The following is a 44,465-nucleotide window of genomic DNA, read 5'->3' on the forward strand; positions in this document are numbered from 1 at the left end:
AAGAAGTCTCCCGGTAGTCATCAAGGAAACTTTGAAACCTGTATCTGTTCTGACCACACCAGCGGGTGAAACCGTGATTGATATGGGACAAAATATGGTCGGCTGGCTTCAATTCCGCACAACAGCACCCCGAGGAACCATGATCCGCTTGCAATACGGCGAAGTATTGCAGGAAGGGAACTTTTTCCGTGAAAACCTTCGGTCAGCCAAAGCGGAATACGTATATACAGCAAATGGTGAGGAAGCCGTTGTACGTCCATACTTCACCTTTTACGGCTTCCGCTATGTCAAGGTAGAAGGCTGGCCTGGAGAGCTGGATGTGAATGATTTTACAGGCTGTGTAGTTTACTCCGATATGGATCGCATTGGTTATCTGGAAACCAGTCACGCCGGCGTAAATCGTCTATTCCAAAATGCACTTTGGGGACAAAAGGGGAATTTCCTGGACACGCCTACAGATTGCCCTCAGCGGGATGAGCGCATGGGCTGGACTGGAGACGCACAGGTCTTCTCAGGCACGGCTAACTACAATATGGACACGTATGCCTTTTTTAATAAATATGGTTATGATTTGTGGATGGAGCAAGAGGATCGGGATGGAATGGTTCCAATGGTCGTTCCTGTGGGCCGAGTGCAGGGCGGTGGCTCAAGCGCTTGGGGAGATGCAGCAACAATTATTCCTTGGAATACGTATGTACATTCCGGAGATAAGGCTATCCTGGAGCAACAATTCGATAGCATGAAAGCATGGGTGGATTACATCAAACGTTCAGACGAAGAGTCCGGAGGATCACGCCTCTGGACAGTAGGTTTCCACTTTGGTGATTGGTTGGCACTAGATGGAGATAATCCCGATTCACCGATGGGCGGGACAGATAATTTCTTCATCGCTTCTGCATATTACGCGTACTCCTCGGACATCGTTGCCAAAGCTGCTAAGGTGCTTGGGCATGAGGAACTTGCTGCCTCCTACGAAAAGCTGGCCCAAGAAGTTAGAACAGCAATTCAAAATGAATTTTTCACAGCAAACGGGCGTTTGGCAGTGGATACCCAAACTGCATATGCGGTCGCCTTGTATATGGATCTCGTACCCGAACAGTATACAGCACGAATTGAGGAAGACCTCCGCATGCGTGTTCGCAAGGATCAAAATCATCTGAGAACCGGTTTTGTTGGTACGCCATATTTGAATCGTGTTCTGTCAGCACACGGAAGTAATGATGTGGCTTACACACTCTTGCTTAATGATGATTACCCTAGCTGGCTGTATGCCGTTAATTTAGGAGCTACAACGATCTGGGAACGGTGGAACTCCATCTTACCCGATGGGAAAATTAGTGAGAGCGGTATGAATTCGCTAAATCATTACGCATATGGTGCAATCGTGGAATGGATGTATCGTCACATGGCTGGCATCAATCCTGCTGAAGATCAGCCTGGTTTCCGTCATACCGTGCTTGCACCAATGCCAGACTTCCGAATTCAGTGGACAAAAGCCCACATTGATACAGCATCTGGAGCTTACAGAAGCGAATGGAAGTTTGATGAGCATGGCAAATTATATTTGAGCTTCTCCGTTCCCTTTAATGCAACAGCAACAATTAAGCTGCCACGCGCAATTATTGACCAAGTCATTATGAACGGGATTGCACTATCTGATGCTGGCCTGCCGGTATTACAGGGTGACCATGAAGTCTGTATTGAAGTAGCAAGCGGCAATTACGACTTTAATTATATGCCTTCTACTCCATACAAACAAACACTGAGTACACGTACACCTCTCAATGTGCTGCTTTGTAATGAAGAGAGTCGGAGTATGCTGCAAGAACTTTCACCTACGCTTGCCTCTCTGGACCCTTCAACCATTGGTCCTATGGGAGAAGCGAGCATACGCGATCTGTCCAGTTATCCTTCGTTTAACACACCAGAGGAAGAACTGGATGAGTTGGATCTCAAGTTGATGACGATTCAACTGGTTTAAATTCAAATCCCTTTGTTCATGGTTGGACACTTCGATGAACACTACAATTGAACCGCGATCTTGCGGTTTTTTTGTTTGGAATGATTTCTTCGGATTTCGCTATTTGATCTTTGTATCGCGTTATAGCAAGGCCAATCTCTGAAATCTACAATGGAAGTATCCCTTTTTCTTTGAAACCACACTTATAAAAAAGGAGACCTGCACGTGTATGAAAGTTCTATCGTATGACTTGAGCAATACAAATGTTACCCTGACTGGCTATCTGCTGGATTCATCACCCGAGATGCCAAATATGAAACAACGGCCTGCGGTACTTATCCTCCCGGGCGGAGGGTACAGAGCCTGCTCTGATCGAGAGGCTGAACCGATTGCTATGGCTTTTTTGGCCGAAGGATATCAGGCTTTTATTTTACGTTACTCGCTCAATCAAGATGCTGCGTTTCCACAACCTCTCAACGATGCAGAAGAGGCAATGAAGCTTATTCGCACACATAGTGCAGAGTGGGACATCCATCCGCAAAAAATTGCCGTCTGCGGTTTCTCCGCAGGTGGACATTTGGCTGCAGCACTAAGTACGATGGGTTCTGATCGTCCTGATGCTTTGATTCTTGGTTATCCTTGTATTCTCGAAGAAATGAGTGCGATTTTTCCGAATCCTGTCCCAGGTGTAGATCAGAAGGTGGACCATCTCACACCACCGACATTTATATTCCACACATTCGATGACAAGCTCGTTCCTGTGAGTAACTCCCTTGCTTTTGCTGATGCTTTGACTCGCCAAAACGTACCTTTTGAGATGCATATTTTTCCTACAGGTACTCATGGGCTGTCCCTTGCCCGTCCACAAACGTCAATGGGGCTGATCAGCATGGTGGAGCCCTCGGTTGCACAATGGTTTAGTTTATGTACAAACTGGATGACTCGTGTGTTCGGAGAATTTGCTGCAGATCTCGAACACTTACCTGAGGAAGAGGTATTGGAGTACAGTCTGGATGTAAAACTAGGGGCATTATGGAAGAATGACAGCTGTAAAATGTTGATTCTTGCTGCTATGCCGGAGATTGGAGAGGAACCTCATCCGGATGCCATGGGAGTACCACTGGGTGTAATTATAGAATATGCAGGGGACGTATTAAACGAAGAAAAGAAAATGCAACTGAATGATTCTCTGCGGCAAATTCCGGTAATTCATTCTTAGAAATTGCAGTAACAGCGAAATACATTCAACTAGGGAGGATCACATGACAAACTACAATGAGAACATCAAAATTTCGGAATTATTAAATAACGCGGAAGCAACTGCACTTCTTGCTAAACATCTGCCAGAGTTTATTAACGAACCTTCATTCAAAATGGCTTCCCATTTTACACTCGATCAACTTGCCGCTATTCCTCAGGTGGATTTGCCTGAAACGATTTTGGCTGCATTAAAAGCAGATCTCGCTAATGTAACTTTTGTAGAAGAAGAGACTTCAAAGGCAACTCAAGCAGTAAAGAAAAAATCAGATTCTCTGGCTGGGAAAGTGATTACGATTACGGGAGCGGGTAGTGGCATCGGTAGAGCAAGTGCAGTTCTTATGGCTTCAAGAGGAGCTAAATTAGTACTGGTTGATTTTAACGAGGCTACGGGTAACGAAACTCTTGAACTTGTGAAAGAGCAAGAGGGGGAAGCCATCTTCGTTCAAGCGGACGTATCTAACGAAGAGCATGTTCAAAACTATATCCAAAAAGCAGTCGAAACATTTGGCAAAATCGATGTTGCATTTAACAACGCTGGCATTATCCAGAAATTCCAACCTTTCCACGAAACAGCGCTGAGCGATTTTTCACGAATTATTGATGTCAACCTGAAGGGGATTTTCCTCGGTATGAAGCATGCGCTCAAGGTGATGGATCAACAAGGCCATGGCCATGTGATTAACACAGCCTCCACAACTGCAATCCGTGCAGAGCACAGCCTGGCTGCGTATACAGCAAGTAAACACGGTGTTGCCGGTTTAACGAAAGCAGCCGCCATTGAATACGTGAGAAAAGGGATTCGTGTGAATGCAATATGCCCTGGCGGTGTAGCAACTTCACTCACAGCAGCTGTGCCGCAGATGCTTCAGGATAGCGATTATATGCCGGAAGAATTCCCTAATATGCGTATGGGACGTTATGCCGAGCCCGAAGAACTTGCTGAGCTTGTAGCATTCCTCGCATCAGATGGATCGAGCTATATGACCGGCTCCATAATTTTAGCAGACGGCGGACTTACTCTCTAACATCTAAGCGAATACGTTTAACAGAATCCAACTATTAACCCAAACAAGGCCACCACACTCAGAAAGTGATGGCCTTGTTTAGTTTGTTCAAATTCGATCCCTAACAATGGGAGATGATATTTTGAAAATTTCGTATTGGCTTTATTCTACTTAGCGATCCGCTAGCGGCGGTTCTTGATCGATCCAGTTCCATTCATTGTTGGCCACAAAAATAGTAAGCGCTTGCTCGAATGCAATGTTAGGATTATAGAATCCAAGCATGACCTTCGCGTAATCCATGCATTTTTCGTAATTCGGATGAGCGATGAGATCATTAGTCAATTCTACAAAGCCTTCCGGTTTATTCGTTACTCCAGAGACGGCATTCATCAGACCTTTATGGCAGGGAAACAACTGATGATTTATCGCCAAAATTGCCCGACCGGAAAATAAAACTAAATTGCTAACAGCATGGGAGAGCAGATAAGGATTGTTTTTTTTGACGGCTTCTCCAGCAAAATAGAAAGCGTGCAAGTAAATTTCCGCATAAAAATCCATTATATTTTTCTCGCGATTTTGCTCCGGGTAAACAGGGATTCGCTGAAGAAGTTCATCCAATTGAGGAATTGTTGAATACACTGCCTTGGAACCCAAGAAAGAATACCTTGTAGGTTCACTGCCTTGTTCAGCAGCGAGTTCCAAAAAACGATAATTGATAATCTTGCCATCAATATACCCTTCAGGATAATCACAGATCTCATGATTGGTATATGATAGTTGATGCTGCAATTTTCTCTCTTCAAAAGATTCATCTGTAACGACAATGTAAACGTCAATATCCGAGTTTTCTCTGGCTTTACCTTGGGCGATTGAGCCCGCCGTTATAATGGCTCTGATCGTAGGGTCAGGTTTTAAAAGCTCGACCAATTGATTCAATGCGATCTGATGATGCTGAAACATAAAAAATCACTCCTGTATGATTTGATAACTTCATCTAACTTCAAATTTACAGAAGCGAACAAATAAGATATATAGTGGATTACGCCAAATCCTGCAGTTGATTAAGCAATTCACTCTCATTTTGAATAATAAAGAGCATTTTATTATATATTTTCTGACGCTGATTCACGGGATCGCCGGAAAAACTACTTTTGATGGACTGATGCATGATAGCATCCCATTTTCTAGCAAGCTCCAAGTAGTGTCTTCCAATCGTATGGAACATATCTTCCTGAGATAGTTCATGTAAATAAAAGATAAACGACGCATATCTAAGTCTGGCCAATGAAAACCTCATCCATTGAAAGATAGCGTGTTGTGTATCTATTTTGGGATCTGAAATAACGATTCCTTCCTCTGAGTAAGCCTTGGCAAAATCTTTTAAGTTCCGAATACTATTTCTCATTGTTGGGATGCTCGTTTGATCATGTAAACTGGAAGATAGCAGTCCTTTCCAATCGTTGTGAGAAGAGCAGGGATCCGTTAAACGAAAGATAGCATAGTAAAATGAGATGTTCAAAAACAATTGGAGTTCCATCTCCATATTTTTTTGTCCATAATACGCATCCACCAGCATTATTTTCTGGTCTTTCTGGTCTATGCCTACAGCAAGACAGGAATGCCGTGCATGCGTTTTGAGATACCCGTCAGACCATGGACAATAATACACATCAATACCTACCAGTACAGCCATGCCAGCATCTAACTCAGACTGCAGCATATCTAGAAATGGCTTTTCATCCTCGTTGCTGTTCAGCGTAGTCCCACTGAAATTTCTGTCTCTAAAATCAACTTGTATACCATGATAGGTGTCCAGGTAACCCAGATTTAAACGAGGATAGACGACGCGATCCAGCAAAAGTTGTTGTGCATCAGCATTGTACTCAAAAGCCCATGCATCGGCATACATCGTTCTCGTATCTCTTCCTAGCCAAGTGGAAATCGTTCTGAAGTGGTCATCAATACAAGACGTTACTTGAAATTGGGTATTAAAGCTTTTGAGCGGTTGTATATCTAACATGTTGTATCCTCCCGAAGTAGTTCAGCAGAAATCCCTATGTATTGCCTGTATGCCCCTGGAGTAGTTCCATAATGTTCTCTAAATAATTTGTAAAAATATTTCATGTCATCGATGCCAATCGCTTGAGCAATTTTTTGAACACTCCAATTTGAATACTCCAGCAGTTTGCAACTGTATAAAATACGAATGTGTTGTAACATCTGAATATAACTGATACCCGTTTCTTTTTTAAACATTCGTTGAAAGTTTCTTGTACTCATCGCAACAAGCTGGCTTATTTTTTCAAGTGTAAGTGTATCCCTATAATGGGTTCCCATATATTGAATGGCTTGGTGTATTGAAAAATCCTTAATCTCGGTCTTTCTGTACATCTTCTGCTGATTACTATTGTAGATAATGTAGAATAGTTTATTTAGTAACTGGCATTGAGCAGCAGCTAAATAAGGCGCAGCAGGAGCCTCCTGTTGATGTAACATTTGTTTGAATACGTTGCGAAATTCATTACGCCGCTCGACGAACATAGACCAAGTGCGTCCTCCACGAAAAAATGATTTCTCCAAAAATGGCTTATAGAGACAGTTCATAATATATAACGGGGCCTTTTCTTTCAAATCCAGTGGTTGAAACACATGTGATACGCCAGGAGGGATGACAAACAAGTCGCCTTTGGAAACCAGGATACATTGATCCCCAATCTGATGAAGCCCTTCTCCTTCATATACATAAGCGATTTCAACAAAATCATGGTGATGCATCATCGTAAACGGCTCTTCTTTTGTCAGCTTCAAATGGACGGGGGTGATAGAGTCAAAAAAATACTCTTCTCTAAATTCGATTGAATCGTGCATGATCAGATTCCCTCCGCTTCGTAAGTCATTTGGTAGGAAGCATTGCTTACGGACAGTATATCTATATTTTTTGGCGTATTCAACCATATATTGGATTCTCTGATCTTGTTAGAATGGGTTCTACACCATTTATAGCGTTGTGAGAGGGGAGTGATCATTTTCAATACTTCTGAACAAATGATGCCTCGTAATTCCAATGATCGTTTTAAAAAATTGGGGATTTATGGCGTACAAGGTGTCTTTATTATTCTGTTCCTGCTGTTAACCCCTGTCTACTATTTGAACAAATGGGACTTTAAACGTCACAAAAAGCGGAAGCCTTTCTATACCAGTAAATTGGTTCGATTGCAAGAGCGTTATCCGATTTTCTACGAATTGGCCATGTACGTTCAAAATTTCCCTATTCCTCGTAATGTCTACAAAGTTTTACCCCCTTTAAAGGGCGATGTTCTTCAGGTGGGCTGTGGTACAGGTTTATTAAACAAGTATCTTCGCAAGCAGAAGGATGTTCGTTTTTTCAACATGGATCCAAATTTAAATGCTCTGAAACTTGGAAAGAAGTGGGGAAGGTTTGATTCTTATATCCATGCCTTCATTGATAAGCCGACTTCTTTACCTGATCATAGCTGCGATATGATTTTGTTTGCACGAAGCTTTCATCACATTCGTCATCACAAAAAAGCCTTCGTTGAGAGCTCCAGACTGTTACGTGACGGTGGATCTATCATTATTGCCGACCCGGTTGTTCTCAAGCCTCTTTCAGGTTCTACAATGGAAAGTGGCTATATGGCGAACTCTTCGATTGATGGTGTAATTTGGAGATTTACGAAAGAATCGTTAATTGCTCACATTGAGCGCTGTATTCCTCCTGAATTAAAGATTGAATCCGTAACCGAAACAAGACAAGTGCATGTAACGAATTACAATTTATTTGTACCTCAGACAGATATCGTAGTGGTAATGCGAAAAAGGGAGGCTGTATACAATGACAACTAAAATTATTGAGATCATAGCTGAAATCAAGGAAGACCCAAGCCTGGTTAACAAGCTGAATGAATCCTCTGATCTGACTCATGATGCAGGAATGGATTCACTGCAGATTATCAATTTTATTTTACGTATTGAAGAAGAGTTCGATATTGAAGTTGATTTTGATCATTTCAGTCTGGAGCATCTGCAATCCGTGCAGAAATTTTCACAATTCATCCATCAGATGGCCAGCGTATGAATTTTGCTCTACATTGTGGATCATTTGAAGCAGAGCGGTACTGGCGCGATTCCCGGCTTGCTTCTATTCCTGCCATACAGAATATACAAACAAAGAAGATTACTGATTCCATGGACGAGCTTCTGTTTGTCTTTTGTAAAACCGGAGACTTGCTGCTTACTCGCCATGTCATGGACTCCGTTCAATATGATTATATTCGCTCGATCGGGTATGACATCCATATGAATCGAAATCCCTGGTTTACCTCAGATAGGGAGAACGAAATGGATCACTTAAATGTCTTTGAAATCATGACTCTCTCTAATGTTACGGATCAACTACTATCTTGCTTTTCTTTGGAAAAAGCAACCTTGGAAGCGTTTGCGGCAATACCCGGAATGCTAGCTTTTGCACAAAGGCATCATCTTGCATCCCATTATCCCGAGCAAAATATTGTACAGCGCATTAATGCTAAATCGTACTCACTTGAAATGCGCGATAGATTGAACCTGCCGAATGTCGGCAGAGTGGTCGAGGGGAGGGAGCAACTACTTGCGATCACCAGAAAAATGCTTTGTGACGGAGCTGTACTATTAAAGGATGAGTTTGGTGTGTCCGGAAAAGGAAATTTCGTCATTCACTCCGAAAAAGCCTTGCTTCGTTTGATCAAGCACCTGGATAAGCAAGTTGCACAGGAAAAGTTGATTCGTTTTGTCGTAGAACCTCTGCTGGATCGTAAATTTGATTTCTCTTGCCAGCTTTACATTCATGAATCGGGCGAGGTTCAACTCGTTTCTTTTCAACAACTTGATAATCATGGATACGCATTCGGTGCTTCACATACGATGAGTGAATCCTTCAAAGCGCACTTATATGATTCCGGTTATACGGATCAAGTGTTAGAAATCGGACGCTTATTATATCAAGACGGCTATTTCGGTGATGTTTGTATCGATTCTATGATATTACAAGATCATTCAATTGAACCTTTGGTTGAAATAAATGCCCGCAAATCCATGAGTTTAATTAAACACGGTGTAGATGATTTAATTACCAACACACAGCTGCATAGCAGCCTAGTACAGTTCAATCTCGCAGTTCCTGCCCGTTTCCAATATGAGCACTTGCTTCAAAATTTAAATCAACAGCAGATCTTGTACACCAAAGAGAGAGGGATGGGCATCTTGCCACTCTCCTCCGGAACTCTTATTTCTGCTTTGATAAATCGTGATCAGAATGAACGTACCATGGGACGACTCTATTTTGCAGTTATTTATGAGAGCCAGCAGCATATGCAAAATGTAGTTGCTGGAGTTAACCAGTCATTGTTGGATTCAGGGATAAACATGATTACCTAGCCCGAGTTTGTCGGGATTCCAAACTTACTATGCTAGGGGAGACGGTGCAAATGGGTCAAAAGATTACTATATTATGTTCCGGTTTCGGATTGGGTTTTTATATCCCAGGACTAATCATCGCAAAAAGGTTACAGCAACTCGGCCTGGAAACCTGCATTGAAGTATTCGAAAACGTGATGAATGAGGACAAGCAATTCAAAACAGACCAAAGCAGACAGGCTTATCGTGAAAATTTCGCTGTCGCTCTTGCATCACAACGAATACCTGGAGACATTCGCCAAAGTCTGAACTCCGCTGCAGTAAAGTCTCTACTTGACCAGTGGCTGGAGGAAGGACGTACTCGATTTATCGTGTTGTCCGGGCACTGGGTCCACTTGCTGGATATTCTGCGTGAACGAACAAAGGATGAGATTGACGTGGATCTGTTGTATGTGGACTCCAGTCTATCCCCCTCATGGAAACAATTACTGAAGCTTAAACCGGACTATGCCTCATTTTATCGGGAAATTCCGCTGTATCATCCGAACAGGCTTGAGATTATGTATCGACTTGATGTGGATGATAAACCGTCGGTTCCATATGAAGAACGCGCAAGTCGTCTCGTTATTCATGGAGGAGGATGGGGCGTTGGAACCTTCAGGGAAAAGCTTCGTCAGCTCTTGGACACTGAACACGGGTATGACTTGGATATTGTAGCATACACGGAAGAAGAGGTGGTCCCTTCAAATACGCCAGGTTTACGCTATGTAATGAATGATCCTCATTGGAGGACATGGTTCAGAGACGAGTCTGGTTTGCACACATTTCCTCCATACGTTATTACGGATTCTGGTAAACCCTTTGTTTACAAGACACCCATTGAGCATCACGGACTATATGGATTAGTTCGCCAAGCCATGGCGGTTGTATCCAAGCCTGGTGCAGGGGCTTTGATGGATTCTTTAGCATCAGGCACACCACTCATTATGCTTGAACCATTTGGTGAGCATGAGAAGCGTAATGCATCCATCTGGGAGGAAAACGGGTTTGGCATACCGTACAACGTATGGGTTGAGCAGGGCTACTCCAAAGATCTACTAGCACAACTTGCTCATAATCTGATCTCTAGACAGCAACAGATTCAAGATTATCCCACAGAATATATGAGCCGCTTCATTCATTCCGAGAAGGAGGCATTACATGCAGATCGAATCCACAATAACCATGCCAAATCTTGATGTCTCATTACCCAAGTGGGTTTTTTTACAACTGCTTGAGAGCTGTAATCTTCGATGCAGAATGTGTTACGAATGGGGAGAGAACGGTCCTTATCGTGAGTATAAGGTTTTAAACCAATTAAGTATCGATGTGATTCGTGATATTATCGCAACCTGCAAACCCGCACAACCTTACTATGAGCTCTACGGAGGGGAACCTCTGCTGCATCCTCAAATTGGTGAAATCCTTCAGGCCATTCATGAAGCAGGGAGTAAAGTTCATTTTCCGACGAATGGAACGCTTTTGGAGAAACATGCAGAGATGTTAATTCAATATCCGCCTGAACGGATATGGATTTCACTTGATGGTCCGGAAGAAATTAATGATGCTCAGCGTGGTAAGGGAGTTTTTAAAAAAGCTATTCGCGGAATCAACAAACTACTTTCCTTAAGAGAACAAGCGGGAAGTGCGTACCCGCAGATCGGGATTAGTACAGTCGTTACACCTGCAAATCACCGGCATCTGGAACGATTTTTCTTTGAATCCATTGATATTTCCAAGCTGGATTGCATCAGTATTGAGCTGCAGGCTTATATAACGGAGGAAAACCATCAGCAGTATAGCGGGATTCTCAGAAAAGAATTTGGAGTGCAAGAAGCGCCTCTATCCAAAGGATTTGTTTGTGATCCAGCCATTTTTTCGGACATGGATGCGGGTCTGATTGAGAAACAAGTCCAGCGTCTAGCTGAATTTTGCGAAAAAAACAACAAATATATGAATACGTATCCTCAAATGATGTCGGAGGATAACATCAGGAAATACTTTTCCGCAGACTGGCATTCGATGACGCATATCAAAAAACGCTGCCCTTTTCCGTGGATAAGCACCGAAATTAACGCCAGAGGTGATGTTACGTCCTGTCATGCTTATTATGATCTTACGCTGGGCAACGTTAATGATGAGAGCATTGCTGCGATCTGGAGAGGGGAAAAGTACAAGCAATATCGGCGTTATCTTCGTAAGCATCTTTTGCCTATCTGCCAAGGTTGCTGCCTGTTTTATAACGAAAAACCCTAAATGGGAACGCGGACATAAAGTTTTTAACAAAATCTCAGTCTGAAAGGAAGAGATATGATGCAGCCTAACAGTCGGGTAGAAATGGATGATAAATCATTTGAGATTTTGAAACGAACGATGAGAAATGTGGTTATTCCGCATAGAGAGCGAAAGCTAAACCCTTCATTTAAGATGGACATGCCCGAAGTGGTTGCGTTAAAACTGACCAATCGATGCAATCTGCGATGCAAACACTGTTACCAGTGGAATGAGTCGGGCTACCATCATGATATGGATAAAACGGAACAAAATATGGACATGGACCTTGCTGTTTTTCAGCGAGTATTGGAAGAAACTCATCATACGAAGTCCAGACTGTATTTATGGGGTGGAGAACCGCTTTTCCACCGGGATATTCGTGGTATTCTCGACTTGCTTGAAAAAGACCCCCGAGAAACAACGATTTGTACTAACGCATACCTGATCGAGAAATTTGAAGATGAGTTGTGTCGTATCTCACCTCACCTTGAGTTACTTATTGCCATTGAAGGGTTTGAGAAAGAACATGATCTGATACGTGGAAAAGGATCCTTTGACAAAGTGATGAAACAGATCGACCGGCTGATGGAACTACGTAAAGAAGGAAAGTTTCAGGGGAAAATATCGATACACACGGTAATTAACGACAGTATGATTGGTCAACTACTTCCATTAATGAAATTCTTTGAAGAAAAAGGGATTGATCTGGTTTTATTATGTTTCCCCTGGTATATCTCACATGAAACGTCGGCAGAAATGGATACCTTTTTTCAGGAAAACTTTAATTGGCTTCATCCCATGGACCAGCAGCACCGCAGCAGCTGGCATGCTTTTAAATATCACATCAAACCCGAGCATATTCCAGCATTAATGATGGATCTCAGTGCAATTAATGAACATACATGGAAAACACGGATAAGATATCAGCCTGGACTGGACTTTGATGAAATTGAAGATTTCGTGAGTGGTCGTTCAATGACTTCACGCTGTGCTTCGAATTGTTTGGCACTGAGCACAAGAGCAGATATTACACCAACAGGCAATGTAAGTGCCTGTAAGTTTTTCTCCGAATTTTCTGTAGGCAACTTGCATGATCAATCATTATCCGATATTTGGCATTCGAAAGCTTATGATCAAATACGAACCACATTAGGAAAACAGTTGTCCCCCGCCTGTTCAAAATGCAATGTATTATACCTGCATGGCTCATCGTCGCTGACTCATATATGAACGAGCTCAACAAAAACACTTGCCGGCTTGGCATACTTGGCAGTGCAGCTATCGTTAGCCGTGCTGTTTTGGATGTCATTTCGCATATACCACAGGTGGAGGTAGTAGCCATAGCTAATCGTACCCGCTCGAAGGCACTTCACCTGGCCCAACGGTACTCCATCCCTCATGTCCTGCACTCTCTTGAGGAGGTACTGGAGCATCCGCATGTTGATGCCGTTTATATTGCACTTAGCAATGACCTCCATATGGAATGGGTTTTACGTGCACTTGAGGCTGGCAAACATGTGCTTGTAGAAAAACCTGCAGGATTAGGGAAGGAGGATGCCCAGCAGCTTGCGAGTGCTCTGAAACAATCTCCTTCACTCATCTTCATGGAAGGGATAATAACTGCACATCATCCCTGGCAAGCTGCTCTCAAAGCCATTGTAAACTCTGGTCAATACGGCTTGTTAAATCGGACAGAAACCCGTATTAGCATTCCAGCACCCAAAAGTCATCGTGATAATTATCGAAGTGTGAAACTCAAGGGTGGAGGTTGCTTTAATGACCTTGGTTGTTACTGGCTTCAATGGATACAGCATTTGGTAGGCCTGGAAGGAAGTCGAGTTTCAGCTTTTTCTAATTTTGATGGCCCCGATGGCTGTGACTGGACGTTTAATGCCAAACTTCGATATGGTAATGGGTTTGAAGCGAATGTTTTGACTTCATTCGAACTCCCTTATAAAGCCATGCATACGCTTTACTTTGAGCGGGCAACCGTGGTTGTCCCGAACTTTTTCAGACCTTTAACAGGCTTCTACAGCTTGAAAATCCGTCTGAACGATTCTAATCCGCAGACTTATTTAAAACAATTTGAACCCATGAATTATTATGTGAATCAACTACAGGCCTTCGCCAATCGCTGTCTTCACCCTGATGATCGGCAAGCTGAAGGACATTTAAGTGTTGAACGAATGATATGTCATCAAACGATTATGGAATACGCACAGCAACATGCAACAATGAATCGCGAAACCGGAAACGAAGGGAGTCACTTCTAATGAAAACAGTGATTCTATGCGGAGGTTTAGGTACAAGACTTGCAGAGGAAACGAGAGTACGCCCTAAACCTATGGTTGAGATCGGTGAAATGCCAATTTTGTGCCACATTATGCATATCTATAGTTCGCAGGGGTTTCATGAGTTCGAGCTTGCTCTGGGATATAAATCTAATTATATCAAAAAGTATTTTCTGGATTACCCGTTTTTATATAATGATTTCTCGGTGAGTCTGGATCAAAATCAAACCGATTTACTAACAGCAACAAAACTGAACTGGAAAATCAATCTAATCGATACGGGACAAGCCACAATGACCGGGGGAAGAATAGCGCGATTGAAACAGCGTCTACACGGTGAACCCTTTATGTTAACTTATGGCGACGGTATCGGAGATATCGATCTTCATAAGCTGATAAGCTTCCATAAAAGTCATGGCAAGCTTGTAACCGTAACAGCAGTTAGACCCAAAGCCCGCTTTGGCATAATGAAATGTCAGGATCGTACAGTAACTTCCTTTCAAGAGAAGGGGCAGTTATCTGATGAATGGATAAACGCGGGTTTTTTTGTTATGGAACCAAAGGTATTGGATTATATCCATGGAGATCAGACAGAATTAGAGCGCCATGTGTTACCAGAACTTGCTCATCAGGGGCAATTAATGGCCTATTATCATGAAGGTTATTGGGCGTGTATGGATACAATTCGGGACAAACAGGAATTGGAACAATTATGGGAGGAAGGGAATGCACCATGGAAAATATGGGGTTAGATTCAATAGAACATGACCAATCTCGTACATTCAACCTTCACTGGGAGCCTGGTTTCTTCGGAAACGAAATCATTGAAGAAGACTTGAACTATATAACTCAAAAATTGGAGCAGAGACATTTATTCTCAGGATGTCGGTTTTTAATTACCGGAGGTGGAGGTTTTATTGGTTACTACCTCGTGCTTGCCCTTTTACATATAAACAGGTCAGGCACGCCGATTAAACATATTACTGTTTTGGATCGTTTTCCTAAAGGAATCCCTTCATGGCTTGAACGACTTCAGGCCGTAGGGGAGCCCTTAACTGCAGCTGTCTTTGACGTGACTACGGATTCATTTTCTGATTATATTTCGGGGACTGATTATATCTTTCACATGGCATCCATCGCATCACCATCATTTTACCGGAAGTATCCACTGCGTACGCTGGAGGCTAATGTATTTGGCTTGCAGCGTCTGTTACATGCTTGTCTGTCTCACCAACCGAAAGGCATATTATATTTTTCAAGCAGCGAGATTTATGGTGATCCCGATCCAGAGTATATACCCACCTCAGAACAATACAACGGTAATGTAGCTACCATTGGGCCGAGGGCTTGTTATGATGAGTCCAAGCGGATGGGAGAAACGGTCTGCTCGTTGTATCATCAAGAGCATCAGCTCCCCGTGCGTATTGTTCGCCCCTTCAACAATTATGGTCCCGGGCTTGAGCTGAGTGATCAGAGAGTTGCTGCAGACTTTGCCAAAGCGATCAAAGAAAAGCGAGCAATTGATATTCTATCAGATGGTACACCAACCCGAACGTATTGTTACATTGCGGATGCCATCGTGGGGTATTTTAAAGTCATCACTCATTCTGAATTTGATGTATTTAATATTGGAGCCGATTCCCAAGAAATCAGTGTATCCCGTCTGGCACAACTATTTGCTAAATGTTCAAGGGAACTAACAGGGTATTTTCCTGCAGTTACATATCAAAAATCAGCTGATCCCCATTATTTGACTCATAACCCACAACGAAGATGCCCCAGCATTAAAAAAGCGAGAAAACTACTTCGTTTCAATCCTGAAATCGGATTAGAACAAGGAATCCGGCGTTACTTGATCAGTTGCGGGGTGGGGAGATGAATATAAAAGATTCCATAGATATTACTGTTATTGGATTAGGTTTTGTTGGACTAACCGCCGCGCTGGGGTTTGCGGAAAAGGGCTATTCGGTAAAGGCATATGACTCGGATATCTATAAAACAAGAGAATTGAGCAAGGGTGAACTTCCATTTCATGAGCCAGGTTTATCCACTATGCTGAACAAACATTTGAATGAAAATTTAGTACTGTGTGACAGTCTGGAGGAATCCCTTTCCGATGCTAAACTGATTTTTATATGTGTCGGTACTCCTTACCTTGAAGGAGCAGGCCTTGATCTGTCTATGCTGCTTAATGTGGTTAAAGACATATGTCGATTTTCATCTAAAGATGCATATCCAAGCATCATAGTCAAATCAACTATACCCCCAGGCACAATGCGCACCAAGATCAAGCCAGTTGTAGAGGATTGCGGACTTCGAGTTGGACAAAATATCGGCTTGGCATACAATCCGGAGTTTTTGAGAGAAGGTAACGCTTGGGATGACTTTATGCATCCTGATCGAATCATCATAGGTGAATTAGATCGGGTAACGTCAGATTCACTTGTAAAGCTCTATGAAAGTTTTACTGTGCCATATGCCCAAGTGAGCGCAGAAACAGCAGAAATGCTCAAATTTTCTTCCAATGCATTGCTCGCAACGATGATCAGCTTCGCAAATGAACAGGCACTAATTGCAGAACATATAGGACAGGTGAATATACCTGAGTTATTCCGCCTCTTGCACATGGATAAACGTTGGTCAGGGTCTCCGGCTGGAATGATTAATTATGTTTATCCCGGCTGCGGATTCGGAGGATATTGTCTTCCTAAGGACACTCTTGCTCTGAAAAATGCGGCAAATCAACATGGTGTTGAAGCAAAGGTATTGAACGCTGTTATGGAAGTAAATCTTGATATATCTGAACACACGGTCAGAAAGGTAATCAGAAGTCTAAAACATCGGGATGAACAAATCGGCATACTCGGTTTAGCTTTCAAACCTGGAAGCGATGATGTTAGATACTCCCCCGCTGTAGGGATTATCGAAGCACTTCTGGATGAGGGATGCACGAATCTCTCTGCTTATGATCCGATGGCTATGAGGAATTTTGAAGAGCACTACGGTTATCCATTAAAGATGGCAAACTCACTGGATGAAATCGTAGCAGGTAGTGATATTTGTGTCATTGTTACTGCCTGGCCAGAGTTTCAAGTTCTAACCGATCATGCAAGCGACATTCGGATAATAGATGCAAGGTACATGCTTGAAAACAAAGAAGCAAGCGTATTGGTAAACTAGAGTGGCATTCATTCCGTGGAGCAGAAACCTTTAGTTGCTTCATCTCTCAAGACTAAATCCAAACCAGGCTATGCATCGAAATAAAAATCGTAAACAGCTTATACTTTCTGGCAAGTAACAAAATCCCACAAGGCTATCACATAAAAAAGTGATGCCCTGTGGGATTTTGTAATTCAAGCTTTTTTTATTTGTAATCTGCGTTTATCGTTGTTTCTTTCCATTGTTCTATGCTGGCAAGCAGGCTGTTAAATTTATAGGTCGCTGTATCGTAGGCTTGTTGTCCCAGCAACAAACGAAGAGGCGGTTCTGTTGTTTCCACAACTTTAATAACTGCTTCGGCAGCCTTTGCAGGATCTCCAGTTTCTTGACCAGCACCGAGTTCGATCCCTTGCAACATTTGTCCGACGATGGATTCTTTAAGCTCAGGGATGCTTGTCTCTGTTTTGACAGAAGAACGGCCAGCCCAATCTGTGCGGAAACCGCTTGGCTCTATTAAAGTCACATGAATATTAAAAGGTGTCAATTCTTGGGAGAGACTCTCGGATATGCCCTCAACAGCGTATTTTGTAGCATGATAATAGCCAAGGGTCGGGAATGAAGCCAGACCACCAATGGATGAGAAGTTTATAATGTGACCACTTTTTTGTGATCTCATATGTGGAAGAACGGCATTGGTTACATGCATGAGACCCCAGAAGTTAACCTCGAACATCTTACGGGTTTCTTCCTCTACGCTTTCCTCAACGGAGCTGAAATATCCGATACCTGCATTGTTCACAAGCACATCTATACGGTTAAACTTCTCAATCGTGCGGTCAACCACATTGCGGATCTGTTCTGGACTAGTCACGTCCAGTGGGAGAGCAATTACCTGATCCTCATGCCCGGCAATAAGATCTGTTACCTGCTGAACATTACGTGCGGTCACGACAACTTTATAACCTGCTTCAATCGCTTTCTGCGCGATGTGTCGCCCAAATCCTGTTGAACATCCAGTGATAAGCCAAACTTTTGATTCTGACAATGTAATCACTCCTTCAAGGTAATAACTTTACTCTACCTCTTAAAGTTAACTTGAAGTCAATACTCATTTTGAAAAATAAATATTCATAGCTATTTCATCTTCTTATGCATTAAAACATCGTAAATCGCTATCTTCCGAATAATCTTTTCCAGATGGAACTGAGTCTGAGCCACAGTACGTTCCACTTTAGTTTTATGCATAAGCAAAAATTGTTTTCTGGCATCCAGGGAAGGATCACCTTGGCGAATCAGCTCTGTATAAGCCTTAATGTCTTCAATAGACATTCCCGTATCTTTTAAAGCGACAACCAGTTCAAGCCACTCTAAAACCTCCTCAGAATATTCTCTTCTACCTGAAGCATTCCGTTCAACGTGCGGCAATATGCCTTCTTGTTCATAATAACGTAGCGTGGAGGGACGTAAACCTGTGATCTTCTCAATTTCACTAATACTGTACATGTAAGATGCTCCTTTAATAGTTAAAGTTAACTTGAAGTGAATTGTACCCTTTTCATGAAGCAAAAGCGAATTCCTTGTCGCTTGGTCTTGTATTTCAGTCTAGAAACATTGAAGTTGTCATCCATATTACTCGTTGAGAAAGAATTTCAGGGGAAGGCCTCGTTTCCTCTTTGAGGTAGTTGTGTATAGTCTGTAACGTGCCTCCGACATTCCACTCAATTAGAAAGTTATAATTTTCATCGCTAATGTTTGGATTTCTCCTCATTTTCATTAGGATACTACGAATGCTTTGTTGTAAATGTTCAATATATATTTTTTTGTATTCTGGAAACTCCTCCGATAAGAGCAATTTGTAGCCTTTCGCATGTTGATCATAATGTGTGTAATTGAGTTGAATGAAAAGTTCAAGTTCAGCAGGTTCGTATTTGTTGATTAATGCAACATATTCTTCGATCAGCAATTCGAGAATTTCCTCTATTAATTCATCCTTCGAAGAATAGTGATTGTAGAAAGTAACACGGTTAACACCAGCTTGCTTAGCGATGTCGGTTACGTTTACCAAAGCATAAGTAGTATGCTGCAAAAGGTCGATTAATGCTTCTCTGAGATTTGCCCTTGTGTAGTAAATACTACACTGAAAGAAGTGAGTGTTTATAAGTTTTTTTGCTATCATGCTATCATGAATTCGGAAACATGTAAAAAATATAAACGGGTTTGAGGAAGGTGTTATATATGAATAATTCCAAGGTAGCGCTAATTACAGGTTCAGCCACAGGATTGGGACGTTCGGTTGCATTAAAACTTGCTTCACAGGGATACAACTTAGCCCTTGTCGATTTCAATGAACAGGCAGGTCAAGAAACACTACTACTTGCACAGGAGCAAGACATTCAAGCATCTTTATTAAAGCAGATGTATCTCGAGAAGAAGATGTAATAAACTATGTTGAAAAGACAGTAGAGACTTTCGGTCGTATCGACTACTTTATCAATAACGCAGGAATCATGGTACCTATGCGTTTGATTCACGAGTATGAGGGAATTTCTCTCTTTCCTAAAAAGCAACCGCTGTTCTCATCTAAAGAGAACAGCGGTTTTTTACCTATAACAATGGGCATGACACTTTCAAGTTAACAGTGCCGCTAAAATGTTGCTCTTAGGTTTCGGCATGGGGCTGGTCATGCCGTATTGACGTCTGCGCTTCAGGAGTGTTATCCCAATTCAGAGTTGGCGCAGTGATGTCCTCGAGCACCTACTTTCATCGAATTGGCAGTACGTTTGGCATGACGATTACAGGTTAAGATCGCGTTATACAATGTTTGGTTTCCGTTACAGTCTCTCTAAATCAAAGTTCTTATAATGAATATATAGCCAGTTTGGAAAACACAAGTTTCCCCATCATTCTCAACTAAGGAGTGTTTTAAATGAATACATGGAATCCAGGGGAATTCCAAATTCCCTCCAAGTGCTATCGCCCGAAAATGAGGTGGTGGCTTCCCGGGGCGTTCATGGACAAAGACGAGATTAAACGGGAGATCGAGTGGATGGCGGAAGCCGGCTACGGCGGTGCGGAAATCATCCATTTCTTCCCGATCCCTTCCGCGGATGTAAATCCAGCGGATTATGGCCGCTTCGTTTTCGGAGGCGATGAATGGAACAACCGCATGAAAGCTGCACTCGAAGCCGCCATCCCGCTTAACTTTCAGTTGGATTTCACTATAGGACCGCTGTGGCCGATCGCGACGCCCGCCGTCATGGACAAGAATGACGATCGCTGCACACATGGGTTGCATATCGGGGCGGCGGTAGTCGTGGGGACGTACAACGGAGCAATTCCTGTGCCCAATACGATCGATCCCGCACGTCCTTATAAGCTTGTGGCTGTAACGGCTGCTCGGAGACACAGCGGCGAGTCCATAGGCGAAGTCGTCACGCTGGAATTAGAGACGGCAGCAGATCTCACCTTCAGAGTTGACGACCGAAGGATAGATTGGACAGCTCCTCTTGACGGAGAATGGTACTTGTTCGGCTTTTGGAGCCAAACGAACGGACAGATGAATGACTCAATCGGTGCTCCCGCGATCGATCACTTCTCTAAAGCAGCAGCCGATGCAGTTACGGGCTTCTGGGACAATCGCCTGTTTGCGGATCCGGACATACGTGCCTTATACGAGAAGAACGCCGGAAGCTTGTTCTGTGATTCCATTGAATTGAACGCAACTATGCTAGGCGGGATGTACGGTGCGACGCCGATGCCCGTCGCGATCTGGTCTCCCGCCGTATTGGAGGAGTTCCGTATGCGTCGAGGCTATGATTTGACTCCTTATCTGCCTTCGATATTCGTCAAAGGTTTGTATCAGCTAGGCGCGGGCAATCGGACGGACGGAGACTCGGATTACGATTTCACTGACCGCTCGGCAAACCTACGCATTAGGAACGACTTCTTTCAAACCTTGACAGATATGTTCCGGGACAATCACCTACGGACAATAAGAAGGTGGGCAAACGGACATCATATGAAGCTTCGTTATCAAACTTATGGCATGCCTACCGAACTCTCCTCGAGCCTTGCCGAAGTTGACATCCCGGAGACGGAATCACTCGGTTTCCATGATTCGACCGACGGTTACCGAATCCAATCGGGTGCCGTTCATCTGTATGATCGCGAGATCTATTCGATTGAGGTAGGCGCTGTTATGGGTTATGGCTACAAACAGACATGGACCGGACAGGACTTCGGCCTTCTCTGGCAATTGCATCGAGGCTTTGCGGCTGGCGTCAACCAGGCGGTTCTTCATGGTATGTCCTACGATACTTCATCTGCTTCGGAACATTTCGAAGCGATGTTCAAATGGCCGGGCTTGTCGCTCATGGGGTCGAGGTTCTCGAACGAATGGGGAGGACGCCAACCGAATTCCCTTCATGCTAGAGCCCTCACAGACTATATCGCGCGTACTCAATATCTGCTTCAAATTGGTAAGCCGAAAGTAGATCTGGCGATTTATCGTTATCATATTGATGGGATTCATGGCGCAATGGGAACGGAATTGACCCCGTATGAACAAGCCGGTTTCACGTATGACTTTGTAAGTCCTTGTTTGTTGGATTTAGCAAGTGCCCAAATCGGTACATTCGAGGGACATTCCGTACTGGCAGCGGACGGGCCGGCATATCGAGCTATCGTCGTAGATATGCGCAAGAAGTCGTTGACCGGAGACTGGAGGGCGTCCGATCTCCCGAATGAAACAGCCAATCAACTGATCGCCTTCGCGGAGAGCGGACTACCTGTCGTGGTCGTTGGAGAAGCTCCGTATCATGTTGCTTCGTTCTTTGGCAGCAAGGACAAGATGAAAGCCAAGGACGTCCAGCTGTGCGATCGAATCGAGCATCTGTTAAACCTGCCGACGGTAAGAGCGGTTAAGACTCAAGAAGATGCGGTCGCGGCACTGGGCGAGCTTTCCGTCATTCCTGCTGTTCAAGTCCAGTGCGAGTCGCCTCTGTTGAATGCCCGTCGGTACGAAAACGGTATTTCCTATTACTTCATCTACAATCCAAGTCAAGTGCAGGCATTCGAGGGAGAAGTGCAGTTCACAGGGACAGGGAATCCTTTCAAGCTGAACGCTTGGGATGGAACAATATGCCCGATGGCCGCTGTTCATACAGGCTCCGGTCAAACGACGGCGAAGCTACGACTCGCTCCGAACGGAACTGCTTTGATCGCGGTTGCAGATGAATGGACAGAAGCGCTTCAGCACGAGGAATATCGCGATATGATTGCGAAAGGTACGCGGATCATACCAGATCACTGGTCTCTCGTCGTGGACAGTTGGACTGCAGGCGCGCATCCGACGGAGACGAAGCTTGAAAGGATCGAGCTTGAACTTGACGAGCTGCGCTCCTGGACTCACATTCCGGTGCTCCGGCAAGTATCCGGAATTGGACGATATCGGACAAGTTTCCGCATTGAAGAGCGGAATGATACTTCCGCTGCCGTTATTTTAGAGATGGGTGAGGTGTCCGATACGTTCAGGGTCTTCGTTAACGGCCGAGAGCTCCACGGTGTCGATCAGATCGGGCGTCATATTTCAATCGGGGAATACTTGCGCTATGGAGAAAACAACGAGTTGGAAGTCGAAGTAGCGACGACCCTGAACAACGCGCTAAGCATCTTCGATCCTAACCGACAACCGCTGGATTGCGGATTGATTGGTCCTGTTGAAATCGTATTTGGGGAGAGATCGGAATACGAATAGCGTAATTTTAGTGCCGTTTTCGTTTTATTTTCCCGGTTAGATTAAAAAGGAGGTCACTTTATTGTCTATTAAAATTGGTTTACAGATGTTTTCCGTTCGAAATAAATTCAATGAAGATCGAATTAAAACATTACAGGATTTATCAACGATTGGGTATAAGCACATTGAAATCCCAATTGATTTTCAAAGTGATAGCGTTTTTAATATTAACACTCTGTCTGCCAGTGATCTAAAGCGAATGACTGAAACTGCAGGCATACAAGTACTTGCAACACATATTCCAGGTGAATTAAAAGAGCAAGAACTCAATGACATAATTTCCTATCACAAAGAGTTGGGGTGTTATAGAGCAATTATTCCTATGATGCTGTTTCAAGGAGCTCATGACGTAATCGCTTTTAGTAAGCGATTAAATGAATATGGAAAAAAACTTTGGACTCACGGGATCCAGCTATATTATCATAATCATTTTCAAGAATTTCAAAAGTTTGATGGGAAAACGGTATATGAAATCCTACTAGAAAATACAAATCCTGATTATTTGAAGTTTGAATTAGATATGTATTGGGCTATTAGGGGAGGGGCAAATGTCGAGCAGTTGCTCAAACAACTTGGAAATCGATGTGAATTAATTCATATAAAAGATTTGCCTCATCCAATTAGCTCAATAAATATACTCGAAACATTAAACGAGGAAAAAGCGATAACCTTACATGATTTCATGCCATTGTTTAATTCTGATAATTTTGTAGAAATAGGACAAGGAAAGCTGGATATTAAGGAAATTATCAAATTAGTAAAAGAGCATACAGCCACTAAGTATATCATTGTTGAGCAAGATGTTATAACGATAGATGAAATAAAAAGTGTTGAGATAAGCTTTAGCGCCTTATCTGACTTATTGGATGCTGAGTATGAATAAATTAAATGTAGGTATTATTGGCTGCGGAGCAATTGCTATGGAAAAGCATCTACCAGCATTGCTCAAACTGTCTGATAAGGTAAATGTCAAAGGTTTTGCTAGTAGAAATGAAGAAAAAGCAAAAAAAGGTGCTAATTTGGTAGGAAATGATGCAAAAATTTATACCGATTACAAAGATATGTTGCAAGATCCTGAAATTGATGTTGTTCATATCTGTACACCGAATGCATTACACAGTTCAATGACTGTCGAGGCTTTAGAGGCAGGGAAGCATGTCATGTGTGAAAAGCCTATGGCCTTGAACAGTCAAGAAGCAGAGGAAATGGTAAAAGCTGCTGAGCGTACAGGTAAAAAATTGACAATCGCATACCAGAATCGTTTCAGAAAAGATTCAATACTTTTGAAACAAGCGTGTACTAATGGCGATCTGGGAGAAATTTATGTTGCTAAAGCGCATGCAATTCGACGTAGAGGTGTCCCAACTTGGGGAGTATTCCTAAATAAAGAGATGCAAGGAGGCGGTGCACTTATTGATATTGGCACGCATGCACTTGATCTGACTCTATGGTTGATGAATAACTACGAAGTTGAAAGTGTAACCGGCGTAGTGCACAACAAATTAAGACATGAGAATAAGGCCAATCCTTTTGGACCGTGGGATCCGGATCATTTTAACGTAGAAGAGTCAGCGTTCTCTTTTATAAAAATGAAGAATGGTGCATCCATTTATCTAGAATGTTCCTGGGCTCTGAATTCACTAGATGAAAGAGAAGCAATGACTACGTTGTCTGGGACAAAAGGAGGCGCTGAAATGCGCCGGAATACAGCTTTAGGTACAAATGAACTGATATTTAATACAGAAATGTATGGAAATCTCGTTAGCACTCAGTTACAGAATGCAGCCGGTATATCGTATATATCACCCGTAGAAGAAACAGATGCTGATCGAGAAATGGCTCAATGGATTGATGCAATCCTTGAAGACAAAAATCCTGTAGTTGAACCAAGACAAGCGCTAGTCGTTACTCAGATACTTGAAGCGATTTATCGTTCAGCCGAATTAAATGACACGATTAAATTTTAAATTTAAATTTGTCGTTTTCATACTGAAAGGAGGAGTTCTAATGAGTAAAGTTCTTAATGTAGGAATTATTGGTACGGGAGAACTTGCACAAGTCGTACACTTGCCTATCCTTAAAGAATTATCCGAAAAATTCAAAGTAACCGCTCTATGTGATGTTTCGTATAATTCCCTCAAATATAACGGCGAAAAATTTGGTGTTTCAAACCTTTATACAAATGTGGAGGATCTTGTTAATGACGAAGATATTGATGTTGTTTTCGTCTGTAACAGTAACGAATATCATGCAGATGCTGCTATAGCTGCTGCCAACGCAGGTAAGCATGTTCTCGTTGAAAAGCCTATGGTGCTTTCATTATCGGAAGCAGAAGCTGTGATCGAGGCGAAAAACAGAAATAATGTTCATGTTATGGTCGGTTATATGAGAAGATATGCTCCTGCATTTGAAGCTGCAGTTAAAGAAATAGGGGGATTAGACCAAATTTTGTACGCAAGGGTACGAGATATTATTGGACCGAATGATTATTTCATAGGGCAATCTGGAACATACCCCAAAAAGTTTAACGATTTTCCTGAAGAATTAAATAAAGAAAGAGCTGAGAAATCAGAGAAGTGGATTAGAGAAGCTCTTGGTGAGGGCGCCGATGAGACTACAATTATGTTGTACTATTTCCTTACCGCTTTAGGGTCGCATGATTTTTCTGCCATGCGTGAGGCTTTGGGAATGCCAGAATCCGTATCCGGTTTTGCCTTTAATAGTGGAGGCTTCTTTATAAATGCCATTCTCAACTATCCTTCTTTCAATGTAGTTTATGAGACAGGTATGAATAACGTAGGTAAGTTTGATGCTCATCTGGAAGTGTACGGAAAGGATAAAATGGTTAGAGTAGAATTTGACACACCGTATATTAAAGGACTACCTGTTAAATTAATCGTGTCAGAAACAGAAGGGGACTTGTACAAAGAAACCGTTATTCGACATACTTATAAAGACCCTTATACGATTGAGCTGGAAGCACTTTATGATGCAATTGTTCACGATCAGGCCATAAAAACAACTCCAGAGGATTACCGTGATGACTTAATCATTTTTAATATGTTAATTGATTTCTACAAAAAGCAGAAGCAATAATTCCTGATTTAATAAACATCGATGTCTTTTGTGAATAACCTAAAAAGACAAACCAAGATCATTGATTGACCTTCGTTTGTCTTTTTTAATTCGTGAAACTCTCTTTAAAGACTTTGTGTACTTTCTCTTTTAACTAACTCCAATGGCAGAACTATGTTGTTTGGCTCTCCTGGTTCACCATGTACTAGTTTGATTATCTTTTCTGCAAGATATTTCCCAAGCTTTCATAGTTCTGGCTGCGTGATTAGGCCTGAAATTTAATTTTTCTATGGTTTGTTGAATCAATTCTCGAGTTTCTTTTTTTACTTTATCTTGTCCATTTATGACTCTGGAGACAGTTGCGATGGAAACGCCAGCTTCACGTGCTACATCTCGTATTGTAGGTTTCATAAATTTATCCCTTTAATATTAATATTCTACAAACGTTACAAATAATTTTTATCTATACAATACTTCATTTTATGGTGAAGGACAAGAAGCTTCAAACCGTACACGAGTTATGAAGTGGGAGTGCAGGTTTAGAGACAAGAAAATGTTGAATTTCGTATTACTGGAATTAAACGAAGTAATTTGAAAGTGAATCCCTAAATATGATAGTCTTTATACTGTATTGATATTTTAACTATCATTTTAGGAGGCGTTACGATGTTTACCAATGCAAATCAAGATCGCTCCAAGTCCAAAGTTGATTTCATGGATCATTCATTCATTCAGCAGCCCTTCCCAGTCTACGAAAAGCTGCGTGCCGAAGAGCCTGTCCATCGCCTTTTACTGCCTAGTGGGCACGCTGCCTGGATGGTTACCCGATATGAGGATGCCGTCAAAATTTTGCAGGATGGCCGCTTTGTAACCGGAGTTTTCGATAACAGTAACGATGAAAAGGAGGAGACACTTCATCCTCATCAGGCGATTATTTCACGAAATCTGATCAGTGTTGGTCCTGAAGATCATCGTCGACTGCGGCGCTTGATTCAGAAGGCATTTACTCCCCGTATGATTGAGAGGCTGCGGGGACGAATTGTGGAAATAAGTGATCAATTGCTAGACAAGATTCAGGCAGGAAACACTCGGGAGTTTGATTTGATCGAGGACTATGCCTTCCCGCTGCCCATTATCGTTATTTGTGAAATGCTAGGTGTTCCTCTGAAGGATCAAGACAAATTCAGAGCTTGGTCCAACACCATTATGGAGAGTGTCAGCAATCCGCAGCTGAACCAGGAAAGCGATGAAGTAATGAAGGCTTTTGTCGATTACTTACAAGAACTGATCACGGAGCGGCGCAACCATATTCAACAGGACCTCATCAGCGATCTCATCAGCATTGAGGAAGAAGGTGACAAACTAACGGAGCAGGAGTTATATGCACTAGTGTTCGTACTCATAATTGCAGGGCATGAAACAACAGTGAATCTGATTGGGAACGGCATGCTGGCGTTGCTGGAACATCCACAGCAAAAGCAACTACTTATGGATGATCCGGATCTGATTCAAGCGGCTGTTGAGGAAGTGTTGCGATTTAATGGGCCAGCTGAAATAAGCAATGTACGCTGGGCTACGGAAAATGTGGAGTTTCAGGGAATACAAATTCGCCAAGGAGACATGATGCTTGTTGCATTATCCTCAGCGAATCGGGATTCCAGTCAATTTGAAGAACCCGATACGTTTGACATTACTCGCAAAGTCAATGACCACATTGCTTTTGGTAAAGGGATTCATTATTGTCTCGGCGCTCCACTTGCTAGACTTGAAGGCGAGATTGCGATCAACGCTTTACTTCAACGGCTGCCGGAGATTCGGTTAAATACAGATCTGGAACTGCTGGAGTGGAGGCCAGGTATGATCATTCGGGGGCTCAAAGCGTTTCCGGTCGCATACTAAATAGGGGCTATTGGGGAAGTAGGATCTACTTCCTCTCTCTATCGAACAGGAGAGTGAAGATATGAAAGAATATAAAGATTGCCGTAATCCCGTGCTCCCACCGCACATATGCATCCCGGATCCGGAAGCTCACGTCATGCCGGATGGAAGGGTGTACGTTTACGGCTCATGGGATCAAGAGGAGAAGGGTTTCTGTAGCCAGGAATACAAGGTGCTTTCGTCTGCTAATATGGTGGATTGGATCGATCACGGAGTATCTTTTCATTCAAACCAGGTTCCTTGGATTTATGATGAACATGCACCCAAATATCCGGGTGTGGATCCGTCCAAGCCGTCTCCATTCATGATCAAGCTTTATGAGCTGGCCGCCCGGCATGGAATAACGGAAGCTCCCGAGCAAAAGTCGGATATGTTATTTGCTCCGGATGCGATATATAAAGATGGCAAGTATTATTTATATTTTTGCATGTCGGACGATAGCGAAGGCGTCGCAATAGCTGATAAGCCGGAAGGGCCGTTCGCCGATCCGGTTCAATTGCCGTGCGGAGGGATCGACCCGGCGGTCTTTATCGATGATGACGGACAGGCTTATTTTTATTGGGGGCAGTTCTACGCAAACGGAGTAAAATTAAAAGACAATATGGTCGAGTTTGAAGAGGGAACCATTGTCTATAACCTGATAACGGAAGAAGAGCATTATTTTCATGAAGGAAGCTCTGTCCGCAAGCACGGCGAGACCTATTATTCGGTTTATTCGAGCATCAAACGCGGCAAACCTACTTCACTTGCTTACGCAACGAGCCAATCTCCGCTCGGACCGTTTCAATACAGAGGGATCATTATCGACAACGACGGATGCGATCCGATGAGCTGGAATAATCATGGCTCGATCGAGGAAGTGAACGGACAGTGGTTTGTATTTTATCATCGTACTTCTCAGTATCGGCAGAACAAGCGCCGCCTTTGCATCGAGCCTATTTTTTTCAATGAAGATGGAACAATTCAGGAGGTGCTCATGACGTCTCAGGGTGCGGGAAGACCATTCGGCATTGATGAAAGAATAGAGGCATACCATGCGTGCCAATTATCGGGCAGTGTATACATTGCCCCTTCAAAAAACGGCGGTGAGGCATTGATCGGGATAAGTGATGAAGATCAAGCGGTCTTTAGATACACGGAATGGGAAAACCTCATAGATAATGTCTCTGTAGAGGCCAACGGAAGCGGTGAGATTCTTATTTATTTGGATGATGAGAATGAAGCGGCGGGAATCGTTGTTCTGGATAGAGGAAAATGTCTTTCTTCATCTTTTTCGGGGAAGCCGGGTAAACATGAAGTGAGATTGGAGTTCAGAAAAGTGCGTGATTTGGAAGTCCAAGCAATAACTTTCAGGTAATAATCGAAACGAATTCTTGTCGGACCTAATAATATCCTTTATTCAAAAAGCACTTCGATATTTTAGGGAGGTCTACGGTCTATGTCTAGGAGATGCCAGTTGAAAACAGCAGCTTATAATATCTAGTATGCATCCAAAAAAAGGCGGAGGGATGGAATCATGGGAAAACTGAAGGGTAAGGTTGCCATTGTAACAGGTGCAGGAGGAGGACTGGGCAGTTACATCGCCCTACGCCTGGCAGAAGAGGGCGCATCATTAATGCTTACTGATATCAATGGCTCGTCATTAGAGAAGACCGTTACACGTTGTGAACGTGCAACGTTTTCGGTTCTTGCCAAAACTGCTGATTTGTCTGAGCCTGAGCAGGTCAAATTACTGATTGAAGATACGATTGAGAAATTCGATACCATCGACATTCTAGTCAATTTGGCAATTGCTATTCGGACACCACATTCCTTTCTGGAACATGAATTGGATACACTTGATGAGAGCTACCGAACAGGACTTATATCCACTTGGCTCATGATGAAGGAAAGTTACCCGTATTTAAAACAAGGTGGAGGAAAGATCATTAATTTTGGCTCAGGAGCAGGGTATGACGGGCTTGAGGGGTATGCCGCATATGCCGCCATTAAAGAAGGAATACGGGCGCTGTCACGTGTTGTTGCCCGAGAATGGGGCAAGGACAACATCAATGTGAATGTCATAAATCCTGGAGCCCTCACGGATGGGATTCACGCACATCTGGATGCGCTGCCTGAAGAACAGCGTGACCCGCAGCTGCTGGGGTTCAAGCCCACTGCAATCGGTCGTTATGGGGACCCTTATGAAGATATCGCTCCGGTCGTTGCTTTTCTGGCAAGTGAAGATGCCAGACATATAACGGGTCAAACCTTTTTTGTCGATGGAGGCTCAATTATTAACGCATAGACACAGAAGTCATTTGACGAACGGTAATTAAATAAACAAGTGAATTGAGAACTGACTAACATAAAATTCAAGACCTCTAATTAATTCAAATAAAATCATCATACAAAAACGACCGTTCCCTCAGTGTTCAAAAAGGGACGGTCGCTTATTCATTTCATTTATGGAAGAAAAATCAAATAATGCTTTTATCCACAATTTTTAATTCTACAGGTAGAGTAAGCAGATTTTGTGTTCCTTTGTGTAAATGTAGCGCCGGATTAAAGGTTTCAGTTGGAACAATATCAGCAAATGCTTCAATGAAACACTCTAATGCTATTTGAGCTTCTAGACGCGCCAGAGGGGCTCCTAGACAAAAGTGAGGGCCTTTACCAAAGCTAAGATGCTTGTTACTATTCTCTCGGTGTATATCAAACTTGTTTGGTTCCGGGAATTGTTCTGCATCATTATTCGCGGCTCCGAGCCATATAACAATGACATCGCCTTTTTTCATAGGGACACCCAACACATCGCTATCCATAGTCAATACCCGATCAAGTGTGATGGGGAAGCGATAACGCAACGTTTCTTCAATGGCATTGGAGATAAGGCTGCGATTGGAGAGAATCTCCTGATAAATTCCTTTTTGTTCATACGCGAAAGTGTAGAACATGTTCCCAAGTAAATTGGTTGTTGTTTCATTGCCGGCAGCAAGCAGACCCAAGCTGAAGGTTACCACTTCCTCATCTGTAAGTTGTGTCCCCTCATACGCTGCAAGAGTTAAATCAGAAATAATATCCTGCTCAGGATTTTGACGTTTTTCTTTAACAATGGGAAGCAAATATTCGTTGAACTCCGACATCGCACGGTATTTTCTTTTGGCTTGATCCGTAACATCGACCTCTGAATTAGGGAAAAACAAAATATCGGACCAGTTCTTAATATAATGAAGATCTTGTCGTGGTGTGCCTAACAAATCAGAAATGACCGTGACGGGAAACGGAACGGCAAGATCACTGATCATGTCGGGCTTATTCATCTGTTTCATATTATCTATTAATTCTTTAGCAATGCCCCTTATTCTTGGTTCCCACTCCTTTAGGCTTCTTGGGGTAAAGGCACTGGATACCAGCTTGCGTATATCACGTTGAATAGGAGGATCGGTAGAATTGATATCTACACGTGTAATAACTGGTGGAATAGGTGACACACTTCTTTTCCGTATACTTGAAAATAGTTTGAAGTCACTAAGCACCCTGTTCACATCATCATAGCGAAATACGTTCCAGACGTTCTGCTTCTCATCATAATATATCGGATTATTGACAATCATATCGTGGTACCAATCATAGGGGCTCCATAATTGTTCAGGACTTTGTAACTTTGATATCTCATGAATGACGATACTGCTATGTTCTGAATACATCTTTCCAACACCACCTCTGATTTTAATATGATAAACTTCGATGTGATATCCAAACTATCAACCCCAATGAAACTCTATCACAAAAATACATAGAAATTCAAATAATATCCTTTTTAGTTATAAGCAAACTGAAAAATGCTCACAAATAGTTCGGGCTGATTCCGTTGCCCCATCGTACATAAAGGGCTTGCCCTTTCGTACGATTTTTTTTTCTTTCTTTTTCGTTATCATGGGGGTACAGGTTGCTCGGTTTGTAGCTCGAGGATTTTAGAAAAGTGAAAGGGGAAGAATTAAAATATGGCGAATATGGATGCCCTCTCGTCTCTGTAACTCAGGTTATGCTAACAATTTCCATTCTTTTTGTGGAAGAAGCACATATTAAAAAGTTTATCTCAGATAAACTTTTTAATACAATAATACCCATATTATCCATAAAAGGAGACTTTTCATCATGAATAAATTAAAGTATGTATTAAATCGAATGAAAACAAGAACAAAGATCATGATCTCTTTACTTATCATTATTTTAATCATAACAGGGATTATCGTAAGAAATTTATCCGTGTATGTGGAAGATAAAGATTATGTACCTGCTGCCACTACAGAGAAGTTCCGTGTAGCGCTTTCGGTAAGCCCGTTTTCGGGAAATGAATTTAAGACGGGGAATACTACGTATACAGCAGGAGACGTTACTGCGAAAAACCGAGAAGAATTAGAAAAGATGTATATTTCATCAGGGGCTACGGAAATGTACGCAAGAATTGCTACTAAACGATATCCTACTGAAGATAATATCGTAAATGGTGAGGAAGACTCAAATGCAAATTACCATACGTTGGAGCAAGGATTAGAGTTGGCTCAAATGGCAGCCAAATTAAATATACCTTTGAACCCTGAAATCATGCTGGCTTACACTTATATGGATATGGATCGGCAACAAGCACCTAATTTCGAGGAATATCCCGAGATATATGCTCTGCAAAATGGAAAGCCTTGGGAAGAATTAACTTTGGATGAAATGAACGTTGTCTTGGAAGCATACGGGAAATTTGTGGCAACAGAAATTTTGAAAACAGGCGTCACTGTAGATAACTGGAACCTTGGTAACGAAGCAAACTATGGTTTTGCAGGGGTAAGCATTGGGTTGAAAACCGCAGTAAACGAAAAGTTGGAAAAAGTTCCGGGCTTTATGAGACATGTCTATTCTGTGATGGGAACCAATTGGTTGAAAAATAATATTTGGAAATACAATGCGGTGCAGATGACTTCAGTAGCTAAAGGGATTAAAGAGGCCTACACTAGTTTAGGTCTTGATTCAAGCAATGTTAAGTTTTCTACTCACATCGCCACTGTAGTAACAACAGTGAATACAGCGGTCACGTATTTCAAGACATTAAAGGAAAATGGATTCCCTATTGATACTGCTGGAATTAGTTTTTATCCCAGCGCGCCAGGAGTGTACATCGACAAAATGGTTATGTATAAAAAAATAGTTACTGCCATTAACAAAGAGGTGGGTATACCTGTATTTATCGCAGAGTTTTCTTATCCTTCAGGTGAAGTGCAGGGCGCATATGCGGGATGGTCAAAAACGATCAAGGGATATCCGCATAATGAAGAAGGACAAGCGGCAATCTATCATGATGTGGTTCAGTGGGGTAAAACACATGGGCTTATAGGTATCCGTTATTGGGCTCCAGATTACAGTGGGTGGGGAAGTATGTCAATGTTCGATTACTCGGATCATGGCGCTAAAGCCAAGAAAATATTAATGGATGCTATTTCCGAAGAAAACAAATTGAAATAACGTTTAATTTAATCAGGTCAATATAGAAAAGTCGCTTATAGCGGCTTTTTGTTTTTTCCAGTTGCTTAGCTAACTACATCCTGACATAGATACCTTGTTGCCGGGCTGCACCTTTTCGGCTATGCTACCTTTAAAGAACTGCTTGGTTGTTTAAATGAATCAGGTAAGGGCTGTTACTCTCTTTAAGAGCAGCATAGGAGGTATAGAAGAATCTGGCATGAGAAGATCCCATTCCTATCTACCTGGATACAAATGGTTAAATCGCCGATGGAATAAATGGAGTTTAACCAAGAAGCTGGTCCTGTTTTATTTGCCCTTATTTGTTCTCCCCTCTATCGTTGGACTAAGTCTCTTAGCCCAGAACTATAATGCTGCGATCCGTACCAACGCCGAGTCATATTCCGATTCGATTACGAGCCTGACTGTAGACAAACTGGAAGCAACCATAGAGACCTATAACAATGTGAGTCTGCACATTCTAACCTCAGATGAAATAGGAGCAATTCTGTCTGAACCGGTCCATAACGAATTTGAAAAAATCGAACTGCAGCAGCAGCTGGAGCGAAGTGTGCTGCCGATCATTGGAGGACTAGACAGCAACCGTATCAAAGGATGTGTATTTATGACTGACAACACTACCTTTATCATCGGCCAAGATGAACAAGAGCCTTTAAGTGAGAAAGGAAAGTCAAATACGGTTACAGCCAACGGAGCACCTTATTGGGATGCTGTAAGGTCAGGTTATACTACAGATAATGATGTAAGTGCTTTCAGGTTAGGGCGTGTCATTAAAGATGAGAACTTCCGACCTATAGGATATTTTTATCTTATTGTTTCTTCTAATGTATTCAGGGACGTTCTTAGCTCTGCTATGGCAGGTTCCAATACTGCTTTTTTCCTTAACGGTCCGGATAGAGTGCTGCTTCAAGAACAAGTAATACAGGAAGATACATTTTCTGAAGTTTTACGTCTTGAACAAAGTATTGATTACAATGAATGGACGCTTACAGCGGAGTATGCTCTAAATACCGTGTATGCCACCGTCTACCGAATGAGTGTTTTTGCAGCTTGGCTGGCCGGGGGAAGTCTGGTCCTTGGTTTGGTTGCCTCCTACCTGATTCGTACCGACATTGCTTTGCCGATCGTGAGGCTTCTTGCCAATATGCGGAGAGGATTGCGCGGGGAGAAGCCTAACTCCCTTACTAAATTCAGGGGGGCCAGAGAAATTACGCAGCTGAATGAAACCTTTATTTCTGTTATGTATGAAATCTACAATTTATTGGGTGAAGTGAAGGCCAGTGAAGAACGCAAACGGCAGGTGCAGTTAAAAGTGCTCCAAAACCAACTTTCTCCTCACTTCATCTACAATACGTTAAATACCATCCGGTGGATGGCCATGATACGAAAACAGGACCATATAAAAGAGATTGTTGATGCTTTGAGCAATCTGTTGAGATACTCGATCAGAGACACCAATGAACTTGTTTCGCTTGAAGACGAAATTAACGTCATGCGTGAATTTGTCAAAATTCAACAAGTACGTCACCAAAACTTTATATTTCAGGTCGAACTGGAGGATGAGGTGAAACCGTATCGACTGCTTAAATTTTTGATTCAGCCGCTCTTAGAAAATGCTATAGTTCATGGTTTGTCGTCTATTGATCATTCAGGACAGATTCGTCTGGAGGCAAAAGCAGAGAAAGGGATGCTTAGCATTCGGGTATGGGACAATGGCAGCGGAATAGGTCAAGAGCGCTTATATGAAATCCAGCAGGTTATGAGCAGCGGAACTGGAAGCCACATCGGATTATTGAGTGTGAAAGAGAGGATTGAAATGTTCTATGGCCCTGCCTACGGAATGAACATTACGAGTGAACGGGGAGCAGGCACTACTGTGGAATTAAAGCTTCCGATCTTGAAAGAAGGATGGCCAAACGAAAATGATTAAAATTGCGATTGTAGATGATGAATCCCTGGTTCGGGTTGGATTTCAGACTATTATTGACTGGCATGAAAATGGCTATGAAATACAAGGTGTTTATCGGAACGGCAAGGAGGCATGGGAGGCATTTTCTACAGATGGTTACCCCGAAGTGCTGCTGACCGATATACGAATGCCTGAAATGGATGGTCTAGAATTGATAAGACGAATTAGAGAGACGGATAAAGAGATGATCATTTTAGTCCTGAGCAGCTATGAAGAGTTTGAATATACAAGAAGATCCATCCAATTGGGTGTTCAAGACTATATTCCAAAGCATCTGTTCGACCCAGATGAATTGATTTCAACACTGACCCGATTATCAGAGAGACTCTCCTCAAAGGTTCGCGCTAGACAGAGCCGGGCCAATGCCATGGATGAAGAAAGGCAGCGATTGATGACACAATCCAGAATACTTCCGGGTATTGTTGCTTTTGCGGCCGATTTCTCTCACAAAGAGTACCCTATGCTTACAGACCTTTTGAAAGAAGCGGCTTTCGTTTGTTGGGTTGCTGTTCGTATTTGGTCAACGGATCACTCAGACAACGATGATGACCAGACTGCCTTGGGTTTTCTCCTGCAAGATCTTATGAATAAAACGACACATGCAATTCCTCTGGGCTTTGATCAAGGCTTTTTTCACGGCTTACTCTTTAGTCGAGAAACAAAGCCGGAAGAAACAACGATGATGGCCGGTCTGGTAAAAGAATGGATGGACACAGTGAAGCAGAATCTTGCCATTACAGTATCAGCCGGTATGTCTGATCATCTGATCTTTCAGAAGTGTAAAGTGATAAGAAACCAAGCAGAGCAAATGATTGACCGATCCTTTTTCAATGGGCCAGGCTTGTACCGCTTTGATGCGAGTCTAAATGTTGTTCAGGAGCAGCTAGACATAAAGTTTCAACAATGGCAGCAGCAATTTATAAGCATATTGAAATCAGCTTCAGAGGAAGAGTTGGCGAAGTGGCTGGACGCCGTAGGCAGCGAACTAGAGACACGTTATTCTCCCGATACTGCGTTCCGTTTGGTCCAGTGGATGCTTAAAATTTATCAAAATGATCCATCGAACATGAATATGCTGATTGATACAGAGAAGTCCGATTTTATGACCCTCCCCTTTTATTCAGTGGATTCCATCCGAACATGGGACGAATTAAAGTCCTGCTTTTTACAGACGATTAAACGGTTCAATGACTTATCCGCCACCGCTAGGATGAAATCGCAAACATGGCTGGAGCCGGTTTTTCTTTATGTAGAAGCACATTTCGCCCAAAGCATTCGGCTTGAGGATGCCGCAAGCTTAGTGAACTTAAACATTCATTATTTCAGTCATCGATTTAGCCGGGAAATGGGAATGACGTTTCTTGAATACCTAACCCAGGTTCGTATCCGTAAATCTATAGATCTCATGAAGCGATACTCGCTTTCTGCTGAAGAGGTAGCTTCCCGTGTGGGATATCCAAACTCGAATTATTTCGTGAAGGTGTTTAAAAAAGTTACCGGAATGACCGTTTCTGAATTCAGAAACTCGACTGGCTTCTCAACTAAATAAATGGAATGTTCATCTAATAATATGGAATGACGATCAACCGGGACATCACTGTTCCGGTTTTTTGCCCTAAATGAAATGCAACTATCGAATAATATGGAATCATAAACAAAAACTTGTTCATGGAAACGCTTTATTTTGTGAACTATGATTATTACATGCTTACAAACCGTCAGACACGAAGGGAGAAATAAAAAATGAAAAAGGGGTTATTCAGAAAAGCACTTCTTGCAGTGACAGGTGTCTCCGTCTTGCTGTTGGTAGCATGTGGCGACAACACAAACAGTTCTTCACCCGATCAAGGCAGCAAAGCCGGAACTGAAAAACAAGTGGAATTAACCGTGTGGGGAGACCAGTCTAACCAATCATCGTTTGAGTCGGGATTTACCGCAATCAATCAAGCATTTGAAGAAGAACATCCGAATATCAAATTAAACTTTCAATTCTCAGGGTCAGAGACAGCGATCGATACGGCTGTTAAGAGCAACTCGCTGCCGGATGTGTTCTATGTTCAAGGAAACAAGACGCCTAAAATGAAGCTGTATGTGCAGAGCGGTGCATTGCTTGATCTGGATGATTACGGACTCGATACCAGCCGTTTCGAGGAAGACCTCATGGAATACGCGAAGGTGGACGGAAAACTATATTCCTCGCCTCCGGCCTTTATGGACTCCCAGTTGATTTATTATAATAAGGACATTTTTGAAAAGGAAGGTTTGCAGGCTCCGGCAACGTTAGATGAGTTCGTGACGTTGGTCGCGGCATTAAAGGATAAGGGAATCACACCTTTCAGTGTTCCCGGTAAAGCTGAATTCGAACGGGCTTGGCTTGCCTTTGCGCTAATGCCTGCTACCGCTGAGGAAGCATTAAGCAAGATTAATGAGGGGACTGGTTCTTTCAAAGATCCAAGCATAATTAAGGTATTCCAAACGATCAGAGAGTTCGCCGACAAAGGTTATTTCACCAAGGATTTGGCCTCTGTAGACAATGCCGGTGCCCAGTTGGCATTTACTAACGGCAGGACAGCAATGATGGCAGATGGTACCTGGAATGATCCAACCTTCGTAGGCGCTGGAATAAACCTCGGCAGATTTTATATCCCGACAGTATCTGGTGAACGCATTGCTCCGCAAAGCTTCAGTAATGCGACCACTTTTGCCGTATCTGCTGGAACCAAGCATCCGGAAGAAGCGGTCGAATATGTAAAGTTTCTATCCAGCCAAAAAGCTCAACAGCTGTTTGAGGATGAAACAGGTATGGTGCCGGCCCTGCAGGATATCACGCCTAGAGATGAGGGAGTCAAAGAATTGAGTGCGTTTGATTCCCTGGGTCATAATATTTATTCCGTATTAACTAACATATCAACAGAAGAGATCAAGTTGAATGATATCTTCCTTCAGCAAGTAATGCCGCAACTGTTGACCTCTCATATTGATGGTCAGCAAGCTGCAGAAATGCTGGAAGAAGCGCTGCTCCGCACAAAATAATCAGAACGATTTTGGGACGGTTAAGCCGAGCTGCTTAACCGTCCAAATCATTTGGAGGCGATCTAGGTGTTGCAGTGGCTTGGAAAGAAACCTTATTTGTGGTTCATATTGCCCGGTTTTATTCTGTATTCTATTTTCGTGATCTATCCCATTTTCTCAGCTGCCCAGCTTAGTCTGTTTCAGTCAAACGGTTTTAGTGAGAAGGTGTTTGTAGGCTTTAATAATTATATTGAATTGTTCACTAATTCGGAATTAAAACGGCAGTTCTTAAATGCGCTTAAGAACAATGTTATATTGGTCGTGCTTAACGTCGGACTGCTGATTCCTATTCAGCTTTATTTTGCCTATGTAATTTATACACGTGTAAAAGGCTACCGTTTTTTTCAAACAATGATCTTTGCTCCGCAGTTTATTACCACTAGCGTTATCGTATTTCTGGCTACGCTTGTTTTTGACCAGAATATCGGTATTTTCAATGAATTTCTCCAGCTAATCGGGTTAGGGGAACATGCTCGAAATTGGTTAGGGGTTCCGGGCTACGAGGTCCTTACCTTGTTCATTATGAATGCTTGGGCCGGTGTAGGCTTCAGTATGATCTACTTCGTGGCAGCCATGAAGATGCTGTCCGACGAAGTGATGGAAGCTTCTTATTTGGACGGAGCCGGCTACTGGAGACGGTTCTTCTCGGTCATTATACCGCAGATCCGTTCCAGTATTGTAAATATTGCTATGATCAGTTATATCGCTGCCATGACCTTATTTGATTTCAGCTATTTGCTGGGAGGGGTGAGCGGCGGTATTAACAATTCGATGGATGTGATGACACTGTTTTTCTACAGAATTACTTTCGGAACGACCGGCGCAATGGGAGGAACGGTAAGCACAAACTCCGTAGGTATGGGGACTACCATTGCCGTCGTAATGTTTGCCATCATCTTTGTGGTTGCTTTGATTCAGCTAAGATTCACTTATAAGGAGGAGAAATGATCATGGCTGATGTCAAAAAGCTGTATGTAACGAAGCTGATCCTCTGGGTGTACTCTTCCTTCACCTTACTCATCCTTGGGTATCTTACATGGAACTCATTTCGCACCAAGCAGGATGTACTGTCAAATACACTGGGCTGGCCCAAGTCCTTTACATTGGAATCCTATGTCAAAGTTTTTCGCAACGAGCATTTCGGCGTCAATATCTGGAACAGCGTATTTATCCTCATGATGACAATCATCATCATTGTAGCCTTAGCCTCCATGGTTGCTTATGGTTTAGGTCGTTACTCCTTTAAGTTTAAGCAAGGTGTAATGCTGTATTTTTTGATCGGTCTCATGTTCCCTGTCCAGCTCGGTGTGGTTCCCGTATTTTTGATTATCAAGAATCTTGGACTGATTAATTCTCCGTGGAGCGTAATTCTGGTGTTATCAGCGGGATTATCAATGGCTGTACTGATGCTCACGAATTTCTTTGCCGGCTTGCCGGACGCTCTGGCCGAATCCGCACGAATAGACGGCGCCGGAGAATGGAGAATTTTTTACCGAATTATGTTTCCGCTTGCTTCACCAGTAATCGTCAGTCTGTGCATTATATTGTCCGTTAATATCTGGAACCAATTTTTCCTGCCGTTAATTATGCTTCAAGACGACGCAGTCAAGACAATACCGCTGGCAGTTATGAAGTATACATCCAATATTCTGCTTAATATGGATAAAGCACTGGCAACTTCCGTCATTGCAACCATTCCGGTTCTGCTATTATTTTTCATCTTTTCGGAACGAATTATTTCAGGAGTCGCTTCAGGAAGTGTAAAAGAGTAATCTATCTGCAAAAAGGAGGTCACTTATGCGTCCTGATTGGGAAGAAGAGGCAAGCTGGATATGGCACCCTCATTGGAAGGAAGAAAATGAAGCTAAGGGAGGCGGATTTGTCTATTTTAGAAAAACATTTGAACTTCGAAAAGGCAGGCATAACTGTGCGCTTCGTATTTCAGCTGACAGCCGTTATCTGCTTTATGTCAATGGTATACCAGTAAGCCGGGGACCTTGCAAAGGGGACCGGTTCACATGGCATTATGAGGAAGTTGAGATTGGAGAATACCTGAAAGAAGGCATAAACGTTTTTGCTGCTCAGGTGCTGCGTTATCCCTATACAGGCGGTGGAAATCAGTCTGTATGGCGTACGCGGCTTGCCGGGCTGTATGTGCATGCTGTCATCAGAGATGAGCAGAATACTCAGGCTGCAGCTGCACATACCGATGAATCCTGGGAATGTATTAAGGATGAGGCGATTACTTTATCTCAAGGCGTATATACTCAATTTCTCGGAATTTCGGAAGCTGTTGACGGATTCAAGCGTCCTTTTGGATGGACAGAAGCAGGCTATGTTCCAGAAAAGTGGGAGAAGGCCTCCCGATATGTATTCGATATCGTTCATGGGGAACTAAAACCGTGGGAGTTAAGAAAACGTCCCATTCCTCCTCTCTATGAAACTGAACGCCGGTTTGTTGGTATTTCCCGACTCTCGGAAAAAGGAAGCAAGCCTGACTGGTTGGAACTGGTGACGTATGACCGCTCGTTAACGATCGCACCTCATTCAGTTATAACGATAGATTTTGACGCCGGAGAGCTGACTACAGGTTACCTTGAGATGGATTTGTCCGGAGGTCAAGGGAGTGAAATTAAGCTGTTGTGCGCCGAATGTTATGAGAATCCGCCCATATCAGTCCCTTGGATACGCGACAAAGGGGATCGGACGGACAGTACAAATGGAGATTTATATGGTGATTTGGATATTTATAGACCTAGTGGCATGGAACAGGAAAGAAAGGAATTTATAGAGAAATATGAACCTTTCTGGTTCCGGACATTCCGCTATGTCAGAGTTGAAATCAGGACAGGAGAAGCACCATTAACGCTTCGTAAATTTTCTTATAGAGAGACAGGTTACCCGCTTGATGTCATCGCCCAATATCGTTCTTCAGATCCTCAAGAAACTGCTTTATGGGATATTAGCGTCAGAACGCTTAAACGATGCATGCATGAAACATACGAAGATTGTCCGTATTATGAGCAGCTTCAATATGTGATGGATACCCGCTCCCAAATCCAGTTCACCTATATTCTATCTGGCGATGACAGGCTTGCCCGCAGAACTTTATTTGATTTTTACAGTTCCTTGCTTCCGGAGGGATTAACACAGTCCCGATATCCTAGTGTATCAACCCAAGTCATACCAGGATTTTCATTATATTGGATTTACATGCTGCATGACCACATGATGTTTGCGGGAGACCGGAAACTTGTTGAGCAATACCTGCCTGGTGTAGATGCCATACTCGGTTATTTCCATCGGCAGATTGAGACAAGCGGTCTGATCGGTAAGATGAACCCTCGGTATTGGTCCTTTGTAGACTGGGCTGATAAATGGAAGGAAGAATATGGCGTCCCTGACGCAGCCCGCCAAGGCCCGCTGACGGTTTATTGTCTAATGTATACTTACGCACTGCAAAGAGCTGCTGAGCTTGCTGCTTTTACTGATAGAAGGAGCGTTGCGAAGGAGTATCTTGATCGAGCCGAACGCATGCAGCTAGCTGTTAAGGAAAACTGCATGTCGATAAGCCGCCCTGGCTGTCTTACCGACGGCCCCGGACTGGAGCTTTTCAGCCAACATGTCCAAATTTGGGCTGTGCTAAGTGGAACGTTGACAGGAAGAGAGGCCAGGCATGCAATCCTTCACTCGATCGAATGCCCGGACTTCGTACCCTGTTCATTCGCGATGTCCATCTACCAGTTCCGTGCGCTTTCTTTAGTTGGTTTGTACGATAAAGTATATGATTTACTGGCTCCATGGCGGCAAATGGCGTGTGAAGGGCTAACAACGTGGATGGAAGATACTGTAAGCAAGCGCAGCGATGCTCACGCTTGGGGCTCCGTGCCTATTTATGAATATACAACAGAAACGTTAGGGATTCAGCCCTCTGCCCCAGGCTGCGAGAAGATAAAAATAAGTCCGCAAATCGACCGCCTTTCCCACGCTGAAGGGTGTGCAATGACCTCTAAAGGCATGGTTTCCGTACAATGGCAGCTTGTCGATTCTACATTTCGCATGCATGCCACTTGGCCAGAGCAAATCTCATGCACGATTGTTTTGCCGAATGGTCAAATAGTAAGAGGAGAAGAGAACGGCGAATTCAGCATCTTAATGGATTGGCGGAATTCATCGGAATCTGAGATGAAGGAGAGCTTATGACGACATCAGAGAAATGCAAACATGCCGATCTCGCAACCAGGAAAGCAGACTGGGTGGCATAGGTAGACGATGCGATTTCTGATCACTCGGATGAGGAGTATACGATATTTATGGGCGACGGAGCTTGCATAAAGATTTGTTATGCAGAACGCTGTTTTCAAGTGGGGGGAGTTTCAGTATTACGCTCCCGCTTGAACAGAAACATGAACGTATGGAGTCATTAGTGATGGATTTTTGGAGAAAATGATCTTATTCGATACGATTCAGTTGATTAATTCTAAAAAAATAATTATATTACCATATTTGATGAGTAGATTCATCTATCCTTATATAAGTAAGCGATAACATTAAGGTTGGAGGAATATTAATGGAACGAAATTTACAAGAAATGATCAAGCAAATGACATTAGAAGAAAAAGCAGAACTCTGCTCAGGTAAAGATTTCATGAATACGAATTCCATTGACCGTCTTGGGGTTCCCTCTATTATGATGTCAGATGGCCCTCACGGACTTAGAAAACAAGACGGGAGTGCGGACCACCTAGGTATAAACAAAAGTATACCAGCTACTTGCTTCCCATCCGGAAGTGGAGTTGCCTCATCGTGGAATCGTGAACTCGCCCATACAATGGGGACAGCACTCGGACAAGAAGCACAAGCAGCGGATATTTCGATTATTTTGGGGCCTGGCGTGAATATCAAGCGTTCCCCGCTGTGTGGCCGAAATTTTGAATATTTTTCTGAAGACCCTTATTTATCAGGGACTTTGGCAGCTAGCTATATTTCAGGCGTACAAAGCCAAGGCGTGGGTACTTCTATCAAACATTTTGCTGTAAACAACCAGGAATATAAGCGTATGTCTGTCGATGCAGTGGTGGATGAACGGACTCTACGGGAAATTTATCTTGCGAGCTTTGAACATGCAGTGAAAGAGGCAGAGCCATGGACCGTCATGGCCGCTTATAACAAAGTAAATGGTGATTTTTGTTCCGAAAACAGCCGGTTGCTGACTGAAATTCTCCGGGATGAATGGGGATTTTCAGGCGTAGTGGTGTCGGATTGGGGAGCTGTCAATGAACGGGATCAGGGACTAGCTGCCGGTCTAGAACTGGAAATGCCTTCCAGCAACGGTGTGGGAAGCAAGAAAATTATTGAAGCTGTTCAATCGGGAAAGCTGAGCGAAGAGGTGCTGGATCGATCTGTTGAGAGATTGTTGTCACTTATATTCAAAGCTGTAGACAACCAGCGGAAATCAGCATCAGTTGATGTAGAGGCACAACACCAATTGGCCAGAAAAATTGCAAGTGAATGCATGGTTCTGCTCAAGAATGAGGAGAGCATTCTTCCTCTAAACACCGAAGATTCCATTGCAGTTATCGGAGCATTTGCACAGCACCCGCGCTACCAGGGCGGCGGCAGTTCACATATTGAACCGACGAAGCTGGACAACATCTATGAAGAAATCCTTAGAACAGCCACTGCCAGTGCATCCTTCTCGTAT

The 44,465-nt window shown here is 43.0% G+C and carries 35 protein-coding genes and 2 pseudogenes (1 of these 37 only partly in view); 29 read left to right on the top strand and 8 right to left on the bottom strand.

All coding sequences use genetic code 11. The annotated features are described in order from the left end of the window. From EC604_RS26050 to EC604_RS26060, 3 genes are all read left to right on the top strand, one after another. Nucleotides 1-1,981 carry the 3' portion of an alpha-L-rhamnosidase gene (locus EC604_RS26050; protein ID WP_123066943.1) on the top strand. Its footprint begins 860 nt before the window's first position, so only the last 1,981 of its 2,841 coding nucleotides appear in the window; the start codon falls outside the window, past its left edge; its stop codon occupies nucleotides 1,979-1,981. A 208-nt stretch (nucleotides 1,982-2,189) separates the two neighbouring features. Further along, on the top strand, nucleotides 2,190-3,179 hold the full coding sequence (locus EC604_RS26055) for an alpha/beta hydrolase (protein ID WP_123066944.1): 990 nt from the start codon (nucleotides 2,190-2,192) through the stop codon (nucleotides 3,177-3,179). Nucleotides 3,180-3,492: 313 nt separating this feature from the next. Further along, nucleotides 3,493-4,245, top strand: a complete 753-nt coding sequence (locus tag EC604_RS26060; protein ID WP_240037238.1) for an SDR family NAD(P)-dependent oxidoreductase — start codon at nucleotides 3,493-3,495, stop codon at nucleotides 4,243-4,245. A 150-nt stretch (nucleotides 4,246-4,395) separates the two neighbouring features. On the opposite strand, the gene EC604_RS26065 is transcribed toward EC604_RS26060, so the two are convergent. The 3 genes from EC604_RS26065 to EC604_RS26075 form a co-directional block, all read right to left on the bottom strand. After that, nucleotides 4,396-5,160 carry a nucleotidyltransferase domain-containing protein gene (locus EC604_RS26065; protein ID WP_205127955.1) on the bottom strand — a complete coding sequence of 255 codons (765 nt, stop codon included), beginning with the start codon at nucleotides 5,158-5,160 and terminating at the stop codon, nucleotides 4,396-4,398. 103 nt (nucleotides 5,161-5,263) lie between these two features. Beyond that, on the bottom strand, nucleotides 5,264-6,244 hold the full coding sequence (locus tag EC604_RS26070) for a BtrH N-terminal domain-containing protein (protein WP_123066946.1): 981 nt from the start codon (nucleotides 6,242-6,244) through the stop codon (nucleotides 5,264-5,266). Next, entirely contained in the window at nucleotides 6,238-7,092 is an 855-nt protein-coding gene (locus tag EC604_RS26075; RefSeq protein WP_161557053.1) for an AraC family transcriptional regulator, read from the bottom strand. The genes EC604_RS26070 and EC604_RS26075 overlap by 7 nt, the downstream gene beginning before the upstream one ends. A 336-nt stretch (nucleotides 7,093-7,428) precedes the next feature. Between EC604_RS26075 and EC604_RS26080 the strand changes: the two genes are divergently transcribed. From EC604_RS26080 to EC604_RS26125, 10 genes are read left to right on the top strand one after another with little or no spacing between them, the layout of a single operon-like run. After that, nucleotides 7,429-8,088 (top strand): class I SAM-dependent methyltransferase, encoded by a 660-nt coding sequence (locus tag EC604_RS26080; protein ID WP_205127956.1) that lies wholly within the window; start codon nucleotides 7,429-7,431, stop codon nucleotides 8,086-8,088. After that, nucleotides 8,078-8,320 carry an acyl carrier protein gene (locus tag EC604_RS26085; protein ID WP_123066949.1) on the top strand — a complete coding sequence of 81 codons (243 nt, stop codon included), beginning with the start codon at nucleotides 8,078-8,080 and terminating at the stop codon, nucleotides 8,318-8,320. Before EC604_RS26080 ends, EC604_RS26085 begins: the two co-directional genes overlap by 11 nt. Next, entirely contained in the window at nucleotides 8,317-9,657 is a 1,341-nt protein-coding gene (locus EC604_RS26090; protein WP_123066950.1) for a hypothetical protein, read from the top strand. Before EC604_RS26085 ends, EC604_RS26090 begins: the two co-directional genes overlap by 4 nt. Before the next feature lie 50 nt (nucleotides 9,658-9,707). Next, complete coding sequence (locus EC604_RS26095) at nucleotides 9,708-10,874, top strand: UDP-glucuronosyltransferase (RefSeq protein ID WP_123066951.1); 1,167 nt, start codon at nucleotides 9,708-9,710, stop codon at nucleotides 10,872-10,874. Continuing rightward, nucleotides 10,837-11,931 carry a radical SAM protein gene (locus EC604_RS26100; RefSeq protein ID WP_240037229.1) on the top strand — a complete coding sequence of 365 codons (1,095 nt, stop codon included), beginning with the start codon at nucleotides 10,837-10,839 and terminating at the stop codon, nucleotides 11,929-11,931. The genes EC604_RS26095 and EC604_RS26100 overlap by 38 nt, the downstream gene beginning before the upstream one ends. Nucleotides 11,932-11,988: 57 nt before the next feature. After that, nucleotides 11,989-13,179, top strand: coding sequence for a radical SAM/SPASM domain-containing protein (locus EC604_RS26105; RefSeq protein WP_123066952.1), 1,191 nt, complete (start codon nucleotides 11,989-11,991; stop codon nucleotides 13,177-13,179). After that, a complete protein-coding gene (locus tag EC604_RS26110; RefSeq protein WP_161557055.1) occupies nucleotides 13,176-14,222 on the top strand; it encodes a Gfo/Idh/MocA family protein in 1,047 nt (348 codons plus the stop codon). Before EC604_RS26105 ends, EC604_RS26110 begins: the two co-directional genes overlap by 4 nt. Then, nucleotides 14,222-14,992: a glucose-1-phosphate cytidylyltransferase gene (gene rfbF / locus EC604_RS26115; RefSeq protein ID WP_123066954.1), complete on the top strand. Its 771-nt coding sequence runs from the start codon at nucleotides 14,222-14,224 to the stop codon at nucleotides 14,990-14,992. The genes EC604_RS26110 and rfbF overlap by 1 nt, the downstream gene beginning before the upstream one ends. Beyond that, a complete protein-coding gene (locus EC604_RS26120) occupies nucleotides 14,983-16,119 on the top strand; it encodes an NAD-dependent epimerase/dehydratase family protein (RefSeq protein ID WP_123066980.1) in 1,137 nt (378 codons plus the stop codon). The genes rfbF and EC604_RS26120 overlap by 10 nt, the downstream gene beginning before the upstream one ends. Further along, nucleotides 16,116-17,420 (top strand): UDP-glucose dehydrogenase family protein, encoded by a 1,305-nt coding sequence (locus EC604_RS26125; RefSeq protein WP_123066955.1) that lies wholly within the window; start codon nucleotides 16,116-16,118, stop codon nucleotides 17,418-17,420. The genes EC604_RS26120 and EC604_RS26125 overlap by 4 nt, the downstream gene beginning before the upstream one ends. Nucleotides 17,421-17,604: 184 nt before the next feature. On the opposite strand, the gene EC604_RS26130 is transcribed toward EC604_RS26125, so the two are convergent. From EC604_RS26130 to EC604_RS26140, 3 genes are all read right to left on the bottom strand, one after another. Beyond that, entirely contained in the window at nucleotides 17,605-18,453 is an 849-nt protein-coding gene (locus tag EC604_RS26130; RefSeq protein WP_240037230.1) for an oxidoreductase, read from the bottom strand. A gap of 80 nt (nucleotides 18,454-18,533) precedes the next feature. Then, complete coding sequence (locus EC604_RS26135; RefSeq protein ID WP_123066957.1) at nucleotides 18,534-18,902, bottom strand: MerR family transcriptional regulator; 369 nt, start codon at nucleotides 18,900-18,902, stop codon at nucleotides 18,534-18,536. Between the two features lie 94 nt (nucleotides 18,903-18,996). After that, entirely contained in the window at nucleotides 18,997-19,575 is a 579-nt protein-coding gene (locus tag EC604_RS26140; protein ID WP_123066958.1) for a TetR/AcrR family transcriptional regulator, read from the bottom strand. 59 nt (nucleotides 19,576-19,634) lie between these two features. Between EC604_RS26140 and EC604_RS26145 the strand changes: the two are divergent. The 5 genes and pseudogenes from EC604_RS26145 to EC604_RS26165 all read left to right on the top strand — a co-directional run bounded on the left by EC604_RS26145 (nucleotide 19,635) and on the right by EC604_RS26165 (nucleotide 26,289). Continuing rightward, nucleotides 19,635-20,035, top strand: a pseudogene (locus EC604_RS26145) (SDR family NAD(P)-dependent oxidoreductase). 347 nt (nucleotides 20,036-20,382) lie between these two features. Then, nucleotides 20,383-23,154: a glycosyl hydrolase gene (locus EC604_RS26150; RefSeq protein WP_161557056.1), complete on the top strand. Its 2,772-nt coding sequence runs from the start codon at nucleotides 20,383-20,385 to the stop codon at nucleotides 23,152-23,154. Between the two features lie 61 nt (nucleotides 23,155-23,215). Further along, nucleotides 23,216-24,076 carry a sugar phosphate isomerase/epimerase family protein gene (locus EC604_RS26155; protein ID WP_123066960.1) on the top strand — a complete coding sequence of 287 codons (861 nt, stop codon included), beginning with the start codon at nucleotides 23,216-23,218 and terminating at the stop codon, nucleotides 24,074-24,076. Continuing rightward, the gene (locus tag EC604_RS26160) at nucleotides 24,069-25,160 is read left to right on the top strand and encodes a Gfo/Idh/MocA family protein (protein WP_123066961.1); all 1,092 of its coding nucleotides are present in this window, start codon (nucleotides 24,069-24,071) and stop codon (nucleotides 25,158-25,160) included. The genes EC604_RS26155 and EC604_RS26160 overlap by 8 nt, the downstream gene beginning before the upstream one ends. A gap of 40 nt (nucleotides 25,161-25,200) precedes the next feature. After that, nucleotides 25,201-26,289 (top strand): Gfo/Idh/MocA family protein, encoded by a 1,089-nt coding sequence (locus tag EC604_RS26165; RefSeq protein WP_161557057.1) that lies wholly within the window; start codon nucleotides 25,201-25,203, stop codon nucleotides 26,287-26,289. Nucleotides 26,290-26,520: 231 nt separating this feature from the next. On the opposite strand, the pseudogene EC604_RS26170 reads toward EC604_RS26165, so the two are convergent. Then, nucleotides 26,521-26,679, bottom strand: a pseudogene (locus EC604_RS26170) (LacI family DNA-binding transcriptional regulator); the annotation flags it as partial. A gap of 255 nt (nucleotides 26,680-26,934) precedes the next feature. Here EC604_RS26170 and EC604_RS26175 point away from each other — a divergent pair. From EC604_RS26175 to EC604_RS26185, 3 genes are all read left to right on the top strand, one after another. Further along, a complete protein-coding gene (locus tag EC604_RS26175) occupies nucleotides 26,935-28,167 on the top strand; it encodes a cytochrome P450 family protein (RefSeq protein WP_123066964.1) in 1,233 nt (410 codons plus the stop codon). 61 nt (nucleotides 28,168-28,228) lie between these two features. Beyond that, on the top strand, nucleotides 28,229-29,563 hold the full coding sequence (locus tag EC604_RS26180; protein WP_123066965.1) for a family 43 glycosylhydrolase: 1,335 nt from the start codon (nucleotides 28,229-28,231) through the stop codon (nucleotides 29,561-29,563). A 159-nt stretch (nucleotides 29,564-29,722) separates the two neighbouring features. After that, nucleotides 29,723-30,493 carry an SDR family NAD(P)-dependent oxidoreductase gene (locus EC604_RS26185; RefSeq protein WP_123066966.1) on the top strand — a complete coding sequence of 257 codons (771 nt, stop codon included), beginning with the start codon at nucleotides 29,723-29,725 and terminating at the stop codon, nucleotides 30,491-30,493. A gap of 172 nt (nucleotides 30,494-30,665) precedes the next feature. Here EC604_RS26185 and EC604_RS26190 read toward each other — a convergent pair whose 3' ends face one another. Next, the gene (locus tag EC604_RS26190) at nucleotides 30,666-31,895 is read right to left on the bottom strand and encodes a cytochrome P450 (RefSeq protein WP_123066967.1); all 1,230 of its coding nucleotides are present in this window, start codon (nucleotides 31,893-31,895) and stop codon (nucleotides 30,666-30,668) included. A gap of 451 nt (nucleotides 31,896-32,346) precedes the next feature. Between EC604_RS26190 and EC604_RS26200 the strand changes: the two genes are divergently transcribed. From EC604_RS26200 to EC604_RS26235, 8 genes are all read left to right on the top strand, one after another. Next, nucleotides 32,347-33,702, top strand: coding sequence for a glycosyl hydrolase 53 family protein (locus EC604_RS26200; protein WP_205127957.1), 1,356 nt, complete (start codon nucleotides 32,347-32,349; stop codon nucleotides 33,700-33,702). A 217-nt stretch (nucleotides 33,703-33,919) separates the two neighbouring features. Beyond that, a complete protein-coding gene (locus EC604_RS26205) occupies nucleotides 33,920-35,650 on the top strand; it encodes a sensor histidine kinase (protein WP_161557058.1) in 1,731 nt (576 codons plus the stop codon). Further along, complete coding sequence (locus EC604_RS26210) at nucleotides 35,643-37,238, top strand: response regulator transcription factor (RefSeq protein ID WP_123066970.1); 1,596 nt, start codon at nucleotides 35,643-35,645, stop codon at nucleotides 37,236-37,238. Before EC604_RS26205 ends, EC604_RS26210 begins: the two co-directional genes overlap by 8 nt. 194 nt (nucleotides 37,239-37,432) lie before the next feature. After that, nucleotides 37,433-38,722: an ABC transporter substrate-binding protein gene (locus tag EC604_RS26215; protein ID WP_123066971.1), complete on the top strand. Its 1,290-nt coding sequence runs from the start codon at nucleotides 37,433-37,435 to the stop codon at nucleotides 38,720-38,722. Between the two features lie 66 nt (nucleotides 38,723-38,788). Next, on the top strand, nucleotides 38,789-39,709 hold the full coding sequence (locus EC604_RS26220; RefSeq protein ID WP_123066972.1) for a carbohydrate ABC transporter permease: 921 nt from the start codon (nucleotides 38,789-38,791) through the stop codon (nucleotides 39,707-39,709). A gap of 2 nt (nucleotides 39,710-39,711) precedes the next feature. Continuing rightward, nucleotides 39,712-40,533 (top strand): carbohydrate ABC transporter permease, encoded by an 822-nt coding sequence (locus EC604_RS26225; RefSeq protein WP_161557059.1) that lies wholly within the window; start codon nucleotides 39,712-39,714, stop codon nucleotides 40,531-40,533. 25 nt (nucleotides 40,534-40,558) lie between these two features. Next, the gene (locus tag EC604_RS26230; RefSeq protein ID WP_123066974.1) at nucleotides 40,559-42,964 is read left to right on the top strand and encodes an alpha-L-rhamnosidase C-terminal domain-containing protein; all 2,406 of its coding nucleotides are present in this window, start codon (nucleotides 40,559-40,561) and stop codon (nucleotides 42,962-42,964) included. A 361-nt stretch (nucleotides 42,965-43,325) separates the two neighbouring features. Then, nucleotides 43,326-44,465 (top strand): glycoside hydrolase family 3 protein (locus EC604_RS26235; protein ID WP_161557060.1); only part of this gene is annotated, 1,140 nt, incomplete at its 3' end.

The organism is Paenibacillus amylolyticus (genome assembly GCF_003719335.1).
Taxonomy (GTDB): Bacteria; Bacillota; Bacilli; order Paenibacillales; family Paenibacillaceae; genus Paenibacillus; species Paenibacillus amylolyticus_D.

Coding starts and splice junctions, on each gene's coding strand:
- EC604_RS26055 (WP_123066944.1), top strand. CDS start 2,190: ATGAAAGTTCTATCGTATGACTTGAGCAATACAAATGTTACCCTGACT.
- EC604_RS26070 (WP_123066946.1), bottom strand. CDS start 6,244: ATGTTAGATATACAACCGCTCAAAAGCTTTAATACCCAATTTCAAGTA.
- EC604_RS26075 (WP_161557053.1), bottom strand. CDS start 7,092: ATGCACGATTCAATCGAATTTAGAGAAGAGTATTTTTTTGACTCTATC.
- EC604_RS26085 (WP_123066949.1), top strand. CDS start 8,078: ATGACAACTAAAATTATTGAGATCATAGCTGAAATCAAGGAAGACCCA.
- EC604_RS26090 (WP_123066950.1), top strand. CDS start 8,317: ATGAATTTTGCTCTACATTGTGGATCATTTGAAGCAGAGCGGTACTGG.
- EC604_RS26095 (WP_123066951.1), top strand. CDS start 9,708: ATGGGTCAAAAGATTACTATATTATGTTCCGGTTTCGGATTGGGTTTT.
- EC604_RS26100 (WP_240037229.1), top strand. CDS start 10,837: ATGCAGATCGAATCCACAATAACCATGCCAAATCTTGATGTCTCATTA.
- EC604_RS26105 (WP_123066952.1), top strand. CDS start 11,989: ATGCAGCCTAACAGTCGGGTAGAAATGGATGATAAATCATTTGAGATT.
- EC604_RS26110 (WP_161557055.1), top strand. CDS start 13,176: ATGAACGAGCTCAACAAAAACACTTGCCGGCTTGGCATACTTGGCAGT.
- rfbF (WP_123066954.1), top strand. CDS start 14,222: ATGAAAACAGTGATTCTATGCGGAGGTTTAGGTACAAGACTTGCAGAG.
- EC604_RS26120 (WP_123066980.1), top strand. CDS start 14,983: ATGGGGTTAGATTCAATAGAACATGACCAATCTCGTACATTCAACCTT.
- EC604_RS26125 (WP_123066955.1), top strand. CDS start 16,116: ATGAATATAAAAGATTCCATAGATATTACTGTTATTGGATTAGGTTTT.
- EC604_RS26135 (WP_123066957.1), bottom strand. CDS start 18,902: ATGTACAGTATTAGTGAAATTGAGAAGATCACAGGTTTACGTCCCTCC.
- EC604_RS26140 (WP_123066958.1), bottom strand. CDS start 19,575: ATGATAGCAAAAAAACTTATAAACACTCACTTCTTTCAGTGTAGTATT.
- EC604_RS26150 (WP_161557056.1), top strand. CDS start 20,383: ATGAGGTGGTGGCTTCCCGGGGCGTTCATGGACAAAGACGAGATTAAA.
- EC604_RS26160 (WP_123066961.1), top strand. CDS start 24,069: ATGAATAAATTAAATGTAGGTATTATTGGCTGCGGAGCAATTGCTATG.
- EC604_RS26165 (WP_161557057.1), top strand. CDS start 25,201: ATGAGTAAAGTTCTTAATGTAGGAATTATTGGTACGGGAGAACTTGCA.
- EC604_RS26175 (WP_123066964.1), top strand. CDS start 26,935: ATGTTTACCAATGCAAATCAAGATCGCTCCAAGTCCAAAGTTGATTTC.
- EC604_RS26180 (WP_123066965.1), top strand. CDS start 28,229: ATGAAAGAATATAAAGATTGCCGTAATCCCGTGCTCCCACCGCACATA.
- EC604_RS26185 (WP_123066966.1), top strand. CDS start 29,723: ATGGGAAAACTGAAGGGTAAGGTTGCCATTGTAACAGGTGCAGGAGGA.
- EC604_RS26190 (WP_123066967.1), bottom strand. CDS start 31,895: ATGTATTCAGAACATAGCAGTATCGTCATTCATGAGATATCAAAGTTA.
- EC604_RS26200 (WP_205127957.1), top strand. CDS start 32,347: ATGAATAAATTAAAGTATGTATTAAATCGAATGAAAACAAGAACAAAG.
- EC604_RS26205 (WP_161557058.1), top strand. CDS start 33,920: ATGAGAAGATCCCATTCCTATCTACCTGGATACAAATGGTTAAATCGC.
- EC604_RS26210 (WP_123066970.1), top strand. CDS start 35,643: ATGATTAAAATTGCGATTGTAGATGATGAATCCCTGGTTCGGGTTGGA.
- EC604_RS26215 (WP_123066971.1), top strand. CDS start 37,433: ATGAAAAAGGGGTTATTCAGAAAAGCACTTCTTGCAGTGACAGGTGTC.
- EC604_RS26225 (WP_161557059.1), top strand. CDS start 39,712: ATGGCTGATGTCAAAAAGCTGTATGTAACGAAGCTGATCCTCTGGGTG.
- EC604_RS26230 (WP_123066974.1), top strand. CDS start 40,559: ATGCGTCCTGATTGGGAAGAAGAGGCAAGCTGGATATGGCACCCTCAT.